Origin of the sequence: uncultured Jatrophihabitans sp., assembly GCF_964252635.1 — a bacterium.
Classification (GTDB): domain Bacteria; phylum Actinomycetota; class Actinomycetes; order Mycobacteriales; family Jatrophihabitantaceae; genus Jatrophihabitans.
The window spans coordinates 1-48,244 of sequence record NZ_CAXUNP010000029.1 but is presented as its reverse complement, the minus strand read 5'-3'; the positions used below and the strand labels follow the sequence as shown (position 1 = coordinate 48,244).

Here is a 48,244-nt window from a genome sequence, read left to right as displayed (position 1 = left end):
GCCGCTTCGCCCGCAAGAACTACTTCTATCCCGACATGCCGAAGAACTTCCAGACCTCGCAGTACGACGAGCCGCTGTGCGTCGAGGGCTATCTCGACGTGCCGTTCGGCGACGAGGTGTTCCGGGTGGGCATCGAGCGCGTGCACCTCGAAGAGGACACCGGCAAGAACACCCACGTCGGCACGTCCGGTCGCATCCACGGCGCCGACCACTCCCTGGTCGACTACAACCGCGCCGGCATCCCGCTCGTGGAGATCGTCACCAAGCCGGTGCCCGGCACCGGTGCGCTGGCCCCCGAGGTCGCCAAGGCCTACGTCACCGCGCTGCGCGACATCCTGCGCACGCTCGGGGTCAGCGACGTCCGCATGGAGCAGGGCTCGTTGCGCTGCGACGTCAACACCTCGCTGAACCGTCCGGGCGAGGAGTGGGGTACACGCAGCGAGACCAAGAACGTCAACTCGCTGCGCAGTGTCGAGCGCGCGGTCCGCTCCGAGATCGTCCGGCAGGCGGGCGTCCTCGACGGCGGTGGCCGGGTCAAGCAGGAGACGCGGCACTTCCAGGAGACGACGGGGACGACCCGCGACGGCCGCAGCAAGGAGGAGGCCACCGACTACCGGTACTTCCCCGAGCCGGACCTCGTGCCCATGGCGCCGGACCACGCCTGGGTCGGGACGCTGAAGGCCGAGCTGCCCGAGCTGCCGGCCGCCCGGCGGGTGCGCCTGCGCGACGAGCTCGGGCTGTCCGACGACGACCTGGCCAAGATGACCAACGCCGGTGTCGTCGACCTGGTCGGCGACACCGTCGAGGCCGGCGCGCCGGTCGGCGAGGCCCGCAACTGGTGGATGGGCTACCTCGCGCAGAAGGCCAACGAGGCCGAGGTCGACGCCGCCGAGCTGACCATCACCCCGGCCCAGGTGGCCCGGGTCATCGAGCTGGTCGCCGCCGGCGCGCTGACCACCGCGCTGGCCCGTCAGGCCGTCGACGGCGTGCTCGAGACCGGCGACGGCGACGTGGCCGCCGTCGATGCGGTGATCGCGGAACGCGGGCTCACCGTCGTCTCGGACACCGGCGCACTGGAACAGGCCGCCGACGACGCGATCGCGGCCAACCCCGACGTCGCCGACAAGGTGCGCGGCGGCAAGCTGCCCGCGGTGGGCGCGCTGGTCGGTGCGGTCATGAAGGCCACTCGCGGGCAGGCCGACGCCGCTGCGGTGCGGCAGATCCTGCTCACCAAGTTGGGGGTTACCGAATGAGCGCGTTACTGCCGGTCCGGGCCCTGCTCGCCGGGGTGGCGAGCGGGTGCCGCAGCCAGTCCGGCGTGGCGGCCGTCGTGCTGACCCCGGCGGGTACCGGACGCCTCGACCGGCTGCTGCACAAGCCCGGCCGGTTCTGGGGCGCGGTGGTGCCCGTGGTCGGCGAGTCCCTCGGCGACAAGTCGCCCAAGGCGCCGGCCCGCACCGACTTCCCGGTCATCCTGGCCCGCCTCGGGTTCGGCGCTGCCGCCGCGGCCGCGCTCGCCTCCCGTCGCGGGGAGTCGCAGCCGCTCGCCGCCGCCCTCGGGGCGGCCGGCGCGCTGGCGTCCAGCTACGGCGGCGTGCAGGCCCGTGCGGCCCTCGCGGCCCGGGCCGGCAGCGACCTGCCCGGCGCCGTCGGCGAGGACCTGCTGGCCCTCGGCCTCGGGCTCACGGCCGCCCGCCTGCCCTGACCTTGCCCGGCTCCGCGCCCGGTGTCGTTGCGCTGCTCGCGGTGGGCGCGCTGCTGGTCGTCGCCGCGCCGCCCGGGTCGGCGGCGCCGGGAGTCGTGTACCGCATCGCCGACCCGCGCATCGACGAGGCCAGCGGGCTGGGCGTCGGCGTCCGGTCGCCCGGCGTCGACTACGTCCAGAACGACAGCGGGGACACGGCCCGGTTCTTCGCCGTCAGCGCCACGACCGGGCGGACCGCCGCCGTCGTCACCGTGCCGGGCGCCACCAACGTCGACTGGGAGGACCTGGCCGTCGCTCCCGACCGGACGGGCACGCCCTCGGTGTGGCTCGCCGACACCGGCGACAACGACGCCGTCCGCTCCGAGGTGCGGCTCTACCGGGTGGACGAGCCACGGGTACCGGCCGGCGCGCAGAACCGCGCCGTCCGGACGGGTCGCCCGGACGTGTGGCGATTGCGCTACCCGAGCGGCCCGGTCGACGCTGAGTCGCTGGCCGTCTCGCCGCAGGGCACGGCGTACCTCATCACCAAGACGCTCGGCTCGTCGACGGTCTACCAGGTGCCGTCGCGCCCCGACGCCGATCGCGTCCAGACCCTGGTGGCCGTCGGCACCGTGACGTTCACCGCGCACCCGACGTCGATCCCGCTGGGCGAGCTCGGCACCGTCACCGCCACCGGAGCCGCGCTGTCGCGCGACGGCACCCTGCTCGCCGTCCGTACCTACGCCGACGCCTACCTGTGGTCTGTGCGAGACGGTGACGTGGCGTCAGCCCTGCGTCGCGCCCCGACACGCGTCCCGTTGCCGGTGCAGCGCCAGGGCGAGGGCATCGCGTTCCGGGGTGACGACCTGCTCGTCGACTCCGAGGGCGTCGACCAGCCCGTGTACGCGGTGCCTGTCCCGCAAGCGCTGACCCGCCCGTCAGCGACCTCGACCGCGGCGACCTCGACCGCGGCGCCGTCGACCACGTCCAGCTCGCCGCGGCCCCCCGACACGTCCACGTCGGGGGGTTCGGGCTCGGGCTCGGCGCGGACCCGTGACGTCGTGGTCGGCGGGGCAGTGGCCGTCGCGGTGGGCGTGGCGCTGACCGGGGTTGGCGTCGTCCGCCGTCGGCGCCGGGCAAGATGAGGCCCATGCCGCTGGCCCTGGACCACCCTGTCGCGCTCGCGCTCTGGATCGCGCTGGGCGTGGTGGTGCTGGCCGTGCTGGCTGCCGTGGCCGCTCGTTGGCTGATCAAGCGCGGGCTGCGCGAGCCGTTCGTGGTGCGGCTGATCAACCGCGCGTCCGACCGCATCGTCGAGACCGTCAAGCGGCCGATCACGATCGCCGTCCTCGACGAGGTCGCCAGCGTGCTGCAGACCGGCAACTACACCCGCAACATCGCTTCCGCGCTCGAGGAGAACCGCGACGAGCTCATGGAGATGGTGGCCGAGAAGATCAAGGACGACCCGGCCGCGGGCGCCATCAACCTGGTGCCTTTCCACGACCGCATCATCGCGCTGACCAGCCAGACCACCATGCGGGTGATCCTCGAGGTCCTGGCCGACCCGCGCACCGACGAGCTGGTGTCGGACCTGCTTCGTGACAACATCACCCAGATCCGGCGCGCGGTGCGCGACCAGGCCTGACACGCCACGCGAGGAGGGGTCGTGAGCGAGTACCTCGAGGTCAACCGGGCGATGTGGGACGAGCGCGCCGACGCGCACGCGGCGTCCCCCGACTACGCCGTCGAACGGCTCGCTGCCGACCCGGCGCTGCTCTCGGACGTCGTCCGGTTCGACGTGCCGCGACTGGGCCCGGTGACGGGGCTGCGCGGCGTGCACCTGCAGTGCCACATCGGCACCGACACGCTGTCGCTGGCCCGGCTCGGTGCCCGGATGACCGGGCTGGACTTCTCGGCACCCGCCTTGGCGCAGGCCCGGGCCCTCGCCGAGCGGGCCGGCGCCGACATCGACTTCGTGCAGGCGGACGCCTACGAGGCGCTCTCGGTGCTGCCGGCGCACGCCTTCGACCTCGTCTACACCGGCATCGGGGCGCTGTGCTGGTTGCCGTCGGTGTCACGGTGGGCATCCGTCGTGGCCGGGCTGCTGGCGCCCGGCGGTCGGCTGTTCCTGCGCGAGGGGCACCCGATGCTCTGGTCGCTCGCCGACCCCGACCCCTCCGGCCGGCTCGTCGTCGAGCTGCCGTACTTCGAGCGCGACGAGCCGACCCGGTGGGACGAGCCGGGTTCCTACGTCGCGACCGAGCACGAGTTCGTCCACACGAAGTCGGTCGAGTGGAACCACGGGATCGGCGAGGTGGTGTCGGCCCTGGTCGCCGAGGGCCTGCAGATCACGGGCCTGGTCGAGCACGACTCGGTGCCGTGGGACGCCTTCCCGGGCTTCATGCGGCCCGTCGGCGGTGGCGAGTTCCAGCTCACGGACCGTCCGTGGCGGCTGCCGCACACCTACACGCTGCAGGCCGTCGCGCCGTGAGTCGAGCAGCTCAGGTGGTGCTGCCGCCCGCGCCGCCGACCGCGCTCGGGGGGTAGCGGATCACCCGCTCGTCGTCGGCCACCGGCTTGCCCTTGCCGTCGCGGTTCGACGTCGTGATCCACAACGCGCCGTCGCGGGCCGGGACGACGTTCAGCAGGCGACCGAACCGGTTGGTGAGCACCGAGGCGTACGCCCCCACCCGCGGTGCCGTCGCGTCCACCAGCCCACCGGAGACGAGCGTCTTGCCGTCCAGCGACGTCACCCACAACCGGCCCGCCTGCACCGCGCAGCCGCCGGGTCCGCTGTCCGCGGCCGGGACCTGGGCCACCGGCCGCTTCGCCGCGGTGTTCTCCGCCGGCCAGCCGTAGTAGCCGCCGGCCGTGACCACGTTGATCTCGGGCGGTGCCGAACCACGCTGCTCGACCTGGAACACGTTCGGGCTGGAGCTCGAGGCGCACAGCCCAGCGCTCGAGCGGAACCCGGTCGCGAAGACGGGGGAGCGGGGAGTGGGGTTGCCGCGTGCCGGCTCGCCGATGTCGCTGACCCGCAGGACCTTGCCGGCCAGGCTGGAGGCGCGCGCGGCGAGCGAGGGACGGCCGGCGTCGCCGGTGGCGATGTAGAGATCCTTGTCGCTGCCGAACGTGATCCGCCCGGCGTTGTCGCTCGTACCGCGAGGTATGCCCGTGACCACCGGCGTCACGGGGCCGTTCAGGGTGAAGTCGACGACGCGGTTGTCACGGGGCGTGGTGATGTAGGCGTAGATCAGGTTGTCCTCGGTGTAGTCCGGCGAGACCGCGAGGTCCAGCAGCCCCCCGCCGCCCACGGTGGACAGCCCGCCGAGCGTCCGCACCGTCGGCACCGGCTTGCCCGCTTGCGGCTGCACCCGGACGATCCGGCCCGTGGTGCGCTCTCCGACCAACGCCGAACCGTCGGGCAGCAGGGCGATACCGACCGGCGTCGTCAGCTTCGTGGCCACGACCAGCGACGCGGCCGAGGGCTGGCTGGAACTGGAGCCGTTGCTCGGCCGGGAGGACGGGCCGGACGACGCACCCGACGAACTACCGGGTAGCGACGGGGTGGGCAGCACCGGCTCGATGTGGACGCCGCCCTGACCCTCGACCTCGGTGCCGCCGGGGCTGGGGGAGAAGCGTTGCGCCGGTGAACCCGACGAGCAGGCGGTGAGCAGGGCCGTCAGCGCGGCGAGGGCGAGGCAGGACGCGCGGCGCATGATCTCCAGTGTGCACGGCCCACCTGTGGGTGCCGTCGGGTCGGGCGCCTCCGGCGTGCCTAGGCTCGAACCTATGACCGTCCTCCGCTCCGCTCCGGCCGCCGAAGGCCGCGCCGCCAGGTCCTGTGCTCACGGTGTTCGCGCATGACCACAGTCAGCGTGCCGACCGCCGACGCCCCTGATCTGCTCGGGGACCTGCCCGACGGGGTGCGGGTCGTCGTCTGGGACGGCCACGGCGAGCCGCCGGACGGCGCGCAGGACATCGAGCTGTTCGTCGGCCGCTACGACACGCCCCCGCCCTCGCGGGACGTGTTCGAGGCCCTGCCCCGGCTGCGCGTCGTCCAGCTGGTGTCGGCCGGGGTCGAACCGTGGCTGCCGGTCGTCCCGGACGGCGTCGTGCTGTGCAACGGCCGCGGCATCCACGGCGCCTCGACGGCCGAGCTCGCCGTCGCGGGCATGCTCGCGCTGCTGCGCAGGCTGCCCGAGGCCGTCGACGCCCAGCGGCGCCACGACTGGCACCGTGCGTTCACCGACGGTCTCGCGGGGCGGCACGTGCTCGTGATCGGGGCGGGTGACATCGGGGCACGGATCGCCGCCGCCGCACGCGTCTTCGACGCGGAGACGACGATGGTCGCGCGCACCGAGCGCGACGGCGTGCATCCGCTGGCGGCGTTGCCCGACCTGTTGCCCCGCCACGAGGTGGTGGCCGTCGCCGTGCCGCAGACGCCCGACACGGCGGGGCTGGTCGATGCCACCTTCCTGGCCGCCATGCCCGACGGCGCCATCCTGGTCAACATCGCCCGTGGCGGCATCGTCGACACCGACGCCCTGCTCGCCGAGCTGCAGGCCGGCCGGTTGCGGGCCTTCCTCGACGTCACCGATCCCGAGCCGCTGCCGGCCGGGCACCCGCTGTGGGACGCGCCCGGCCTGCTGCTCACCCCGCACGTCGGGGGCGGTACGACCGGCTGGGACCGGCGGGCGTATCGCCTGGTCACCGACCAGATCCGGCGCTACGTCACCGGCGACGAGCTCGTCAACCGCGTCACCGATGGCTACTGACCCAGGGCGTCGAAGGTCGGCGGGGGGGCGTAGCAACTCATCGACGGCGGCGCCGGGTGGGGGGCAGCTTCACCACCGGGTCGGCGATCTCCGGCAGCCGCCCGCCGCTGGCGCGCGCGACCTCGGACAACATCGACACGCGCACGCAGGGGAGTCGGATCGCTCCGTCGCGCACGACCGCGTACACGGCCCGTCCGGTCACCGACAGCCCCCGCACCTCGTCCCAGGGAAGCACCCGGCGTCCGAACGGCGCACGGACCAGCATGCCGGCCGCGTTCACGACCGTGGCCGTGCGCGCCACGAAGACGGTCACCACCACCGGGATCACCAGCACGAGCGCGCCGTAGCCGACGTGCGCGGCGGCGCCCTGCGCCGAGCTGGTGGTGAACGCCAGCGGGATCGCACCGACCCAGAGGAACAGCACCGGGACCCAGGTGAGCCCGGGCAGCCGGAACACGCGGACCCCGGGCGCTACATCGGCCACGGTAGATCCGGAACGAGTGCGTACACGCCGAAACGGTACCCGTAAGGTTTTCAGGCGTGAGCAGCGAGCAGCCACCGACCCAGCCCGACCGCCCCGTGCACCGCAAGCCGCACAGCTCCATCGTCACGGACGGCGTGGAGCGCGCCGCCGCCCGCGGCATGCTGCGCGCCGTCGGCATGGGCGACGACGACTGGCGCAAGCCGCAGATCGGCGTCGCGTCGTCGTGGAACGAGATCACGCCGTGCAACCTCTCGCTCGACCGGCTGGCGAAGGCGGCGAAGGACGGCGTGCGGGCCGCCGACGGTTTCCCGCTCGAGTTCGGCACCATCTCGGTGTCCGACGGCATCTCGATGGGCCACTCGGGCATGCATTACTCGCTGGTCTCGCGTGAGGTCATCACCGACTCGGTCGAGACGGTGTTCCGCGCCGAGCAGCTCGACGGCGGCGTCCTGCTCGCCGGGTGCGACAAGTCGCTGCCGGGCATGCTCATGGCCGCGGCCCGCCTCGACGTCGCCGCCGTGTTCCTCTACGCCGGTTCCACGCTGCCCGGCAAGCTGGGCGACCGCACCGTCACCATCATCGACGCCTTCGAAGCGGTCGGGGCCTGCCTGGCCGGGCACATCACGCGCGAGGAGGTCGACGCCGTCGAGCGGGCGATCTGCCCCGGAGAGGGCGCCTGCGGCGGCATGTACACCGCCAACACGATGGCCAGCGCCGCCGAGGCGCTCGGCATGTCGTTGACCGGCAGCGCGTCCCCGCCGGCACCGGACCGCCGCCGCGACGAGTACGCGCGCCGCTCCGGCGAGGCAGCCGTCGCCCTCGTCGACGCCGGCATCACGGCCCGCACGATCCTGACCAAGCAGGCGTTTGAGAACGCGATCACCGTGGTCATGGCCCTCGGCGGTTCGACCAACGCGATCCTGCACCTGCTCGCCATCGCCCACGAGGCCAAGGTCGAGCTCACCCTCGACGACTTCAACCGCATCGGCGACAAGACCCCGCACCTCGCCGACGTCAAGCCCTTCGGCAGCTACGTCATGACCGACGTGGACCGCATCGGCGGCGTGCCGGTGGTGATGAAGGCGTTGCTCGACGCGGGCCTGCTGCACGGTGACTGCCTCACGGTCAGCGGCCGCACCCTGGCCGAGAACCTGGCCGAACTCGACCCGCCGGACCCCGACGGGCACATCATCCGGTCGATGTCCGAGCCCATCCACCGCACGGGCGGGCTGACCATCCTCAAGGGCTCCCTCGCGCCCGACGGGGCCGTGGTGAAGAGCGCCGGTTTCGACGCCGACGTCTTCGAGGGCACGGCGCGCGTGTTCGAACGCGAGCAGCACGCGATGGACGCGCTCGCGGCCGGCGAACTGCAGTACGGCGACGTCGTCGTCATCCGCTGGGAGGGCCCGAAGGGCGGCCCCGGCATGCGCGAGATGCTGCAGATCACCGGCGCGATCAAGGGTGCGGGTCTGGGCAAGGACGTCCTGCTACTGACCGACGGGCGCTTCTCGGGCGGCACGACGGGCCTGTGCATCGGCCACATCGCACCCGAGGCGGCCCACGGCGGCCCGATCGCGCTGGTCCGCGACGGCGATCCCATCAGGCTGGACATGACGGCGCGGACGCTGGACCTGCAGGTCGACGCCGCCGAGCTGGAGGCCCGCCGCGCCGACTGGAAGCCGCTGGCCCCGCAGTTCGACTACGGCGTGCTGCGCAAGTACGCGAAGCTGGTGGGCAGCGCGGCGAACGGCGCCGTCTGCGACTGAAGGTGTGACAGCAGCGAGGCCGGTCCCCCGCCGGGACCGGCCTCGCCGCTGGTGCTGTGGTGCGCTTTCGGATGGTGCCCCTTACTTGCGGCCGAAGTCGCTCGTCAGCCAGAACTTGTGGTGCGTGCGGTCGATGTACACGTCGATGCCGACGTTCTTGAAGTGCGAGTTCAGGATGTTCAGGCGGTGGCCGTTGTACGGCGCGCGCTCGTTGTACATTGCGCGCTGCAGGGCGAGCACGCCCGACCGGCTGATGCGGCCGTTGTAGCCGATGTTCTCGCCGGCCCAGGTCCAGTGGTAGCCAGCACGGTCGACGCGGCGCCCGAGGGCGGACTCACCGCGGACCTGGTGCGACATGGTGTTGGCACGGGCCATGGCCAGGTTGTGGCTGCGGGCCGAGGACACCAGGTGGTGGTCGTTGCGCAGGGCGCCGAGGTGGTGGGCGTGTCGCTCGCTGTTGAGCAGGTGCAGCACCGAGATCGCGTAGCTGCGCTCGGTCGACGTCTGGGCCTCCGCGCTGGCGGTGCTGACGAACAGCGGCATCAGCAGGGCGACGGCGAGGCCCAGCGCGACGAGGACGACGGGGCGGCGTCGGCGCGGGGCGACGGTCGCGACGGAGGCGTTGTCGGCGGCGACAGTGTGCGGGGAGGTGCGGGGGGAGATACGCGAGGAGATCGTGGAGAGAGTCATGAGGTCCATCCGGGGGTCTCGAGCCTGACAGTGGAAATCCCCCGATTTCCCGTCGCGCGGCCCCACCCGGTGCGACGGTATGAACTTCGTGGTGCGGGACCATCGGCGCGGCCTCCGCGGGACTTACGTCCCACCGACTGTGCCCGCGGGACCATGGTCCCTAACCGATCGCCCGAAAATAGTCCGACAAGTCGGACCAACCGACCTCGGCCCACCGTCTTGAGGCCCGTTCCGCGGCCGGTGTAAAGTCACCGACATGCATCGCCTCGTACTCGTTATTGCGCGCGTCGCCTAGGGACCCACCCGCAGCGACGCGCTCACCCTTCGTGCTTGAAGCACGAGGGGTTTTTTGTTGCGTTCACGCCGCCCACCGATTCCCACCTCACCGCCAGTCGCACCCAGAAGGGCACGCGGGATGACCCACACCGCCAGCCACACCGCCAGTCATGCAGACAGTCAGAACGCGGGCCGGCCCGTCGGCGCCGGAACCAGCGAGCTGACCGGGGCCCAGGCCCTCGTGCGCACGCTCGAGCACGTCGGCGTCGACGTCGTCTTCGGCATTCCGGGCGGCGCGATCCTGCCCGCCTACGACCCGCTCTACGACTCGACGAAGGTGCGGCACATCCTGGTGCGCCACGAGCAGGGCGCCGGCCACGCGGCCACGGGTTACGCCCAGGCGACCGGCAGGGTCGGGGTGTGCATGGCGACGTCCGGTCCCGGTGCGACCAACCTGGTGACGCCGATCGCCGACGCCTACATGGACTCCGTGCCGATGGTCGCGATCACCGGCCAGGTCGGCCGCCCGATGATCGGGACCGACGCCTTCCAGGAGGCCGACATCTCGGGCATCACGCTGCCCATCACCAAGCACAACTTCCTGGTGCAGTCCGTCGAAGAGGTCCCGCAGGCGCTCGCCGAGGCGTTCCACCTCGCGGCCACCGGTCGGCCCGGGCCGGTGCTGGTGGACATCCCGAAGGACGTCCTGCAGCTCTCGGCCCCCTTCGTCTGGCCGCCGAAGATGGATCTCCCCGGGTACCACCCGGTCACCCGGCCGCACGGCAAGCAGATCCGGGAGGCCGCCCGGCTCATCGCCGGCGCCAGACGCCCGGTGCTCTACGTCGGCGGCGGCGTGCTCAAGGGCCACGCCACCCGGCAGCTGGCCGAGCTGGCCGAGCTCACCGGCATCCCGGTCGTCACCACGCTCATGGCGCGCGGGGCGTTCCCGGACAGCCACCGGCAGAACCTGGGGATGCCGGGCATGCACGGCAACGTCTCCGCGGTGACCGCGCTGCAGAAGTCCGACCTGCTCATCGCGCTGGGTACCCGCTTCGACGACCGCGTCACGGGCCGGCTCGACACCTTCGCCCCCGGCGCGGCGGTCATCCACGCCGACATCGACCCGGCCGAGATCGGCAAGAACCGCGCCGCCGACGTGCCGATCGTCGGCGACGTGCGGGAGGTGCTGCTCGAGCTCGCCCCGGTGCTGCAGGCCGAGTTCGACAACGGCAACCGCACCGACCTCACCGGTTGGTGGCGCCAGATCGACCAGTGGCGCGACACCTACCCGCTCGGGTACGACGACCCCGCCGACGGATCACTGTCGCCGCAGTACGTCATCGAGCGGCTCGGCCGCATCGCCGGCCCGGAGACGATCTTCACCGCCGGAGTCGGGCAGCACCAGATGTGGGCCGCGCAGTTCATCTCCTACGAGAACCCCTACACCTGGCTGAACTCCGGCGGCGCCGGGACGATGGGGTACTCGGTGCCCGCCGCGATGGGCGCCAAGGTCGGCCGTCCCGACACGCTGGTGTGGGCCATCGACGGCGACGGGTGCTTCCAGATGACCAACCAGGAACTCGCGACCTGTGCCATCGAAGGCATCCCGATCAAGGTGGCCGTCATCAACAACGGCAACCTCGGCATGGTGCGGCAGTGGCAGACCCTGCTCTACGACCAGCGGTACAGCCAGACCGAGCTCGGCACCCACACGAAGTCGCACTCCGGCGCCACGACGGAGCGTATCCCGGACTTCGTCAAGCTGGCCGACGCCTACGGGTGCGTCGGGCTGCGGTGTGAGACCAAGGCCGACGTCGACGCCACCATCGAGAAGGCGATGGCGATCGACGACCGGCCCGTCGTCGTCGACTTCACGGTGGGCAAGGACGCCATGGTGTGGCCGATGGTGGCGGCCGGTGCGAGCAACGACGAGATCCAGACGGCGCGCGACATCCGTCCGACGTTCGACACGGGGGTCTGAGGGTCATGTCCATCCATACGCTCTCGGTGCTCGTGGAGAACAAGCCCGGTGTGCTCACCCGCGTCGCCGGGTTGTTCGCCCGTCGAGGCTTCAACATCGAGTCGCTGGCGGTCGGACCCACCGAGGTGCCCGAGGTCTCGCGCATCACGATCCTCGTCAGTGTCGAGGGCGCTGCACTCGAGCAGGTGACCAAACAGCTCAACAAGTTGATCAACGTCATCAAGATCGTCGAGCTGGAGGAGAAGCAGGCCGTCCAGCGTGAGCTGCTGCTGGTCAAGGTGCGCGCCGACGAGACGACGCGCCGCGACGTGCTGCAGATCGTCGAGCTGTTCAAGGCCAAGGTGTCCGACGTCGGGCCCGAGGTGCTCACCGTCGAGCTCACCGGCCGCCCCGACAAGCTCGAGGCGCTGCTCAAGATGCTCGAGCCGTACGGCATCCGCGAGATGGTGCAGTCGGGCATGGTCGCCCTCGGCCGCGGTCCGCGTTCGATGACGCACGCCGCCCTACGCGCGGTCGATCGCAGCGCGTAGTTTCGCAACAACCGAAACCAGGGAAGAGGACCCAGAACCATGGCTGTGGAGATGTTCTACGACGACGACGCCGACCTGTCGATCGTGCAGGGCCGCAAGGTTGCCGTGTTGGGCTTCGGCAGCCAGGGGCACGCGCATGCGCTGTCGCTGCGCGACTCGGGGGTCGATGTCCGGATCGGGCTCCTGGAAGGCTCGAAGAGCCGGGCCAAGGCCGAGGACGAGGGCCTGCGCGTGGTCACGCCGTCCGAGGCGTGCGCCGAGGCCGACCTGATCATGGTCCTGGCTCCGGACCCGGCGCAGCGCAAGCTGTACACCGAGTCGATCGAGCCCAACCTCGCCGACGGCGATGCGCTGTTCTTCAGCCACGGCTTCAACATCCGCTACGGCTACATCAAGCCGCCGGCCTCGGTCGACGTCGCGATGGTCGCACCGAAGGGTCCCGGGCACCTGGTGCGCCGGCAGTACGTCGACGGCAAGGGCGTTCCCGTGCTCGTCGCCGTCGAGCAGGACGCCACCGGTCACGCCCTCGAGCTCGCGCTGTCCTACGCGAAGGCCATCGGCGGCACCCGCGCGGGAGCGATCCGGACGACGTTCACCGAGGAGACCGAGACCGACCTGTTCGGTGAGCAGGCCGTGCTGTGCGGCGGTGCCTCCCAGCTGGTGATGTACGGCTTCGAGACGCTCACCGAGGCGGGTTACGCCCCGGAGATCGCCTACTTCGAATGCCTGCACGAGCTCAAGCTCATCGTCGACCTGATGTACGAGGGCGGCATCGCCAAGCAGCGCTGGTCGATCTCCGACACCGCCGAGTACGGCGACTACGTGTCCGGGCCGCGGGTCATCGATGCGCACGTGAAGCAGAACATGCAGGCCGTGCTCAAGGACATCCAGGACGGGACGTTCGCGGCCCGCTTCATCGCCGACCAGGACGCCGGCGCGCCGGAGTTCAAGGAACTGCGTGCGAGGGGCGAGCAGCACCCGATCGAGACCACCGGGCGCAAGCTGCGTGGCCTGATGAGCTGGGTCACCTCCGACGACGACTACACCGAGGGCACCGCGGCACGCTGACCCGCGCTGCTCACCCGCCCAGGGAGCGGCGCAGGAAGTCCAGCTGCAGCAGCAGCAGGTTCTCGGCGACGACCTCGTCGCCGGCCAGGTGGGTGATGCCGGTGAGCGGCAGCACCTCGTGCGGGCGGCCGGCGGCGAGCAACGCGCTCGACAGCCGCAGCGAGTGCGCGACGTAGACGTTGTCGTCGGCCAGCCCGTGGATGATCATCAACGGTCGGCGCAGCTGCGGGGCCAGCGGCACGAGGCTGTTGGCCTCGTAGACGTGCGGGTGCTCGTCGGGGTGGCCGAGGTAGCGCTCGCTGTAACAGGTGTCGTAGAGCCGCTCGTCGGTCGTGGGCGCGCCGGCCACCGCGGCGTGGATGACGTCGGGGTGCCGCAGGACGCACAGCGCGGCCAGGTAACCGCCGAAGGACCAGCCGCGGATCCCGACGCGTCCCGCGTCGACGTCGTCCGGGAAGCGGGCGGCGACCAGCCCCACCGCCTCGGCCTGGTCGTCGGCGGTGCCGGCCCGGTCGAAGCGGGCCAGCCGCTCCCACGCCGGCCCGCGACCCGGCGTGCCGCGACCGTCGCAGACCACGACGGCGAAGCCCTGGTCGGCGAACCACTGCGAGACCAGGTGGGCACGGGCGGAGCTCACGACGCGCTGGCCGTGCGGCCCGCCGTACGGGTCGAGCAGGATGGGCAGGCGTCGCGAGCCGGGCACGTGGCCGGTCGGGAACAGCACCGTGGTGTGCAACTCGTGCGGTCCGAGCGCCTCGGTGTGCAGCACCGGGGTCAACGGCGACACCTCGGCGACGGACGCAATAGTTGCCGCCGTCGCCGTCGCCGTCGCCGTCGCCGTGCCGCCGGCGCGGACGGTCGTGGTCGTACCGACCTCGTGCGGGCCCTCCTGGGCCAGCACCAGCGTGTCCCCGCCGACCGCGGCGCTCGCCACCCCGCCGTCGTCGCTGAGCAGCTCGACGCCGCCGTCGAACCCCAGGCGGGCGACCGCGACCGACCCCACGCCCGAAACGACCTGGGCAAGCACCGCGTCGTCCTCGACCGCGAGGACCTCGCGCACCAGGACGGCGGGCGGGGTGAACGGCTCGTCGTCGAGATAGAGCCGGCGGGTCTCGCCGACGTCGACCGAGTGCAGCAGCCGCCCGTCGTCGAGCCGGCGCGGAGTGCCGGGCACCAGCTCGACGTAGGCGTCGTCGGTGACGGCACGCAGCAGTCGGGTCGCTCCGCCGGCCACGTCGACCGTGCGGTACTCGAGGCGCTGCTGATCGCGGGTGAGCAGCGTCAGCACCGGCTGCGGGCCGTCCCACCCGACATGGGCCAGGTACTCCAGGACGTGCCCGTCCAGCGCGGTGTCCGAACGCCAGTCGACGTCGACCCGCCCACCGGTCAGGGACACGACGGCGAGGCCGACCACCGCGTTGGCCGTACCGCACTGCGGGTAGCGCACCCGTGCGGGTGGGCGTTCGGGGAAGGCCGGGTCGCTGATGTGCCACACCGCCACGGGCGACTCGTCGTAGCGCTCGACGAGCAGCGACTCGCCGTCCGGGGCCCACCAGAACCCCTCGCCGCGATCGAGCTCCTCGCCGGCGATGAACTCGGCCAGGCCCCAGACCACGTCGTCCGGCTCGGACGGGTCGGGGGCGACGAGCACGGTGTCCTGGCCGGACGTGAGGTCGACGACGTGCAGGCCGCGGTCACCGGCGTAGGCGACGCGTCGCCCGGTCGGGTCGATGCGCGGAACCAGCACCGCGGCCGACGTCGGCAGTTCGCGCGGCTCACCGTGCGCGGCATCGACCACGAACAGCCGCGACGACAGGGTGAACGCAACGGTTCTGCCCTCGCGGTCGACGCTGAACGAGACGATCCCGGAGCTGCTGATCCGCATCCGCTCACGACGGGCCCGCTCGGTCGGCGTCAGCTGCTCCTCGTCGGCGAGCAGGTCGGCCGGGTCGGCCAGCAGCCGTTCGCTCCCGCTCGCCACGTCGTGGACGTAGAGCGCGTGTGAGCGTGAGGTGCCGGACACCGCACGGAGGAAGAACACGCGCGCACCGTCCGGGCTGACCTGGAACGCGCGCGGAACGCCCAGCCGGAAGTTCATCGTCCGCGCCGCCAGGCGGGGCACCGAGTCGGTCATGGCCCCGATGGTGCCACCGCCGGGCGGCGGCGCCCGGCCCCGTAGGGTGCCTCTCATGAAATTGGCGGTCATCCCCGGCGACGGCATCGGTGTCGACGTCACCGATCAGGCGCTGCGCGTGCTCGACGCGGTGTTGCCCGGCGTCGAGCCCACGACCTACGACCTCGGCGCCGCGCGCTGGCACCGTACCGGCGAGGTCCTGCCCGACTCGGTGCTCGAGGAGATCGCCGCTCACGACGCGATCCTGCTCGGAGCGGTGGGCGACCCGACCGTGCCGTCAGGCGTGCTGGAGCGCGGCCTGCTGCTGCGCCTGCGTTTCGAACTGGACCACCACGTCAACCTGCGGCCCGCCAAGCTCTACCCGGGCGTCAGCACCCCGCTGGCCGGCCAGCCGCCGATCGACTTCGTCGTCGTCCGCGAAGGGACCGAGGGCCCGTACGCCGGCAACGGGGGAGTGCTGCGCAAGGGCACCGAGCACGAGATCGCCACCGAGGTCAGCGTCAACACCCGCTTCGGTGCCGAGCGTGTCGTGCGCGACGCGTTCACCCGCGCGCAGGCCCGGCCGCGCAAGCATCTGACGCTCGTGCACAAGAACAACGTGCTGACCAACGCCGGCGACCTCTGGTTCCGCACCGTCCAGGAGGTCGGCGCCGAGTTCCCCGACGTCACCGTCGCCTACAACCACGTCGACGCCGCAACGATCCACCTCGTCACCGACCCGGGCCGCTACGACGTCATCGTCACCGACAACCTGTTCGGCGACATCATCACCGACCTGGCCGCTGCGGTCGCCGGCGGCATCGGTCTCGCCGCGAGTGGCAACCTCGACCCGAGCCACGCCCACCCGTCGATGTTCGAGCCCGTCCACGGTTCCGCACCCGACATCGCCGGCCAGGGGAAGGCCGACCCGACGGCCGCGGTGCTGTCGGTGTCGATGCTGCTCGCCCACGTCGGCGAGCACGATGCCGCGACCCGGGTCGAGCAGGCGGTCGCCGCCGACCTCGCGGTCCGCGATCCGAAGCAGCCCGGTGGCACCGCCGAGATCGGCGAGCGACTGGCGAAGGCGGCAGCCGACGGGTGACGCCGTCCGCGGTGCTGTGGCACACTCGACCCGTGCACCGCTTCGTCACCACCTCCATCATTACCTAGGCGCGTCGGCCCTTCCGTTCCGCACCGACGCGCACAACCCTTCGCCTGCTGGCGGAGGGTTTTTTGTTTGCCATGACCCCGTCCGGACACCGCCCAGCGAAGAGAGCCAGCCATGCAGAGCGACGACTTCCACGTCTTCGACACCACCCTGCGCGACGGAGCCCAGCGGGAGGGCATCACCTACTCGGTGGCCGACAAGCTCGCCGTCGCCCGCCTGATCGACCAGGTCGGAGTCGGGTTCGTCGAGGGCGGTTGGCCCGGCGCGATGCCCAAGGACACCGAGTTCTTCGCCCGCGCGGCCGCGGGCGAACTGCGTCTCGACCACGCCGTGCTCGTCGCCTTCGGGGCCACCCGGAAGGCCGGCGTCGCGGTCGAGGACGACGCGCAGGTCCGCGCCCTGCTCGACTCCCGCGCCCCGGTCGTCACCCTGGTCGCGAAGTCCGACGTGTGGCACGTCGAGCGCGCGCTGCGCACCAGCCTGGACGAGAACCTGGCCATGGTCCGCGACACGGTGCGGTTCCTCGTCGACGAGGGCCGGCGGGTGTTCGTCGACTGCGAGCACTTCTTCGACGGCTACCGGCACGACCCCGACTACGGCGTCCGCGTGCTGGACGCGGCCGCGGACGCCGGCGCCGACGTCGGGGTGCTGTGCGACACGAACGGCGGCATGCTGCCCATGGGCGTGCACGACGTCGTCACCGACGTGCGACGTCGCGCCGGCATCCGGCTCGGCATCCACACCCAGGACGACACGGGTTGCGCAGTGGCCAACACCCTGGCCGCCGTGGACGCCGGCGCGACGCACGTGCAGGGCACGGCCAACGGGTACGGGGAGCGGGCGGGCAACGCCAACCTGTTCTCCGTCATCGGCGGGCTGGTGACCAAGATGGGCCGCGACGTGCTGCCCGACGGTTGCCTGGCCGAGATGTCGCGCGTCTCGCACGCCGTCGCCGAGATCGCCAACCTCTCCCAGGACACCCACGCGCCCTACGTGGGTGCCGCGGCGTTCGCGCACAAGGCCGGGCTGCACGCCTCGGCGATCAAGGTCTCGCCCGAGCTGTACAACCACCTCGACCCGACGGTCGTCGGTAACGACCAGCGCATCCTGGTCACCGAGATGGCCGGGCGCGCGTCCGTCGAGCTCAAGGCCCGCGAGCTCGGCGTCGATGTCGCACACGCACCCGACGTGGTGTCCCGCGTCGTCGAGACGGTGAAGCGGCGCGAGGCGGAGGGATGGTCCTACGAGGCCGCCGACGCGTCGTTCGAGCTGCTGCTGCGCGACGAGCTGGCGCGGTCGTCGGCCGACGGCGCCCTGCCGATGCCGTTTCGTGTCGAGTCCTATCGCGTGATCACCGACAGCCGCGCGAGCGGCGGGCAGGACGGGATCGTCAGCGAGGCCACCGTACGGCTGGTCGCCGGGGGGCGTCGGGTGATCTCCACCGAGGAGGGCAACGGCCCGGTCAACGCGCTGGATCGCGCGCTGCGCAGGGCGCTGGAGGGCACCTACCCGCAGCTCGCCAAGATCGAACTGACCGACTACAAGGTGCGCATCATGGCCGGGCGACACGGCACCGACGCGGTCACCCGGGTCCTCATCCAGACCTCCGACCACGAACGCGAGTGGACCACGGTGGGCGTGCACGGCAACGTCCTCGAGGCGTCGTGGCTGGCCCTGCACGACGCGGTGCGGTACGGCCTGCTCACCACGGCCCCGGGGGTCTGACCCGCCTCGGTGCTAACGTCGTCAGCTTAGCGGAGGTAACCTCCGTTACGTCGACGAACGGAGGCATCATGACGAACACCGTGCAGCACCGCCCCGGGGGCACCGGCCGTCTCGCCGGGCGGGACGTCGCACGCATCGGTTACGGCGCCATGCAGCTCGTCGAGCGCGGCGACCGGCCGCAGCTGGACGAAGCGGCGGCGGTGGCCGTGCTGCGCCGCGCCCGCGAGCTCGGCGTCGACCACCTCGACACCGCCCAGTTCTACGGCGACGGGGTAGCCAACGCGTTCATCCGCGCCGCCCTGCACCCCTACGACGACGCGCTCACGCTGGTCAGCAAGGTCGGCGCCGAACGCCGGCCGGGCGACGGGCTTGTGCCCGCACAACGACCCACGGAGCTCCGCGCCCAGGTCGAGGCCAACCTGCGCACCCTCGGCGCGGACCGGTTGGCCGCGGTCAACCTGCGCCGCATGGACGCCCGCCCCGGCATCGTCGCCGACGGCGACCAGCTCGTCGACCTCGACAGCCAGCTGGCCGAGCTCGTGGCCCTGCGCGACGAGGGCAAGATCGGCGGCATCGGGTTGTCCAACGTCTCCGCCGAGCAGGTGCAGGCGGCGCTGCCCGTCGGCCCGGTGTGCGTGCAGAACGCCGACAACCTGCTCGACCGGCACGACGGCCTGCTCGCGCTGTGCGCGGCACACGACATCGCCTGGGTGCCGTTCTTCCCGCTCGGCTCGGCGTTCCCCGGTGCGGCCAAGGTCGTCGGCGACGCCACCGTCCAGCGGGTGGCGGCGCGGCTCGGGGTGACCCCGGCGCAGGTCGGCCTGGCCTGGTTGCTCGCCCGTGACCCGCACGTCCTGCTCATCTGCGGCACGGCCGACGTCGGTCACCTGGCCGAGAACGTCGCTGCCGGATCGGTGGAGCTGGACGCGGCGGCCCTCGCCGAACTGGACGCGGTGGCCTAACCGCCGGCGTTAGCGCGTTCCGCGCGGGTACGGGTCGGCGACGGGCGCAGACCGTCCTCCGCGGTGGGGCGCCGGGCCGTTGCGAACAGGCAGGTCGAGCAGTCGCGGGCGCACGCCGCGCCGGCACCGTCGTGCTCGCACGTGGCGTGCGCGTCGTCTTCGGCGGTCGGGCCCGCGGCGGTCGGGCCCGCGGCGATCGGGCCAGCGGCAATCGAATCGGCCTCGGTCGGTTCGGCGTCCGTGATGTGCAGCTCGGTGGGGTCGTGCTCGTGGCCGCAGTCGCACAGCTGGCCGAAGCGTTGGGGTGATGCGGCGACCGCCTGCTCGATGGCGGTGTCGAGCCGGGTCTCGGCGGCGTCGGCGCGCACCGAGCGCAGGACGCCCCACCCCATCAGCGCCAGCAGGACGGCGACGACCAGGGCGACGACCACGAACACGTGGATGACGACCGTGCCGGGCCCGGTGGCGGCGACGGCACCGACCGCGAGGAACAGGACCGCGAACAGGCCCAGCGTGGCGGCGAGCTGCTTGCGCTTGTCCACGGGCAGGCTCGAAAGCGGGGAAGACACGCCGTCCAGTATGCGCGACCGGCGACGGCGACGCCCCGCCGGTCCGCGCCCCACGCGGGCCCCGCGACTCGGTAGCGTGGTCGTTCGTGCGCATCGCTCGTTTCGTCCATCCCGGCTCGTCCACCGCCGCGTCCGGCGTCGCGTGGGGCACGGTGGAGGGCCAGTCCGGCGCGGCGACCGACGCCCTGACCGTCTCGGCCATCGACGGGCACCCGTTCGGCCCACTGCAGTTCACCGGCGATCGCTGGGCGCTTGCCGATGTCCGGCTGCTCTCGCCGTTCCTGCCCAGCAAGGTGGTGGCGCTGGGCAAGAACTACGCCGACCACGCCAAGGAGATGGGGGGCGAGGCCCCCGCGAGCCCGCTGATCTTCCTCAAACCGTCGACGTCGGTCATCGGCGAGGGTGACGCGATCCGGTTGCCGCCCTCGAGCTCCCAGGTCGACTTCGAGGGCGAGCTCGCCGTCGTCATCGGCACCCCGGCCCGCAACGTCAGCCCGGAGAACGCGCTGCGGCACGTCTTCGGCTACGCCGCCGCGAACGACGTCACCGCCCGTGACCAGCAGCGGTCCGACGTCCAGTTCACCCGGGCCAAGGGCTACGACTCGTTCTGCCCGCTCGGACCGTGGGTCGAGACGGTCCTCGACCCGTCGGACCTGCGGCTGGTGACGCGGGTCAACGGCGACGTCAAGCAGGACGGCCGGACGAGCCAGATGATCCACGACATCCCGAAGCAGATCGCGTTCATCTCCTCGGTCATGACCCTGCTCCCCGGCGACGTCGTGCTCACCGGCACACCGGCGGGCGTCGGGCCCATCGTCGCGGGCGACACGGTGACGGTCGAGATCGAGGGCATCGGCACGCTGAGCAACACCGTGGTGCGTGGACAGTGAGCTCCGACGTCAGGGTGCGGTTCTGCCCGTCACCCACGGGCAACCCGCACGTCGGCCTGATCCGCACCTGCCTGTTCAACTGGGCCTGGGCGCGTCACGTCGGCGGCACGTTCGTCTTCCGCATCGAGGACACCGACGCCGCGCGCGACTCCGTCGAGTCCTACCACCAGCTGCTGGACGCCCTGCGCTGGCTGGGCCTGGACTGGGACGAGGGCCCCGAGGTCGGCGGCCCGTACGGGCCCTACCGGCAGAGCGAGCGGCACGACATCTATCGCGACGTCGCCGGCCGGCTGGTGCAGGCCGGTCACCTGTACGAGTCCTACACGACCGCCGAGGAGACCGAGGCCCGGCACCGCGTGGCCGGGCGTGACCCGAAGCGGGGTTACGACAACGTCGACCGGACGCTGACCGACGAGCAGCGCGCTGCCTACCGGGCCGAGGGTCGCGAGCCGGTGTTCCGGCTGCGCATGCCCGACGAGGACATCACGTGGCACGACGCGGTCCGCGGCGAGGTCACGTTCGCCGCCGAGAACGTGCCTGACTTCGTGGTCATCCGCGCCAACGGCGACCCGCTGTACACGCTGGTCAACCCCGTCGACGACGCGCTGATGAAGATCACGCACGTGCTGCGCGGCGAGGACCTGCTGCCGTCGACCCCGCGGCAGATCGCCCTGTACCGCGCGTTGATCGACATCGGCGTCGCGGACGCGGTGCCGACGTTCGGCCACCTGCCCTACGTCATGGGTGAGGGCAACAAGAAGCTGTCCAAGCGCGACCCGCAGGCGTCACTGAACACCTACCGCGACGCGGGTTACCTTCCCGAGGGGCTGTTGAACTACCTGGCGTTGCTGGGCTGGTCCATCGCCGACGACCGCGACATCTTCGTTCTGGACGAGATGGTCGCCGCGTTCGACATCGCCGACGTCAACGCCAACCCGGCGCGGTTCGACGCGAAGAAGTGCGAGGCCATCAACGCCTCGCACATCCGCCTGCTCGACGGCGCCGACTTCGCCGAGCGGCTGGCTGCGCAGGCCACCGCCGACGGCTTCGACGTCGGCGACGCGGTCGCGGCGGTCGCGCCGCTGGTGCAGGAGCGCGTGCAGACGCTGGAGCAGGGCGTCGACATGATCCGGTTCCTGCTGGTGGCCGATGCCGACTTCGCCGTCGACGAGGCCGCAGCGGCCAAGCAGCTCGGCGAGCCGGGGCAGGCCGTGCTCACCGCGGCGCTGCCCGTGCTCGAGTCGCTGGACGACTGGGCGACCGGCCCGCTCGAGGAGGCGTTGCGCGGGGCGCTCGTCGAGACCATGGAGCTCAAACCGCGCAACGCCTACGGTCCGCTGCGCGTGGCGGTCACCGGGCGGACGGTCTCGCCGCCGCTGTTCGAGTCGATGGAGGTGCTCGGCCGCGAGCGCAGCCTGGCCCGGTTGCGGGCCGCCCTCGCCCGGTTCGCCCGGTAGGCACCTGTCTGTGACGCGATGTTCACCGAAACCGTGTGGACGTGGTGTGAGCTGGGTAACTACCGGGCCGTGAAGCCCTTACACGCTGTCGCACCGTCGCGGGCCCATGCGCCGGCGGGCGTCGACGGCGTGCATTACACCGTCACCGGTGACGGTCTCCGGACGGTCGTGCTGCTGCACGGCTTCTGCGACAACCTCTCGACCTGGAACCGGGTCGTGCCCGCGCTGGCCGCCGGTCACCGGGTCGTCGCCATCGACCTGCCCGGCTTCGGCGCGAGTACCCGCCGCTCGGGCGAGCCGCTGCTCGAGGGCTACGTCGACGTGGTGGCCGAAGTGCTCGACGCGGAAGGCATCGACGACGCCGTGTGCCTGATCGGCAACTCGATGGGCGCCGCGGTCTCGGCCCTGTTCGCCGCCCGCTTCCCCGAGCGCACCGAACGCGTCGTGCTCACCGACATGCCCGGCCTGCGCACCGTCCCGCGGCTGTGGCGCCTGGCCATGTCGCGCCCCGCCGAGTTCGGGCTGCGTACGGCCCTGCGCGTCGTGCCCGAGCGCTCCGCCGCCTTTGGCCTGGCCTGGGCCTACTCGCTGATCGCCGCGGCCGACCCGCGGGCGCTCGACCCCACCGTGCGCCGCGGCTTCGTCGACCCGTTCGGTCAGCGCGGGCGGGTGTGCGGCCTGCTGCCCATCGGGCGGTTGCTCGTGCGGGAGCTGCGCTCCGCGCGCCTCGGCACGCTCATCGAGGACTCGTCCATCCCCACCCTCATCGTCTTCGGCTCGCGCGACATCCTCACGCCCGCTCGGTCGGCGCGGCGGCTGGGCCGCTCGAACACCGCCGTCGTGCTGTCGGACTGCGGTCACTGCCCGCAGATCGACCAGCCCGGAGCGCTGCTGTCGGAGGTGCTGCCGTTCCTGCGGCGCCCGCTGTCCGTGGTCCGTGACGCCGAGACCACCGATGCTGCGCTGACCGCCTGATCACCCGCCGCGCTGACCGCCTGACCACCCGCCGCGCCTTCGTCCAGTTACTCGGGACATACTGTCCCGTGTAACCGAGCGAGGAGCTGACGCATGACCGCCACGACTGAGCGCCCGGCCTGGAGCGACGACGACCTCGAGGCCTTCCGCGACCTCGCGCACTCGTTCCTGGAGAAGGAGTGCGCGCCGCACGAGCAGCGCTGGGCCGAGCAGCAGCACGTCGACCGCGAGGTGTGGAACAAGGCGGGCGAGCTGGGCCTGCTGTGCCCGTCGATCCCCGAGCAGTACGGCGGCGGCGGCGGCACGTTCGCCCACGAGGCGGTGCTGGCCGAGGAGCAGGTGCGCACCGGCGCTCCCAGCCTCGGCACGGCCGTGCACAGCACGATCGTGGCGCACTACCTGAACGGCTACGGAACCGAGGAGCAGAAGCGCACCTGGCTGCCGCAGCTGGCCTCCGGCGAGCTGGTCGGTGCCGTCGCCATGACCGAGCCGGGCACGGGTTCGGACCTGCAGGCGGTGGCCACCAAGGCGATCCGCGACGGCGACACCTACGTCATCGACGGGTCCAAGACCTTCATCTCCAACGGTCTGCAGGCCGAGTTCATCGTCGTCGTGGCCAAGACCGACCCGGAGAACAAGGCGGCCGGCATCTCGCTCATCTGCGTCGACACCCGCGGGCTCGAGGGTTTCTCCCGCGGACGGGTGCTGAAGAAGATCGGCCAGCACGGCCAGGACACCGCGGAGCTGTTCTTCGACGGGGTGCGCGTGCCCACGACCAACCTGCTCGGCGAGGTCGAGGGCCAGGGTTTCATCCAGCTCATGCAGCAGCTGCCGCAGGAGCGTCTCGTCCTGGCCGTCGCGGCGATCGCGGCCATCGAGGAGACCATCGCCGTCACCCTGAAGTACACCAAGGAACGGCACGCGTTCGGCAAACCGGTCTTCAACTTCCAGAACACGAAGTTCAAGCTGGCCGAGGCGGCGACGAACGCGCGCATCGGGCGGGTGTTCATCGACGACTGCATCGCCAAGCATCTGGATGGCCGGCTCGATGTCCCGACGGCCTCCATGGCCAAGTGGTGGCTGACGCAGCAGCAGTGCGACATCGCCGACGAGTGCCTGCAGTTCTTCGGCGGCTACGGCTACATGGAGGAGTACCCGATCTCGCGCATGTACACCGACGCGCGCATCCAGAAGATCTACGGCGGCACCAACGAGATCATGAAGGAGATCATCAGCCGGTTCCTGTGACGTCGAGGGGTGCAGCACCGGGTGTGGTGCAGGCGAGTGCGAGCGTCCGGTAGAGTCTGACGCTGGCTCGGGCGCGGTTCTCGCGGCGGGCCAGCCCATGGGGTATGGGGTAATTGGCAGCCCAACTGATTCTGGTTCAGTTAGTCTAGGTTCGAGTCCTGGTACCCCAGCGCAGTCGCACGGCACGCAGTCACGCTGCACCCGCAGCCACGCTGCACACACTGGGGCCCCATCGTCTAGTGGCCCAGGACGCCGCCCTCTCAAGGCGGTAGCACGGGTTCGAATCCCGTTGGGGCTACGCGTACGGGCCTCCCGACTCAGCTCGGGGGGCCCGCGGCTTCGTCCAGGGCTGGTCGCCGGTGCGTGCGACACTGCGCGGCGGTGGGTACACCAGTGGCGGGCGCACCGCCCCCGGGTCCTGTCCGGGGCGGCGCGCCCGCTCACCGTTCAACGACTGCGATCTTCGCAAGTTACGCAGGTCGTGCAGACTTCGCAATCCGGACTCTGAAGGCGGGACAAGCATGGCGACGCGACGTAGTCCCGGCGCGCTCGAGCAGGAGATCCTGGCCGCCCTGGCCGCCGGCACCGGGCCGATGTCGCCGAGCCAGGTACAGGCCGAGCTTCCGGGCGAGCTCGCCTACACCACCGTCATGACCACCCTGTCGCGCATGCACGGCAAGCGAGCGCTCACCCGCCAGCAGCGTGGCCGCGGCTACGTCTACGCCCTGCCCGACGACGCCGACACGGCGCGGGCCTCGATGGCCGCCTTCCAGATGCAGCGCCTGCTCGACCACGAGAGCGACCGCGCCGGTGTGCTGACGCAGTTCGTCGCCAACCTGGAGGCCGACGACGAGGCCCTGCTGCAGCAGCTGCTGCAGCGCAGTGCGACGCAGGAGCCCACGTGACGGTGCTGGCCGTCCTGCCCTTCGCGCTCGGTCTGGTGCTCTACCGCGGCGCCCCGTGGCTGGGCCGGTGGTGCGACCCGGCGTGGGCGGCCTGCGCGCTCGTGGTCCTCGCCCTGGTCTCGGCGGTCGCGTCCGGGCTGGTGCTGTGCGCGGTGGCCTGCCTCGGGCTGGCCGAGCTGCCGGGTCTCGCACGCACCGGCCACTGGTCGGCGACCTCGCTCACGCGGCACACGTCGGTCCCGCTGCCCGTCGCCTCGGTGGCCGCGGTGGTCGCGGCCGTCCTCATGGCGGCGTCGGTACGCCAGGTGGTGCGCGCCGTCGGCCGGCTCGTCGCGGTGGACCGGGCTGCCCGCGCGCTCGGCCCGGGCCATGGCGGCCTGGTCATCGTCGACGACGACCACACCGGTGCCTACGCGGTGCCCGGCCTGCGCGGCGGGCGCGGGCGCACGGTGGTCTCCCGTCGCCTGCTGCGCATCCTCGAACCGGCCGAACGCCGGGCCCTTCTCGCGCACGAGCACTCGCACCTGCGACACCGGCACGTCGTCCACGTCCAGCTGGCCGAACTGGCCGCGGCCGCCAACCCGCTGCTGCGGCCCACGGCCCGCGCGGTACGCCGTGCTGTCGAGCAGTGGGCCGATCGCGATGCCGTGGCCGAGGTGGGCGACCCGGTACCGGTGGCCCGGGCCCTGGCCAAGGCCGCCCTCGCCCGGGGCCGCGCGCCCGACCTCGGCCTGGCCGCGGGGGAGACCGAGCTCGCCGGCCGTGTCCGCCTCCTGCTGGAACCGGTGCGCCGCGGCACCGCCGGAGCCGTCGCCCTGATGGCGGGGGCGGCGGTCCTGTGCGCCGCCAGCAGTCTCACCGTCGCGGTGCACGCCCACCAGGACTTCGAACGCGCCCAGGCTCACTACGCGGCCGGTGGCCGGCCACCCAAGTGAGGGCCGCGTCGGGCTTGCGTTCCGTCGCCGAATTCGATGACCTATGCGCATGTCCGTGACGGCTCCGCGCCTGCGCATCGCCGGTCGGCGCTTCGCCGCGCTGCCGTTCGCGGTGCTGGTGTCCGTCGCGTTCGTCGTCATCGACCCGCCGGTCGGCGACTACTGGGCGGCCCGGGCCCGGTCGTCGGCCGCGGCGCACGGCGTCGGCCTGCACTACTGGTTCGCGTGGTTCGGCGGCACCGTCCCCGGCCACTACTCCGTGCTGACGCCATACGTGTCGCGCGTCATCCCGCCGGGGCTCCTCGGCGCCGCATCCACGGTCGCGGTCACCGGATTGGTGCACGTGCTCGCCCGCGGTACCCGCCACCCCGTCGCCGCGACGTGGACGGCCGCCGTCGCCGCCGGCTTCAGCCTGTGGAGCGGACGCGTCCCATTCGCCTTCGGCTCGGTCTTCATGCTGGTGGCGCTGTTGTGCGTGCGGGCCAACCGCCCGTGGGCCGCCGCCGCCGTCGCAGCCGTCACAGCCCTCGTCTCGCCGGTGTCCGGTGCCTTTCTGGCCCTGGGCGTGGTCGGTGTGCTCCTGCACGACCGCAGCCGGCGCGGCAGCGCACTGGCGGCGATCGGCGCCTCGGGCGTCTGCCTGCTGTTCGTGGTCGTCTACTTCGCCACCCCCGGCCCCGAGGGTTTTCAGCCCCTGCAGGCGTGGTTCACCGCCGCCGCGCTCGCCGCCATGCTGCTCGCCCGCCCGGCCGACTTCGTGCGCACCGTCGTGCTCATCGCCCTGGCGATCTGCCCGGTCGTCGCCCTGGTGCCCAACGGCCTGGGTTCGAACTTCGAACGGCTGGCGTGGATCGTGCTGCCGGTCGCCGTCGTCGCCACCGCCCGCGCCCGCTGGCCCGTCACAGCGTTCGTCGCCGTGTTCGCGGTCTCCATCGGCATCGTCGGCTCGACGAAGGATCTGTGGGTGGCCGCGCAACCGATGTCCGACCAGGCGTACGTGAGCGGCCTGGTGCACCGTCTCGACCGCACGCCCGGACTGTCCGACTACCGGGTCGAGGTCGTGCCCGACGGCACCCACGTCGCCGCCTACGCGCTGCTCGGCCATGCCCAGCAGGCCCGCGGGTTCGAGACCCAGGCCGACAACGCCTACGACAGCGTGCTCGCCTCGTCGCGACTGGATGCCGTCCGCTACCGGCACTGGCTCGACAAGAACGCCGTGGGGTATGTCGCGATCGACCACCGCACCCTGCACCGCACCCCGGAGGACGCCCTGGTCCGCAGCGGCCGTCTACCCTATCTGCGACGGGTGTGGACCGACGGCAAGTGGGAGTTGTACGCGGTGAGCTCGCCGACGCCGATCGTGCAACGGCCCGCGCGGGTCGTGCGCTCGACCCAGGCCCAGTTCGCCGTCAGTGTGCCCCGCCCCGGCCGTTACGCAATGCGCATCCGGTGGTCGAAACTGCTCGACCTCCGGGGGCCGGGCGGCTCCGTGCATCCCAGCCGCGACGGATGGATGTACCTGCAGGCCCGCAAGCCCGGACGGTACGTGCTCAGCGGATGACGTCCGACACCGACGACGTGGGGAGCGGCGACATCGACACCCGCACCGACGCAACCGACACCACCGACGCCACCGACGCCGGCGATTCCCGCACGGAGTCCGGCGGGACCACGCTGCGCGGCGTCACCCAGTGGACCCGGGGCATGGCCGCACCGCTGCGTGACTTCCTGCGCACCGAGTCCGGCAGCGCCGGCGTGCTCCTGCTCGCGATCGCGGCGGCGCTGGTCTGGAGCAACATCGACGCCCACTCCTACGTCACCGCCTGGCACACCCGTTTCTCGCTGCGGCTCGGCGACATGGACGTCACGCGCGACGTCCGTACCTGGGTCAACAGCGGCCTGATGACGCTGTTCTTCTTCGTCGTCGGCCTCGAGGCCCGCCGCGAGTTCGATCTCGGCGACCTCCGCGAACGCCGTCGTGTCCTGCTGCCGGCCGCCGCGGGCACGCTCGGCATGATCGTGCCCATCGGGCTGTACCTCGCCATCACCCACGGCGGTCAGGGCTCTGGCGGGTGGGGCATCGCGATGTCCACCGACACGGCGCTCGCCCTCGGCCTGCTCGCCGTCGTGGGCCGCAACGTCCCCGACCGGGTGCGGGTGTTCCTGCTGACCGTGTTCGTGGTCGACGACGTCCTCGCGCTCGTCATCGTCACCCTCGTCTACAGCGACCCGATCCACGTCGGTCCGCTGATCACCGCGCTCGTCGTCGTCGGCGTGATCTTCGCCGTCCGGGCCACCGGCCTGAGGCTGGGCGTCGTCTACTTCGGTCTCGGGGTCGTCGCCTGGTTCGCCCTGCTCGGCAGCGGCATCGACCCGATCGTGCTGGGCCTGGTCATGGGGTTGTCGACGACCGCGTACACGCCGAGCCGCAGCGACCTCGAGAACGCCAGCGGCCTGTTCCGCCTCTTCCGCGAGCAACCGACGGCCGAGCTCGCCCGTAGCGCCAGCGTGGGGCTGACCCAGACGCTGTCGCCGAACGCACGTTTGCAAAGCCTGTACCTGCCGTGGACGAGCTACCTCATCGTCCCGCTGTTCGCGCTGGCCAACGCCGGGCTCGTCCTCGACGCGTCCTTCCTGCGTGCCGCGGCCACGTCGCCCATCACGCTCGGCATCCTGGTCGGGTACGTCGTCGGCAAGCCCATCGGGGTCGTCGCGGCCTCGTGGGTGGTCGAGCGGCTCAGCGCCCGCCGCCTGCGCCCGGACGTCGGGTGGGCGGCGGTCGCCGGCAGCGGGACGATCGCCGGCATCGGCTTCACGGTGTCGTTCGTCATCGCCGCGCGTGCCCTGTCCGGGCGCGAGCTCGACGAGGCCAAGCTCGGCGTCCTGGCTGCCGGCGTCGTCGCCTCGGCGCTCACCTGGGCCGTCTACGCCGTCACCTCACGCCTGCCCGCGGCGCGGCGCGCGGTGGCCCTGCTCGGTGACGCCGACCAGCTCGTCGACCTGCAGGAACCTGTCGACCCGGACGTCGACCACGTGCGCGGGCCGGAGGACGCGAGCGTCACCCTGGTCGAGTACGGCGACCTGCAGTGCCCCTACTGCGGGCAGGCCGAACCCGTCGTCCGCGCCCTGATGGCCGACGTCGACCTGCGCTACGTGTGGCGGCACCTGCCGTTGACCGACGTCCACCCGCAGGCGCAGCTCGCCGCCGAGGCCAGCGAGGCGGCCCACGCCCAGGGCCGGTTCTGGGACATGCACGACCTGCTGCTCACCCGCCAGGACCACCTCAAGACCGCGGATCTGCTCGGCTACGCGAAAGACATGGGCCTCGACACCGACCGCTTCCTCGACGACGTGATGAGCCACCGTTTCGCCGACCGCATCGCCCGCGACGTCGCGGGCGCGGACTGCAGCGGGGTGTCGGGCACGCCGACGTTCTTCGTCAACGGCCAGCGCCACTACGGCGCGTACGACATCCATTCGCTCAAGGCCGCCATCAAGGTGGCGCGGCAACGTGCGAAGATCCGGGCCGGCCACGGGTCGCCCGACCCGGGAGCGGATCCGGCGGCGCCCGCCCAGCTCGGCGCGGATCAGCCGGTGGACCAGCCGAGCAGGTGACGCAGGTCGGCGACGGCCTGGTCGGCCTCGACCACCTTGATCGTCGCCATGCCCAGCGCCCGGGCCGGCTTGAGGTTGATGCCGAGGTCGTCGAGCATCACCGCGCGTTCCGGCTCCACGCCGAGCGCGTCCAGGGCGAGGCGGTAGATCGCCGGCTCGGGCTTGCGGACGCCGACCACCGCCGACTCGACGACGGCGTCGAAGGTGTCGAACACCCAGGCCACGTCGCCGCTGTCGCCGAGGGGGCGGATGTTGTTGGTGATCAGGGCGAGCCGGAGGCCCCGCTCGTGCAGTTCGGTGAGCAGTTCGAGCATCACGGGGCGGGCGACGTGTCGCGCGGAGGACGCCCGGGTGACGGACGCGAGGACGTCACCGGCCGGCAGCTCGACGCCGGCCGCGGACGCCTCACGCTCGAAGAGGGCGACGAAGGTGTCCGCGTCGATCTCTCCGCGTTCGATGCGCGCCCAGGCGTTGCCGTCGGGGTTGCGCGCGTTCAGGGCGCGGATGCTGCCCGGAGCGACGCCCGCCTGCCGCTCGAGCGCCGCGAAGGCCTCGAACGGGCTGTCGATAATCACGCCGCCGAAGTCGAAGACGACGGCCTCGAAGCGGTCGCTTGCGGGTGCGGTCACCAGGCGAGTCTAGGAACCGCCCGGCGGCCCGCTCAGCGGGTGGGCTTGGCGGTGCGGTGCAGGCGGGCGGCGATGCCACGCAGCGCGTGGGGGCGCGTGCCGCGCACCGCCGGGTGGGCGGTGTCGCACCGGGAGAAGGCCTGGGCGTAGGCGAGCTTGCTGCTGCTGGCGGAGAAGGGACGAGGGCTGGTCATGGCTCCAATCTACCGCTGCCGAGCTGCCGGATCGAGCTCTCGCGTACACCGGAAACCCGCATTCTGCTTGACCTTGTCTTTAGCGCGCCTTCAGCCGATCGTGTGCGAGCCGCAGATCGGGTGAACACGCAGCAACCGTGCGGCGTCACCGGGTCGCGGCGTGCCACTCCTCCCGGAACGCGGGGTGGGCGGCGTACGGCGTGGCCAACGAACGCAGGATCGACTGGGCGAGATCGCGGACGGCCTTCTCGTTCGGCTGGCCGCGCAGTTCCAGCAGTTGCTGGGCCGACGCCACGACCGCGCGGTGCGACCGCGCCTCGGCCTGGCGGCGTTCGCGCTCGTCGCCGTCGTGCAGACCGGCGATCGCGGCGTCGTCGTCGTCCAGGCGGGCGAGCAGAAAGCCGACGAGTTCGTCGAGCGTCGAGGGGGTGACCGAGGCCGACACGATGTCCTTCCGGGCCCAGGGCAACGGATGCCCAGTGGCGGCCGCGGGCTCGACCACGTTCCACGCTACCGAATCCCGATGACAACGGGTCGTCACCGGTGGCGGTACTAGGCTCGCGTGGAGGTGAAACCATCGCCACCGGGCCAGGTCCAGGAGCTGCGATGACCGCCTCGGAGCACGCGCGTCTCCGCGCACGCGCGCTGGCCTGCGGCGAGGACATCGGGGCCGCCCTCGAGCTGGCTCGCGACCTCGGCACGACGCTGCCCCTGCCGGGCGCCGGCGACACCGTTGCGCGCTGGGCCACGCTGGCCGAGCTCGGGCGCGCCAACCTGACGGTGGCTCGGGTCGTCGAGGCGCACGCCGACGCCCTGGCCGTGCTCGCCGAGAGCGGCCGCGACCTGCACGACGAGCGGCGGACGTGGGGCGTGTTCGCCGCCGAGGCCCCCGGCGTCCGCCTCGTGGCCGACCCGGCCGACGACGGGCGGGTGACCCTGACCGGGGTGAAGCCGTGGTGCTCCCTGGGTGGCGCGCTCGACGCGGCCCTGGTGACTGCGCACACCGGGGACGAGCGCGGTCTGTTCGCGGTGGACCTGCGGCGCGACGACGTGCGCGCCGAACCGTCCGACCGGTGGGTGGCACGGGGTCTGCGCACCGTCGTGAGCGGGCCGGTCACCTTCTCGGCGACGCCGGCCGAGCCCGTGGGCGCGCCGGGCTGGTACCTGCGGCGTGCCGGCTTCGCCTGGGGTGGCATCGGCGTCGCCGCCTGCTGGCTCGGCGGCGCACGGGGCGTGGCCGACGCGCTGTGGGCGGGATCGCGCCGGCGGGACCTCGACGACCTGCACCGCGGCACGGTCGACGCGGCGCTGTTCGCCGCGCAGAGCGCCTTGGCCGCCGCGGCCCGCGAGGTCGACGCACCGGTCGACCCCGCCGCCGGCCCTGCTGCCGACCCCGAGGTGCTCGCGCTGCGGGTCCGGGCCGCCGTGGCGGACTGCGTCGAGACCGTCCTGCGTCAGGTCGGCCACGCTCTCGGGCCGACGCCGCTGGCCTTCGACGCCGAGCACGCGGCGCGGGTGGCCGACCTGACCCTCTACGTCCGCCAGCACCACGCCGAGCGCGACCTCGCCGAGCTGGGCCGACGCCTCGGTGACGTGTGAGCGGGTTCGACCACCGCGACCGGGGCACGCCCGAGGGCGCTTGGCAGCTGGCCGACCTGCCCCGCATGGACGCCCCGGGCCCCGGCGAGCACGTCCTGGTGCTCGCCGCCCATCCGGACGACGAGACGCTCGGCGCCGGTGGGCTGCTGGCACGGTGCGCGCAGGACGACGTGCCCGTGACCGTCGTGGTGGCCAGCGACGGCGAGGCCTCGCACCCCTCCTCGCGTACGGCCTCGCCCGCGCAGCTCGCCCGGCGTCGCCGCGACGAGGTGCGGGCCGCCGTGTCCGTTCTCGCGCCCGGATGCGAGGTCCGGTTCCTGGGACTGCCCGACGGCGCGCTGACCGAGCACCGGGACACGTTGATCGAGCAGGTCGAGCAGCTCGTCGGCGCCGCGACGCTGATCGTCAGCCCGTGGGCGGGGGACCGCCACCCCGACCACGAGGCCTGCGCCAGGGCTGCGGCCGCCATCGCCCGGCGGCGCGGCCTGCCCCTGTGGCAGTACCCGATCTGGATGTGGCACTGGGCGCGGCCCGACGGACCGGAGGTGCCGGTCGCGCAGCTGGCCCGGGTGGACCTCGACGCCGCCGCACACGACACCAAGGCCGATGCCCTCGCCTGCCACGTCTCCCAGCACCGTCCGCTGTCCGCCGAGCCCGGTGACGAGGCAATCCTGCCGCCCGAGATCGTGGCGCACTTCGCCAGGACCTTCGAGTGCTTCGTCGTCGGCGATGCGGCGCCGGCCGCGCCGAGCGACGCCGGATGATCACGGCCGGGACGGTCGTCGTGCCGGCGCGCGACGAGCAGGCCGTCATCGGTGCCTGCCTGGACTCCGTGCTCGCGGCCCGGGCGCACGTGCAGCGCGAGCGGGGTGTCCCGATCGACGTGGTCGTCGTGCTCGACGTGTGCCGGGACGGCACCCGAGGCGTCGTGGCCCGCTACCCGGACGTGTGCGTCCTCGAGGCCTACGACGGCTCGGTCGGTGCGGCCCGCCGCATCGGCGCGGCGCGGGTACCGGACGACCCGCAGCACTGGCTGGCCAGCACCGACGCCGACTGCCGCGTGCCCATCGACTGGCTGCTGCGCATGGTCTCCCACGCCGACGACGGCGCCGATCTGGTGCTCGGGACGGTGCGACCGGACGCACTGCCCGAGGCCGTGCGCCTCGCCTGGATCGCCGCGCATCACCTCGGCGACGGGCACCGGCACGTCCACGGCGCCAACCTCGGGATCCGGGGCTCGACCCACGCCGCCGCCGGTGGCTGGCCGCCGCTGCCCGCCCACGAGGACGCCGGGCTGGTGGCCCGCGTGGAGCAGCTCGCCGGCGTGCACGTGCGGCGCTGCGGCGACGTCGTGGTCGAGACCAGCTCCCGCACGCACGGCCGCGCGCCGGACGGTTTCGCCGGCTACCTCGCCAATCTGGCCGACGGCTTGCCGCAACCGCGAGCCGGGTAGGGGACTGGCATCCGAACAACGGAGGAGGCGCGGCGGTGACCGCACGAGGAGTGCTCTTCGACGTCGACGGCACGCTCGTCGACTCGGGCTACATCCACGCCGTCTGCTGGTGGCAGGCCCTGCGTCAGCACGACCGCGACGTGCCCACCGCGACGATCCATCGCTCGGTGGGTATGGGCGGCGACAAGCTCGTCCCGCACGTGCTCGGCGAGGACGTCGGCGACGACGTCGTCGAGCAGATCGTCGCCTCGCACGACGCCGTGTACGCGACCTACTGGGATCGCCTGCGGATCATGCCCGGTGCGCGCGAGCTGGTGCGCACGTGTCACGACGCCGGCCTGACCACCGTGCTCGCCTCCTCGGCCGGGTCGGCCGAACTGGGCGTGCTGCGCGGCGTGCTGGATCTCGACGACGCCATCGACGCCGTCACCGGTTCGGCCGACAGCCGGGGCAGCAAGCCCGACCCCGACCTCGTCCAGGTCGCCCTCGACAAGGCCGGCCTGCGCCCGCGGGAGAGCGTGTTCGTGGGCGACGCGGTCTGGGACGTCGAGGCCGCCACCTCGGCCGGTGTGGAGTGCATCGGGGTGGAGTGCGGTGGCACGAGCGAGGCCGAGCTGCGCGACGCCGGTGCCAGCGCGGTGTTCCGCGACCCGGCCGACCTGCTCGAGCACTGGGCCAGCACGTCGCTGGCCGGCAGCACCCTGGAGGCAACCCGTCCATGACCCGTTTCGGCTACACCCTGATGACCGAGCAGAGCGGCCCGCGCGAGCTGGTCGGTTACGCCGCCGCGGCCGAGGACGCCGGTTTCGACTTCGAGGTGTCGAGCGACCACTACTTCCCGTGGCTCACCAGCATGGGTCACTCGCCTAACGCCTGGACGATGCTCGGCGCGGTCGCGCACAACACCTCCCGCGTCGAGCTGATGACCTACGTGACGTGCCCGACGTTCCGCTACCACCCGGCCGTGGTCGCGCAGCAGGCCGCCACGCTGGCGCTGCTCAGCGACAACCGCTTCACCCTGGGCCTCGGGTCCGGTGAGAACCTCAACGAGCACGTCGTCGGCGCACCGTGGCCCGTCGCCGCGGTCCGCCAGGAACGGCTCGTCGAGGCCGTCGAGATCATCCGCGCCCTGCACACCGGCGAGCTCACGACCTGGGCGGGCGAGTACTTCCGGGTCGACTCCGCAAAGGTGTGGGACCTGCCCGACCAGCCCGTGCCGTTGGCCGCGGCGGTCTCGGGTGACGCGTCGATCGAGCGGTTCTCGGCCCTCGTCGACCACCTGATCGCCGTGGAGCCCGAGGCCGACTTCGCGAAGGGCTGGGACGACGCTCGCGCGGCGGCGGGCCTGCCGGTCAGCCGCAAGATCGGCCAGATCCCGATCAGCTGGGGTCCGGACGTGGACGCGGCGACGACCCGGGCCCACGACCTGTTCCGCTGGTTCGGCGGCGGCTGGCGCGTCAACGCCGACCTGCCGACACCGGCCGCGTTCGACGCGGCCAGCCAGTTCGTCAGGCCCGCCGATGTCGCGGCCTCCATCCCGTGCGGCCCCGACCTGGACGCGATCGTCGACGCGGTCCGGCCGTTCTGGGAGGCCGGGTTCACCGATGTCGCGCTGGTCCAGGTCGGCGACGAGACCCAGGACGAGTTCCTGGCCTCGGTCGCGCCCACCCTGCTCGACAAGCTCCGCACCGCCGCGCCCTGACCTGCCCGGCAACCCCGAACCGCCAACCGTCAACCGAAAGGACGAACCATGCCCTCCGTCTCCCGCACCTTCACCGTCACCCTGCCGCTCGAGCGCGCCGTCGAGTACCTCAAAGACTTCGGCAATGCGGTCGACTGGGACCCGGGCACCGAGACGTGCACCCGCAACGACAGCGGGCCGATCGCGGTCGGCGCCAACTGGCACAACGTCTCCAAGATCATGGGCGTCAAGGCCGAGCTGACCTACACCCTGGAGAAGCTCGAGGCCGACGAGATCGTCCTGGTGGGCAAGAACGACAGCGCCACGTCGACCGACACGCTGACGTTCCGGCCCGCCGACGGCGGCACCGAGATCACCTACCGCGCCGACCTCGAGATGCACGGCGCGGCCAAGCTGGCGTCGCCCATCATGAAGCTGGAGTTCGAGAAGCTCGCCGGCGAGACCGAGAAGAAGATGACCGAGACACTCAACGGCCTCGCCGTCTGATCTACGGCGGCCCGATCCAGGCCGCGACGCTCAGTCGGGTGCGACTGCGAACACCTGCAGCAACGTTGCCGCACGTTCGTCGGTCAGCACGTCCTCGAGCAGGACGGGTCTGCCGTCCGGTCCGGACAGCGGCACCCGCCAGTTCGGGTACTGCTCCTGGCTGGTGCCCGGCTGGTTCTGCGTGCGCCGGTCGCCGACGGCGTCGGTGAGCGCCACGCAGCGCAGACGCGACGGGGTAAGGGTCAGGAAGCGGTGCAGGGCGAGCACCAGGTCCTCGGTCGACGGCGCCTCGACCGCCGAGGCCGGGAGCACCGCCTCCCGCACGAGCTCTTCGACCCACGCCTGCCGGTCGCGCGCCGCGTCGGCCAGCTCGTCCTCGACCGGGCGGGTGAGCAGGCCCAGCTCGTCACGCAGACGGATGTGCTCGCCGGCCAGGTAGCCCGCCGTGGGCGGGAGGTCGTGCGTCGTCACCGACGCCAGGCACAGCGCCCGCCAGCGTTGCGGCGGCAGGGGTGCGCCGGGCCGCTGCGGATCGGTCTCGAACCACAGGATGGACGTGCCCAGCAGCCCACGTTCGCGCAGGTAAGACCGGGCCGAGTCCTCGACGTTGCCGAGGTCCTCGCCGATGACCACCGCACCGGCGCGGTGCGCCTCCAGGGCCAGGATGCCGACCAGCGCCTCGTGGTCGTAGTGCACGTAGGTGCCCTCGTTCGCCGGGCGGCCGGCCGGGATCCACCACAGCCGGAAGAGCCCGACGATGTGGTCGACTCGCAGGCCGCCACCGTGCCGGAGAGCGCTCGCGAACAGCTCACGGATCGGCCCGTAGCCGGTTGCTGCCAGCCGGTCGGGCCGCCACGGCGGCTGGCCCCAGTCCTGGCCCAGTTGCGAGTAGGCGTCGGGTGGGGCCCCGACCGTGACCGTGGTCGCCATGGCGTCCTGGTAGGCCCAGGCGTCGGCGCCGGACGGGCTGACGCCGACCGCGACGTCGTGCACCACGCCCAGCGCCATCCCCGCCTCCAGCGTGGCCGCGTGGACGGCGGTCAGCTGCTCGTCGAGCAGCCATTGGACGCGGGCGAAGAACTCGACGCGTTCGGCGTGCGCGGCGGCGAAGTCGGCGACGGCGGTGCCGTGCGGGTCGCGGAACGCCTCGGGCCACGCCCGCCAGTCGTTGCCGTGCTCCTCGCACAGCGCGGACCAGGTGGCGAACAGCTCGAGCGCGTCACCCTGCTCGTGCCGGAAGGTCGCGTAGGCCCGCACCCGCTCGGGGTCGGCGCTCGCGTCCAGCAGGATGCGCAGGGCGCCCAGCTTGGCCGTCCACGCCGGGTCGCGTGCGACGAGGTCGTCGTGGCGTTCCCGCACCGCGGCGCCGAGCCGGTCGACCTCGGCCCGGTCCTCGGGCACCAGTGCGGCGTACTCGGGAACGTCCTCGACGTGCAGGTACAGCGGGTCGGCGAAGCGCCGACTGCTCGGCAGGTACGGCGACGGGTCGAGCGGCGGCACCACCTCACCGGCGTGGACGGGGTTGATCAGCACGTAGTCGGCCCGGTGCTCGCGCGCCGCCCACTCGGCGAGCGTGCGCAGGTCCGCGAGGTCACCGACGCCCCACGACGCGCGGGAGCGGACGCTGTAGAGCTGCGCGGCCAGGCCCCAGCCGGGCCGCTCGACCAGCGCGCTCGGCAGGTCCAGCCGCGCCGGCGTGACGATCAGCGGTACGGGAGCGCCGTTGTCCGGGACGAGCCGGTGGTAGCCCAGCGGCAGGTCGGCGGGCAGCACGCCGTCGACGACGCGGGTCGCGCCGTCCTCGAGCTCGACCGTGCCGCGTACCGGCACGCGCGTCTCCGTGCCGCCGGGCACGACCAGGCACGCGGGCAGGGCTTCGGCGTCACCGTCCCGGTGCGCCTCGAGCGCAGCGGCGCAGCGCTCGGCGGTCGAGGCGTCGACGTCCATCGCCGCCAGCACCGCGACGAGCGTGGGCTCGGGCACCGTGCGGTGCTGCCCCTGCCAGTCGCGGTACTCGGTGTCGATGCCGTGGGCGGTGGCCAGGGCACGCAGGGCCTCTCCGTAGGAGCCGTGGTCGTCGGTCACGGGCCTATCCAAGCCGATCCCGTACATCGCCTGCGTACCAGAGCACCGCACCGAGCAACCACACCGCACAGACGTGCACGACCGTGCACCACAGGCAGATCGCGTCGATTCGGAACAGCTCGGCCCACAGCAGGTAGAGCACGGCCACCACGCCGAGGGCAGCGGCGGCGATCCGGACGCGGTCGAGCACCTCGATCCGCCAGGCCGGCGGGCTGACCAGGGCGACCATCACCAGGAAGTAGAGCGCCCCGCCGAGCGCGACGGGAACACCGAGCAGGTGCGAGTAGCTGCTCGTCGTCACCTTCTGGCAGTTGACGGTCGCGTTCTCGGGGCACGCGAAGGTCGTCGAGGAGCTGAAGTGCTCGACGGTCAGGTAGACCGACGCGCCGAGGCCCACGACGGCGGGGACGACGGCCGCCCAGTGCAGCCGGCGCCCGCGCGCCACGTCGGTCGTCATCGGGGCGTCAGCTCGACGGCAGGGCGGCCGTGGCCGTCGTCACCGCGCGCGAGGAGCACACGGCCGCCGGCGCCTTGCCGGTGAGCTTGCACAGGCTGGCCGTGATGAGGTTGGCCGACCCGACGATGCCCTGGGCGATGGAGGACGAGGGCTGCCGCAGGGCGGCCGCGATCTGGGTCTGCGTCTTGCCCTTCAGCACGCCCGGGTCGTACTGCGCACCGGTGATCAGCGCCGACCCGCCGAGGTCGACGAACGGGTACCCGCCCTTACCGACCTTCTCGAACAACTGCTTGTCGGTGCCGGTGATGGTGTCGAGGGTGGCGTAGTGGTCACCGGAGACCTGGTTGCTCTGCAGCTCCTTGCCGGTGAACGCCAGGTAGCTGCTCGTGTAGGTCGCGCCGGCGAACGAGATCGTGTGGGTGTTCGGGTAGCTGTCGCTGGGCGACGACGACACCTGCTGCAGCCCGCGGAAGTCACCGAAACGTTCCAGGGCCAGGGCCAGGGCCCAGCGCTCGGCCGCGCAGAACGGGCACCACTCGGCGCCGACGTAGAGCACCCGCGGCTTGCCGTCCGCAGTCAGGGGCGACCCGGACGTCGGCCGGGGGGGTGCCTTGGCGTCGCCCAGACCGATCGTGTCGAACACCGAGGTAGGCACCGACGCGAGGCTGGTGGCGACGCTCGGGGCCGCCACGATGGCCTTGGTGCCGGACTTGGGCTTGTTGCTGTCACCGACGACCTTGACGACGACGAGGACGACCACGATCACGACGACGGCACCGAGCGCGCCGGCGACCGTCACCAACCGCCGACGGCGCTGCTGCTGCTCGGCGATCTGCCGGCGCTTCTCGGCCGCACGCTCGGCCGCCAGCCGGCGTCGATTCGGGTCGGGGCCCTTCGCTCTCGATGCCACGCATCTACAGTCGCACGAACCGCCCGTGCGGTTCCCGAGCGGGCCGGGACGGCGCGCGGGTGCCGTCAGCTCGCGATGCCGGAATCGGCCCCGGGCTCGAGCATGTCGGGCAGCGAGAACGGCGGCCGGCCGGCCGGCTGCGTGGGGGTGGCGGTCTTCGGTTTCACCGGCGTCCACGATCGTTCGACACCGTCCCCGGGCCCGACGTCGAGCAGCTCCCGCTCGTCGTCGTCGCTCAGGTGCAGGACCTGCAGGACGTCGTCGCCGTCGACGGTGTAGGTCACCGTCTCGGTGCCGATGTCGACGCGGAGGCGCTGGGGCCCGACCCGGAGGGTGAAGCGCAGCCCCGTCCAGCCCGGCGGGAGCTGCGGCCGGAACGACAGGTGCTCACCCATGTCCCGCATGCCGCCGAAACCGGCCACCAGGGCCAGCCAGCCGCCGGCGAGCGACGCGATGTGCAGTCCGTCGCGGGCGTTGTGCTGCAGGTTGTGCAGATCCATCAGGGCGGCCTCGGCGAGGTAGTCGGCGGCGAGGTCGAGGTGCCCGCACTCGGCGGCGACGACCGCTTGCGTGCAGGCCGACAAGGAGGAGTCCCGCACGGTGAGGGCCTCGTAGTAGGCGAAGTCGCGGGCCTTCTCCTCGGCGTCGAACTCGCTGCCGCACCAGTGCAGGGCGAGGGTGAGATCGGACTGCTTGACGACCTGTTTGCGGTACAGGTCGAAGTAGGGGACGTGCAGCAGCAACGGGTACTCGTCGTTGCGGGCGGAGCGCTCGAAGTCCCACCGGTCGCGGACGGTGAAGCCCCGGTCCTGCTCGTGCACCTGCTGCGCCTCGTCGTACGGGACCGCCATCCGGCCCGCGCGGTCCTCCCAGTTGGCGATCTCCTCCTCGCTGACGTCGAGGTCGGCGAGGTGGTCGGGAAAGCGCCGGGCCAGCTCGGCGGCCGAGCTGAGATTCCGCTTGGCCATCAGGTTGGTGTAGACGTTGTCGTCGACGACCGCGGTGTACTCGTCGGGGCCCGTGACGCCGTCGATGTGGAACCGCTCGTCGGCGCCGAGGTAACCGTGTGCGGACCACAGCCGCGCGGTCTCGACGAGCAGGGGCAGGGCGACCGTGCGGGCGAACTCGTCGTCGCGGGTCCACCACACGTGCCGGGCGGCGGCCGCCGCGATGTCGGCGTTGATGTGCAGCGCGGCCGTGCCGGCCGGCCAGTAGCCGGAGCACTCCTGGCCGGCGATGGTGCGCCACGGGAAGGCGGCACCGCGCAGGCGCAGCGTGCGGGCGCGGTCGCGGGCCTCGTCGAGGATGCTCAGCCGCCAGCGCAGGGCGTCGGCGGCCGCGCCCGGCGCCGTAGCGCTCAGCAGCGGCAGCACGAACATCTCGGTGTCCCAGAACGAGTGCCCGTCGTAGCCGGGGCCGGTGAGCCCCTTGGCGGCGATGCAGCGGTTCTCGGCGCGGGCGCTCGCCTGGTAGGCGTGGAAGATGCCGAAGCGGACGGCGCGCTGGACCTCGACCGGCCCGTCGATCTCCACGTCGGCGCCGGCCCAGAAGTCGTCCAGGTGCTCACGCTGTTCCCGCTCGACGGTGTCCCACCCGGCCTGGTGGGCGCTGACCAGGGCGGCGTCGACCTGGTCGCGCAGGGTCGGCGTGGTGCGGGTGCCGGACCAGCCGTAGGCGACGAACTTCACCAGCTCGGTGGACTCGCCCGGCTCGAGCGCGCTGGCCACCGTGAACCGCGCCCAGTCGGGCTCACAGGTCATCTCGGTGGCGCAGTCGCCGGGGGCGGCCAGCTCGTGACCCATCGCCGCGGCGACGCGCAGCCCGCTCGAACGTGTCTCGTGCACCAGATGGGCGCGGTTGCCGCGGGAGTTGTGGGTCACGGCCTGGAGGGCGTCCTTGATCGCGGCTGCCGCGCGCGGGTCGCTGGACTGCGCCGGCAACGGCTCGTTGGCGACCAGCTCGGACTGCAGCACGATCCGCACCGGGGAGTCGGTCGCCTCGACGCGGTAGCGGATGGCGAGCAGCGAGCGCCGTGACAGGGACACGAGCCGTTCCGTGTGCACCTTGATGCCGGTGCCGGCCGGCGACCGCCACTCGACGGTTCGCAGGAGGACACCGGTGCGCAGGTCGAGGACCCGTTCGTGCGACACGAGGGTGCCGTACCGCAGGTCGAAGGGCTCGTCGTCGACGAGCAACCGGATGATCTTGCCGTTGGTGACGTTGAGGATGGTCTGGCCGGTCTCGGGGTCGCCGTACCCGGCCTCGGCGTAGGGCAGCGGCCGGGTCTCGTAGAAGGAGTTCAGGTAGGTGCCGGACAGGCCGTTCGGGTCGCCCTCGTCGAGGTTTCCGCGCACGCCGATGTGGCCGTTGCCCAGGGCGAACAACGACTCGGACTGCGCGAGCTGGGTGTGGTCCAGGCCGACCTCCCGCAACACCCACGGGTGCTGCGGGAAGCGGTCGGCGAAGGCCCCGCGGCTGAGCATCGCCGGCCGGGACGGGTCCGTGCTCATGCGTCGTTCCCGCCGTCGAGCAGGTCCGACAGGTCGTCGACCACCACGGTCGCACCGTGCTCGGTGAGCTCGGCGGCATGGTGTGCGTCGAGCCGGTTGACGCCCACGACGTACCCGAATGCGCCGCGGTGCCCGGCCTCCACGCCGGACGTGGCGTCCTCGAACACCACGCAGGCTCCGGGCGCGGCGTCGACCAGCTTCGCCCCGGCCAGGAACGAGTCCGGCGCCGGTTTGCCGTGCAGACCCTGTTCGTCGATGGTGTTGCCGTCGACGCGCCCCTCCACCAGCGACTCGAGCCCCGTGACGTGCAGCACCTGCGCGGTGTTGGCGCTCGACGACACGACGACACGCCGCAGACCCGCGTCCCGTGCTGCTTCGAGGTAGCGCCGCGAACCGTCGTAGACCTTCACGCCGTCACGCTTGATCTTGGCGAGGACCTCGTCGTTCTTGCGGGCCGCGATCCCGTGGACGGTCTCGTCGTCGGGTCCGTCGCTGTCCGTGCCCTCGGGGATGTCGAGGTGCCTCGACGCCAGGAAGTCCCTGGTCCCGTCCAGACGGGGCTTGCCGTCGACGTAGTCGGCGTAGTCGTCGTCGGTGAACGGGTCCTGGCCGTGACGTTCCAGCACCGGGTCGAAGGTGTCCTTCCAGGCGGCGCGGTGGACCGACGCGGTGTCGGTCAGCACGCCGTCGAGGTCGAACAGGCATACGTGGACGGAGTCAGGGAGTCCCAGCACGGTGTCCAGCCTGCCCGCGACAGCTCGTCCCGACACGCTCCGGACGGCCCGGATGTGCGCCCGTCCCCGGGCCCACGAGCGGGTTGACACCGTCGGGCGCGAGCCGGAGGCTGGACGCAGACACCCGCCGTCAACGGTCGGGAGTCGATCCGCCCGCCGCCCCGGATCGGGGGACCTGGGGTCGGACGCGGTTACCGCGGACGGCGGAGGCACCGGGAATCTCGCCCTGCGAGGTTCCCGGTGCGCCGTTCTGCAGGGCGCCGTGGCGTGCGGGCGTCGCCGTCACGCGTGCGGTGCGGGCCGGTCCCGGGCGCGGTCGCGCAGGGCGGTCAGCACTGCGTCGTCGTAGCCCATCGGGTCGAAGGACACGACCTCGCGGACGGTGTCGTCGCGGACCACGACGTCGTTGCCCATCGAGGCGATGAGGGCCCGGACGGTGTGGCGGTCCACGCCGGTCAGCAACGGCAGCGCCTCGGACGCGGCGAGCGCGGCGGGCCGCGTACCGAAGGGCAGCCAGACGGGCAGCATGATCGAGGTGCGGCCCTCGATGACGCTGACGCGGCTGAGCATGTCGGTGTAGCGCAGCACGTCGGCGCCCCCGACCTGGAAGGTGTAGGTCTCGCGATCCTCGATGGCCAGCACACCGACGAGGTAGCGGACCATGTCGGCCAGCGCGATGGGTTGGGTGAGCGTGCGGCCCCACTGCGGGACGAGCAGGGCAGGCAGCTTGCCCACCAGGTTGTGGATGATCTCCCAGCTGGCGCCGCGGTGGCCGATAACGATGCCGGCCCGCAACGTGGTGACCGGTACGCCACCCAGGGCCAGCAGCCCCTCGCACTCCTGCCGGCTCCGCAGGTGGGGCGACAGGTCGTCGCTCGGATCGCCGAGACCCCCGAGGTACACGATGCGACGCACGCCGGCGGCGCCGGCCGCATCGCCGAACGCGCGGGCGGCCGCAGCGTCACGCCGCGGGAAGTCGCGATGGTCGAGGGAGTGCACCAGGTAGTAGGCGGCGTCGCAGCCGTCGAGCGCGTCGTCGAGCGAGCGCGGGTCGTCGACGTCGCCCGCCACCGGTGTGCCCGGGCCGTCGTAGCGGTCGGGCCGGCGCGTCATGGCCCGCACGTCGTGGCCGGCCTCGACCAGGGCCGGGACGAGTGCACGCCCGACGAACCCGGACGCCCCGGCGACGAGAATCAGCACGGCCACCAGGTACCCCACCCGCTTCCCGCCCTCACCGCATGGTGACGGCCCCCGCGCGGGTGGGTACCGCTGATGTGTCGGACCACAGGTCCGACGCGATCCAGACCTGATCTACCGCCACGCACGCACCGAACGAGGAGGACCGATGGCCGACATCATCGAGCTCATCTACGCCGACCACGACTGGTTCCGCCGCCAGTTCTTCCTGCTCGACCAGGCCGAGAGCACCGAGGAGCTCGCTGCCATCTGGGAGCCGCTCGCGACGCGCCTCGACACGCACGCGCAGGCCGAGGAGACGATCTTCTACCCGGCGCTGCTCAAGCTCGGCGGCAAGGAGGGCGACCCCGAGGACGAGACCGACGACGCGATCGACGACCACAACAAGATCCGCGACGCGGTCCGGGCCGCGGGGGAGCTCGAGACGGGCAGCGACGAGTGGGTCGAGGCCGTGGGCAAGGCGCGCACCGAGAACGGCGAGCACCTCGACGAGGAGGAGCGCGAGGGCATGCCCGATTTCATCAAGAGCACGTCGCTGGACCTGCGCCACGAACTGGCCATGAAGTGGATGCGCTTCTACCGCGAGCACCCCGAGGGCAAGGGCATCGACACCGGCGACCGCGACCCGGAGCAGTACATCGCGGAGAACAGCTGATCGTCCGGGTCAGGGCGCCGGCAGGTGCTCGACCGCGGCGGCGGAGGCCACGCCCGCACTCGTCAACGGCGTGGGCTCTGCCGCCTGGCGGCTTCCGGGGTCGGCCCGGCGTTCGGACACCAGCGCGCCGATGAGCACGCCGGCGAAGATGACGGCGCTGAGCACCATCAACCAGACCGAGAGCACGAACACGGCGCCGATCAGGCCGTAGGCGTCGACCTGCCAGGAGATCTGGCCCGGGACGATGAGCCGCGACAGCTGGACGAGCACCGTCGTGAGCACGGCGATCGTCGCGGCACCGGGCGCCAGCGCGCGATACGAGATCCGCCCGCCGAGCAACCAGTACTGGGTCCACCAGTAGAAGACGAACGTGAGCACGGCGTGGATGCCGATGATCGACCATGGGCCGACGTGCTCGAGATCGATGTCGAACGACCGCATGATCCGGGTGGTCAGCAGGATCCCGAGGGTGAACGCGGCGAAGGCCGGCGCGAACAGCAGCAGCCGGAAATAGGACTGCACGCCCGTCACGCGGGGCAGCGTCCAGATCAACTCGAAGGCCCGCTGCTGGACCGCACCGACGCTGGTCATGAAGACGACCGCGGTGATCAGGCCGAGGACGAGCGTGGCCGTGCTGATCGTCGGTGAGGTGCGCCCGAACAACAGCGACAGGTCGCGGCGCGATGTGCTGGTCAGCCCGAAGAAGCGCGAGATGACGACGCTGATGTTGTGCCCGGTCTCGCGCTGCAGGACCGCGGAGACCGCGACGACCAGCGGGGCCGTGCAGAGCACCTGCTGTGCGCAGAGCGCGAGGGCGGGGGTGTCGAGGTCCAGCTCGCGCACCCGACTGACGCCGCGGCCGCCGAGGCTCTGGTCCCACCAGGCCCGGCCGGCGACGACGCGCCGGTTGGCGACGAGGCGCTGGGGCGAGAACCTGGGCACCGGGTCAGTCTGCCCGTCGGAAGCTGTGTTCAGGCTGCCCGCCGGAGGCTTTCAGGCATGGACGAGATGAGAACCGTGCGCGTCGGCCTCAGCCCAGCCTGATCGCCGCCAGCTGGGTGGCGTGGGCGACGACCCGCCCGCGCGAGTCCCAGACCCAGCAAGTCTCGTCGACGCGACCGTCGGCGATGAGGCTCGCGCGCTGCACCACGCGGACCGGGCCCGGGGCGGGAACGGCACGCACGTAGGCGGTCAGTTCCAGGGTGGGCACCCAACCGGTGAACTCGATGTCGAAGGTGGCCGGGGGCAGCGCGTCCACGGCGTACAGCAATGACACCGGGTCGAAGGGCTCGTCGCCGGGCAGCGCGAGCCAGCCGCGTACCTCGCCGCGCCCGCTGGGCCGGCCGGCCGCCCAGCCGGAGGTCTCGGCGTCGATGCGCAGGTCGGCCAGCGCCATCACGTCGACCCGCACACCGCCCGGGTTGACGGCGGGCAGCCGGGGCAGGTCGTCACGTGGCGTTGCACCCGGCCCGGGATCCGGCACCCCGGCGGCCCAGAACGGATCGGTCGTGGCATCGAGGTCGGCGGTGGTCAGCAGCGTCTCGACGCACGGGCGGTCGCCCTGCAGGAGGCGGGCCCGCAGCTGGCTGGCCGACCGCCCGGCCCGCAGCACCTCGACCGTCACCTCGACGGGGCCGGGCTCGGGGGCTCGCAGGTAGTGGGCGCTCGCGGCGATGACGTCGGAGTGGCTCGACGTCTCGACGGCGGCCCGGGCCAGCAGGGCCAGCAGGTACCCACCGTTGGGCTTGCCGGCGATGGTCCAGTGCGGGTGGGCCCGACCCGCGAACCGACGCACGCCGCTGTCGTCCGGGTCGAGCGGCGTCAGCGTCGTCGCCGCGGAGAACCGGCTCGCCGGGTCGTGCTCATCGGGTGCGTCGGGTGCGTCGGCAGGGAGGTGACTGGGCACCTCGTGATCCAACACGCCGGGTCGGACGGTGTGATCAGTGGCCCTTCACCCGCAGGGAGACGTCGTGCCAGCCGCCCGCGAGGACGTCGGCCTGGGCCGGGCCCCAGGTGCCCTTGTAGTAGGGCACCGGACGGTCCGCGCCGTCCAGGATCGGCGACACGATGCGCCATTCCTGGTCGATCGTGTCCTCGCGGGCGAACCGGTGGCGGCGCCCGCACATGGCGTCGTCGATCAGGCGCTCGTAGGCCTCCTGCCGGTGCCCCAGCGCGGTGTCGAAGTCCACGCCGAGGTCCACCGGCTGGCTCACCGTCTCGGTGCCCGGCGACTTGGCCTGCACCGACATGGTGACGCCGTCGCTGTGGCCGAGGCGGAAACGCACGAGGTTGGCCTCGGGCAGCGGCGCGTCGATCTCGCTGAAGAGCAGGCGCGGCGGGCGGCGCAGCTCGACGACGGCCTCGGTCGCGGTGCCGGGCATGCACTTGCCGGCGCGCAGGTAGAACGGCACGCCCGCCCAGCGCCACGACTCGATCGACAGCTTGGTCGACACGAACGTCTCGGTGGTCGACCCCGGCTCGACCCCGGGCTCGTCGAGGTAGCCGACGTACTGGCCGCGCACCGTGGTGAGCGGGTCCAGCGGCTCGACCTGCCGCAGCACCTTGACCTCCTCGTCGCGGTACGCGTCCGCGTCGTCGGCGATCGGCGGCTCCATGGCAAGCAGCGCCGCCACCTGAAGCAGGTGGTTCTGCAGCACGTCGCGGACGGCGCCGACCCCGTCGTAGAAGCCGGCACGTCCCTCGGTGCCGAACTCCTCGGCCAGGGTGACCTGCACGCTGGCGATGTAGTTGCGATTCCACACCGGTTCGAGGAAGGCGTTGGCGAAGCGGAAGACCAGCAGCCCCTCGACCGACTCCTTGCCCAGGTAGTGGTCGATGCGGAAGATGTCCGGTTGCGCGAACGCGCCGGCCAGGGTCTGGTTCAGGTCGGCGGCGGTCTCCCGGTCGCGGCCGAAGGGCTTCTCGACGATGACGCGGCCCCGCTCCGCGAGGCCCACCTTGACCAGCCCGGCGACGACGTCGCCGAACACCGAGGGCGGGATCGCGAGGTAGAACACGGGACGTGTCGCGTCGCGCAGCTGCTCGGCGAGGCGCTCGTAGGTCGCGGGGTCCGCGTAGTCGCCGGTGACCATGGTCAGCGAGGCGGCCAACTGGCCGAGGGCGGCGTCGTCGGGCGTGCCGACCGCCGCCTCGACCGACTTACGCGCGCGCTCGGTCAGCTGCCGGTCGTCCCACGCCGAGCGGGCCACGCCGATCACCGGCACGCCGAGTCGGCCCTGCCGCGACATCTGGTAGAGCGCGGGGAACAGCTTCTTGAACACCAGGTCGCCGGTCACTCCGAACAGGACGACGGCGTCGGCACGGGTCTGCATGCGCGCCATTGTGTTCCCTGAACGCGCCGAGCGGGAGGTCGGCGACGCGAAGCCGGCACGGGCCCGGTAGGCGAATCGGACGAAACGCGGCTACCGGGCCACGGCCGGGTCGGGATCGGTCAGTTCTCGAGCGCGGCGTCCAGGGTGATGTCGACACCGGTCAGGGCCTTGCTCACCGGGCAGCCGGCCTTGGCGTCGTCGGCGGCCTTGGCGAAACCGTCGGCGTCGAGACCCTCGACCTCGCCGCGGACGGTGAGCTTGATGCCGGTGAGGCGGAAGCCGCCGGCGGGGTCCGGGCCGAGGGAGACGTCCGCGCTGACGTCGAGCGACTGCGGGGTGCCACCCGCCTGGGCGATGAGGGCCGAGAGCTGCATGGCGTAGCAGGACGAGTGTGCAGCGGCGATCAGTTCCTCGGGGCTGGTGGTGCCACCGGCGTCCTCGGCGGCGCGCTTGGGGAAGGACACCTCGTAGGTGCCGACCTT

At 72.3% G+C, this 48,244-nt stretch carries 46 protein-coding genes and 2 tRNA genes; 30 read left to right on the top strand and 18 right to left on the bottom strand.

The features are described from left to right. The 5 genes from gatB to ACFFCA_RS13505 form a co-directional block, all read left to right on the top strand. Positions 1 to 1,253 (top strand): Asp-tRNA(Asn)/Glu-tRNA(Gln) amidotransferase subunit GatB (gene gatB / locus ACFFCA_RS13525; protein WP_375485631.1); only part of this gene is annotated, 1,253 nt, incomplete at its 5' end. Further along, entirely contained in the window at positions 1,250 to 1,705 is a 456-nt protein-coding gene (locus tag ACFFCA_RS13520) for a hypothetical protein (protein ID WP_375485629.1), read from the top strand. The genes gatB and ACFFCA_RS13520, both read left to right, overlap by 4 nt. A gap of 2 nt (positions 1,706 to 1,707) precedes the next feature. After that, positions 1,708 to 2,829 carry a hypothetical protein gene (locus ACFFCA_RS13515; protein ID WP_375485627.1) on the top strand — a complete coding sequence of 374 codons (1,122 nt, stop codon included), beginning with the start codon at positions 1,708 to 1,710 and terminating at the stop codon, positions 2,827 to 2,829. A gap of 5 nt (positions 2,830 to 2,834) precedes the next feature. Continuing rightward, positions 2,835 to 3,329 carry a hypothetical protein gene (locus ACFFCA_RS13510; protein ID WP_375485625.1) on the top strand — a complete coding sequence of 165 codons (495 nt, stop codon included), beginning with the start codon at positions 2,835 to 2,837 and terminating at the stop codon, positions 3,327 to 3,329. Between the two features lie 21 nt (positions 3,330 to 3,350). Continuing rightward, a complete protein-coding gene (locus ACFFCA_RS13505; RefSeq protein WP_375485623.1) occupies positions 3,351 to 4,175 on the top strand; it encodes a class I SAM-dependent methyltransferase in 825 nt (274 codons plus the stop codon). 10 nt (positions 4,176 to 4,185) lie between these two features. Here the strand turns inward: ACFFCA_RS13505 and ACFFCA_RS13500 are convergent, their stop codons facing one another. Further along, positions 4,186 to 5,403, bottom strand: coding sequence for a PQQ-dependent sugar dehydrogenase (locus tag ACFFCA_RS13500; RefSeq protein ID WP_375485621.1), 1,218 nt, complete (start codon positions 5,401 to 5,403; stop codon positions 4,186 to 4,188). A gap of 144 nt (positions 5,404 to 5,547) precedes the next feature. Here ACFFCA_RS13500 and ACFFCA_RS13495 point away from each other — a divergent pair, with 144 nt between their 5' ends. Next, entirely contained in the window at positions 5,548 to 6,462 is a 915-nt protein-coding gene (locus ACFFCA_RS13495) for a 2-hydroxyacid dehydrogenase (RefSeq protein WP_375485619.1), read from the top strand. 37 nt (positions 6,463 to 6,499) lie between these two features. Here the strand turns inward: ACFFCA_RS13495 and ACFFCA_RS13490 are convergent, their stop codons facing one another. Beyond that, positions 6,500 to 6,946: a PH domain-containing protein gene (locus ACFFCA_RS13490; RefSeq protein ID WP_375485617.1), complete on the bottom strand. Its 447-nt coding sequence runs from the start codon at positions 6,944 to 6,946 to the stop codon at positions 6,500 to 6,502. 56 nt (positions 6,947 to 7,002) lie between these two features. On the opposite strand from ACFFCA_RS13490, the gene ilvD reads away from it, so the two are divergent. Next, positions 7,003 to 8,712 (top strand): dihydroxy-acid dehydratase, encoded by a 1,710-nt coding sequence (ilvD, locus tag ACFFCA_RS13485; RefSeq protein WP_375485615.1) that lies wholly within the window; start codon positions 7,003 to 7,005, stop codon positions 8,710 to 8,712. An 81-nt stretch (positions 8,713 to 8,793) separates the two neighbouring features. Here the strand turns inward: ilvD and ACFFCA_RS13480 are convergent, their stop codons facing one another. Then, a complete protein-coding gene (locus ACFFCA_RS13480) occupies positions 8,794 to 9,402 on the bottom strand; it encodes a CAP domain-containing protein (RefSeq protein WP_375485613.1) in 609 nt (202 codons plus the stop codon). 415 nt (positions 9,403 to 9,817) lie between these two features. Here ACFFCA_RS13480 and ACFFCA_RS13475 point away from each other — a divergent pair, with 415 nt between their 5' ends. Genes ACFFCA_RS13475 through ilvC form a run of 3 tightly spaced genes read left to right on the top strand, consistent with a single transcriptional unit; the run spans position 9,818 to position 13,257 of the window. Continuing rightward, positions 9,818 to 11,659, top strand: coding sequence for an acetolactate synthase large subunit (locus ACFFCA_RS13475; RefSeq protein WP_375485611.1), 1,842 nt, complete (start codon positions 9,818 to 9,820; stop codon positions 11,657 to 11,659). A gap of 5 nt (positions 11,660 to 11,664) precedes the next feature. Next, positions 11,665 to 12,189 carry an acetolactate synthase small subunit gene (ilvN, locus tag ACFFCA_RS13470; protein ID WP_375485610.1) on the top strand — a complete coding sequence of 175 codons (525 nt, stop codon included), beginning with the start codon at positions 11,665 to 11,667 and terminating at the stop codon, positions 12,187 to 12,189. Positions 12,190 to 12,228: 39 nt separating this feature from the next. Continuing rightward, positions 12,229 to 13,257, top strand: a complete 1,029-nt coding sequence (gene ilvC, locus ACFFCA_RS13465; RefSeq protein WP_375485608.1) for a ketol-acid reductoisomerase — start codon at positions 12,229 to 12,231, stop codon at positions 13,255 to 13,257. Between the two features lie 10 nt (positions 13,258 to 13,267). On the opposite strand, the gene ACFFCA_RS13460 is transcribed toward ilvC, so the two are convergent. After that, entirely contained in the window at positions 13,268 to 15,391 is a 2,124-nt protein-coding gene (locus ACFFCA_RS13460; RefSeq protein WP_375485606.1) for a prolyl oligopeptidase family serine peptidase, read from the bottom strand. Between the two features lie 55 nt (positions 15,392 to 15,446). Here ACFFCA_RS13460 and ACFFCA_RS13455 point away from each other — a divergent pair, with 55 nt between their 5' ends. The 3 genes from ACFFCA_RS13455 (at position 15,447) to ACFFCA_RS13445 (ending at position 19,225) form a co-directional block, all read left to right on the top strand. Continuing rightward, the gene (locus ACFFCA_RS13455; protein ID WP_375485604.1) at positions 15,447 to 16,472 is read left to right on the top strand and encodes a 3-isopropylmalate dehydrogenase; all 1,026 of its coding nucleotides are present in this window, start codon (positions 15,447 to 15,449) and stop codon (positions 16,470 to 16,472) included. Between the two features lie 180 nt (positions 16,473 to 16,652). Next, positions 16,653 to 18,263: a citramalate synthase gene (gene cimA / locus ACFFCA_RS13450; protein ID WP_375485602.1), complete on the top strand. Its 1,611-nt coding sequence runs from the start codon at positions 16,653 to 16,655 to the stop codon at positions 18,261 to 18,263. Positions 18,264 to 18,331: 68 nt separating this feature from the next. After that, positions 18,332 to 19,225, top strand: coding sequence for an aldo/keto reductase (locus tag ACFFCA_RS13445; RefSeq protein WP_375485600.1), 894 nt, complete (start codon positions 18,332 to 18,334; stop codon positions 19,223 to 19,225). Here ACFFCA_RS13445 and ACFFCA_RS13440 read toward each other — a convergent pair. After that, the gene (locus ACFFCA_RS13440; RefSeq protein ID WP_375485598.1) at positions 19,222 to 19,794 is read right to left on the bottom strand and encodes a hypothetical protein; all 573 of its coding nucleotides are present in this window, start codon (positions 19,792 to 19,794) and stop codon (positions 19,222 to 19,224) included. The two genes, ACFFCA_RS13445 and ACFFCA_RS13440, sit on opposite strands and share 4 nt — an antisense overlap. A gap of 86 nt (positions 19,795 to 19,880) precedes the next feature. Between ACFFCA_RS13440 and ACFFCA_RS13435 the strand changes: the two genes are divergently transcribed. The 10 genes from ACFFCA_RS13435 (at position 19,881) to ACFFCA_RS13390 (ending at position 29,819) form a co-directional block, all read left to right on the top strand. Continuing rightward, entirely contained in the window at positions 19,881 to 20,684 is an 804-nt protein-coding gene (locus ACFFCA_RS13435; protein WP_375485596.1) for a fumarylacetoacetate hydrolase family protein, read from the top strand. Then, a complete protein-coding gene (gene gltX, locus ACFFCA_RS13430) occupies positions 20,681 to 22,141 on the top strand; it encodes a glutamate--tRNA ligase (RefSeq protein WP_375485594.1) in 1,461 nt (486 codons plus the stop codon). The genes ACFFCA_RS13435 and gltX overlap by 4 nt, the downstream gene beginning before the upstream one ends. A 69-nt stretch (positions 22,142 to 22,210) precedes the next feature. Further along, complete coding sequence (locus ACFFCA_RS13425) at positions 22,211 to 23,116, top strand: alpha/beta fold hydrolase (RefSeq protein ID WP_375485592.1); 906 nt, start codon at positions 22,211 to 22,213, stop codon at positions 23,114 to 23,116. A gap of 93 nt (positions 23,117 to 23,209) precedes the next feature. Beyond that, on the top strand, positions 23,210 to 24,364 hold the full coding sequence (locus tag ACFFCA_RS13420; protein ID WP_375485590.1) for an acyl-CoA dehydrogenase family protein: 1,155 nt from the start codon (positions 23,210 to 23,212) through the stop codon (positions 24,362 to 24,364). Between the two features lie 98 nt (positions 24,365 to 24,462). Continuing rightward, positions 24,463 to 24,534 (top strand) — tRNA-Gln (locus ACFFCA_RS13415). A gap of 55 nt (positions 24,535 to 24,589) precedes the next feature. After that, positions 24,590 to 24,662: transfer RNA gene (locus ACFFCA_RS13410), tRNA-Glu, on the top strand. A 223-nt stretch (positions 24,663 to 24,885) separates the two neighbouring features. Further along, positions 24,886 to 25,269, top strand: a complete 384-nt coding sequence (locus tag ACFFCA_RS13405; protein ID WP_375485589.1) for a BlaI/MecI/CopY family transcriptional regulator — start codon at positions 24,886 to 24,888, stop codon at positions 25,267 to 25,269. Beyond that, positions 25,266 to 26,204, top strand: a complete 939-nt coding sequence (locus tag ACFFCA_RS13400) for a M56 family metallopeptidase (protein WP_375485587.1) — start codon at positions 25,266 to 25,268, stop codon at positions 26,202 to 26,204. Before ACFFCA_RS13405 ends, ACFFCA_RS13400 begins: the two co-directional genes overlap by 4 nt. 55 nt (positions 26,205 to 26,259) lie before the next feature. Continuing rightward, positions 26,260 to 27,765: a hypothetical protein gene (locus ACFFCA_RS13395; protein WP_375485585.1), complete on the top strand. Its 1,506-nt coding sequence runs from the start codon at positions 26,260 to 26,262 to the stop codon at positions 27,763 to 27,765. A gap of 143 nt (positions 27,766 to 27,908) precedes the next feature. Then, the gene (locus tag ACFFCA_RS13390) at positions 27,909 to 29,819 is read left to right on the top strand and encodes a Na+/H+ antiporter NhaA (protein WP_375485634.1); all 1,911 of its coding nucleotides are present in this window, start codon (positions 27,909 to 27,911) and stop codon (positions 29,817 to 29,819) included. On the opposite strand, the gene ACFFCA_RS13385 is transcribed toward ACFFCA_RS13390, so the two are convergent. The 3 genes from ACFFCA_RS13385 to ACFFCA_RS13375 form a co-directional block, all read right to left on the bottom strand. Next, on the bottom strand, positions 29,792 to 30,448 hold the full coding sequence (locus tag ACFFCA_RS13385; RefSeq protein WP_375485583.1) for an HAD-IA family hydrolase: 657 nt from the start codon (positions 30,446 to 30,448) through the stop codon (positions 29,792 to 29,794). The genes ACFFCA_RS13390 and ACFFCA_RS13385 overlap by 28 nt on opposite strands. Before the next feature lie 32 nt (positions 30,449 to 30,480). Further along, the gene (locus tag ACFFCA_RS13380; RefSeq protein ID WP_375485581.1) at positions 30,481 to 30,642 is read right to left on the bottom strand and encodes a hypothetical protein; all 162 of its coding nucleotides are present in this window, start codon (positions 30,640 to 30,642) and stop codon (positions 30,481 to 30,483) included. A 145-nt stretch (positions 30,643 to 30,787) separates the two neighbouring features. Continuing rightward, entirely contained in the window at positions 30,788 to 31,144 is a 357-nt protein-coding gene (locus tag ACFFCA_RS13375; protein ID WP_375485579.1) for a DUF6221 family protein, read from the bottom strand. Between the two features lie 104 nt (positions 31,145 to 31,248). On the opposite strand from ACFFCA_RS13375, the gene ACFFCA_RS13370 reads away from it, so the two are divergent. From ACFFCA_RS13370 to ACFFCA_RS13345, 6 genes are read left to right on the top strand one after another with little or no spacing between them, the layout of a single operon-like run. After that, positions 31,249 to 32,241 carry an acyl-CoA dehydrogenase gene (locus ACFFCA_RS13370; RefSeq protein WP_375485577.1) on the top strand — a complete coding sequence of 331 codons (993 nt, stop codon included), beginning with the start codon at positions 31,249 to 31,251 and terminating at the stop codon, positions 32,239 to 32,241. Further along, positions 32,238 to 33,005 (top strand): PIG-L deacetylase family protein, encoded by a 768-nt coding sequence (locus ACFFCA_RS13365; protein WP_375485575.1) that lies wholly within the window; start codon positions 32,238 to 32,240, stop codon positions 33,003 to 33,005. The genes ACFFCA_RS13370 and ACFFCA_RS13365 overlap by 4 nt, the downstream gene beginning before the upstream one ends. Continuing rightward, a complete protein-coding gene (locus ACFFCA_RS13360) occupies positions 33,002 to 33,694 on the top strand; it encodes a glycosyltransferase (RefSeq protein WP_375485573.1) in 693 nt (230 codons plus the stop codon). The genes ACFFCA_RS13365 and ACFFCA_RS13360 overlap by 4 nt, the downstream gene beginning before the upstream one ends. Positions 33,695 to 33,729: 35 nt before the next feature. After that, complete coding sequence (locus tag ACFFCA_RS13355) at positions 33,730 to 34,416, top strand: HAD family hydrolase (protein ID WP_375485571.1); 687 nt, start codon at positions 33,730 to 33,732, stop codon at positions 34,414 to 34,416. Further along, positions 34,413 to 35,396, top strand: coding sequence for a TIGR03557 family F420-dependent LLM class oxidoreductase (locus tag ACFFCA_RS13350; protein WP_375485569.1), 984 nt, complete (start codon positions 34,413 to 34,415; stop codon positions 35,394 to 35,396). The genes ACFFCA_RS13355 and ACFFCA_RS13350 overlap by 4 nt, the downstream gene beginning before the upstream one ends. A 48-nt stretch (positions 35,397 to 35,444) precedes the next feature. Then, on the top strand, positions 35,445 to 35,882 hold the full coding sequence (locus ACFFCA_RS13345; RefSeq protein ID WP_375485567.1) for an SRPBCC family protein: 438 nt from the start codon (positions 35,445 to 35,447) through the stop codon (positions 35,880 to 35,882). 30 nt (positions 35,883 to 35,912) lie between these two features. Here the strand turns inward: ACFFCA_RS13345 and malQ are convergent, their stop codons facing one another. The 6 genes from malQ to ACFFCA_RS13315 form a co-directional block, all read right to left on the bottom strand. After that, the gene (malQ, locus tag ACFFCA_RS13340) at positions 35,913 to 37,994 is read right to left on the bottom strand and encodes a 4-alpha-glucanotransferase (protein WP_375485565.1); all 2,082 of its coding nucleotides are present in this window, start codon (positions 37,992 to 37,994) and stop codon (positions 35,913 to 35,915) included. Then, on the bottom strand, positions 37,972 to 38,424 hold the full coding sequence (locus tag ACFFCA_RS13335) for a vitamin K epoxide reductase family protein (protein WP_375485563.1): 453 nt from the start codon (positions 38,422 to 38,424) through the stop codon (positions 37,972 to 37,974). Before ACFFCA_RS13335 ends, malQ begins: the two co-directional genes overlap by 23 nt. A gap of 7 nt (positions 38,425 to 38,431) precedes the next feature. Beyond that, a complete protein-coding gene (locus ACFFCA_RS13330; protein ID WP_375485561.1) occupies positions 38,432 to 39,334 on the bottom strand; it encodes a DUF929 family protein in 903 nt (300 codons plus the stop codon). A gap of 65 nt (positions 39,335 to 39,399) precedes the next feature. Next, on the bottom strand, positions 39,400 to 41,844 hold the full coding sequence (locus ACFFCA_RS13325; protein ID WP_375485559.1) for a glycoside hydrolase family 65 protein: 2,445 nt from the start codon (positions 41,842 to 41,844) through the stop codon (positions 39,400 to 39,402). Further along, on the bottom strand, positions 41,841 to 42,578 hold the full coding sequence (locus tag ACFFCA_RS13320; protein WP_375485557.1) for an HAD family hydrolase: 738 nt from the start codon (positions 42,576 to 42,578) through the stop codon (positions 41,841 to 41,843). The genes ACFFCA_RS13325 and ACFFCA_RS13320 overlap by 4 nt, the downstream gene beginning before the upstream one ends. A 282-nt stretch (positions 42,579 to 42,860) precedes the next feature. Next, positions 42,861 to 43,778, bottom strand: a complete 918-nt coding sequence (locus tag ACFFCA_RS13315) for an NAD(P)H-binding protein (RefSeq protein WP_375485632.1) — start codon at positions 43,776 to 43,778, stop codon at positions 42,861 to 42,863. Positions 43,779 to 43,923: 145 nt separating this feature from the next. On the opposite strand from ACFFCA_RS13315, the gene ACFFCA_RS13310 reads away from it, so the two are divergent. Next, positions 43,924 to 44,430, top strand: a complete 507-nt coding sequence (locus ACFFCA_RS13310) for a hemerythrin domain-containing protein (protein ID WP_375485555.1) — start codon at positions 43,924 to 43,926, stop codon at positions 44,428 to 44,430. A gap of 9 nt (positions 44,431 to 44,439) precedes the next feature. Here the strand turns inward: ACFFCA_RS13310 and ACFFCA_RS13305 are convergent, their stop codons facing one another. From ACFFCA_RS13305 to ACFFCA_RS13290, 4 genes are all read right to left on the bottom strand, one after another. Further along, positions 44,440 to 45,372: a hypothetical protein gene (locus tag ACFFCA_RS13305; RefSeq protein WP_375485553.1), complete on the bottom strand. Its 933-nt coding sequence runs from the start codon at positions 45,370 to 45,372 to the stop codon at positions 44,440 to 44,442. Between the two features lie 88 nt (positions 45,373 to 45,460). Next, positions 45,461 to 46,336, bottom strand: coding sequence for a thioesterase family protein (locus ACFFCA_RS13300; RefSeq protein ID WP_375485551.1), 876 nt, complete (start codon positions 46,334 to 46,336; stop codon positions 45,461 to 45,463). A gap of 34 nt (positions 46,337 to 46,370) precedes the next feature. Further along, positions 46,371 to 47,762 carry a glucose-6-phosphate dehydrogenase gene (gene zwf, locus ACFFCA_RS13295; RefSeq protein ID WP_375485550.1) on the bottom strand — a complete coding sequence of 464 codons (1,392 nt, stop codon included), beginning with the start codon at positions 47,760 to 47,762 and terminating at the stop codon, positions 46,371 to 46,373. 119 nt (positions 47,763 to 47,881) lie between these two features. Beyond that, positions 47,882 to 48,244 (bottom strand): OsmC family peroxiredoxin (locus tag ACFFCA_RS13290; protein WP_375485548.1); only part of this gene is annotated, 363 nt, incomplete at its 5' end.

Excerpts from the sequence above, each read along its gene's own strand:
- ACFFCA_RS13405 (WP_375485589.1), top strand. The coding sequence starts at position 24,886 with ATGGCGACGCGACGTAGTCCCGGCGCGCTCGAGCAGGAGATCCTGGCC.
- cimA (WP_375485602.1), top strand. The coding sequence starts at position 16,653 with ATGCAGAGCGACGACTTCCACGTCTTCGACACCACCCTGCGCGACGGA.
- ACFFCA_RS13480 (WP_375485613.1), bottom strand. The coding sequence starts at position 9,402 with ATGACTCTCTCCACGATCTCCTCGCGTATCTCCCCCCGCACCTCCCCG.
- ACFFCA_RS13445 (WP_375485600.1), top strand. The coding sequence starts at position 18,332 with ATGACGAACACCGTGCAGCACCGCCCCGGGGGCACCGGCCGTCTCGCC.
- ACFFCA_RS13475 (WP_375485611.1), top strand. The coding sequence starts at position 9,818 with ATGACCCACACCGCCAGCCACACCGCCAGTCATGCAGACAGTCAGAAC.
- ACFFCA_RS13420 (WP_375485590.1), top strand. The coding sequence starts at position 23,210 with ATGACCGCCACGACTGAGCGCCCGGCCTGGAGCGACGACGACCTCGAG.
- ACFFCA_RS13335 (WP_375485563.1), bottom strand. The coding sequence starts at position 38,424 with ATGACGACCGACGTGGCGCGCGGGCGCCGGCTGCACTGGGCGGCCGTC.
- ACFFCA_RS13500 (WP_375485621.1), bottom strand. The coding sequence starts at position 5,403 with ATGCGCCGCGCGTCCTGCCTCGCCCTCGCCGCGCTGACGGCCCTGCTC.
- ACFFCA_RS13350 (WP_375485569.1), top strand. The coding sequence starts at position 34,413 with ATGACCCGTTTCGGCTACACCCTGATGACCGAGCAGAGCGGCCCGCGC.
- ACFFCA_RS13455 (WP_375485604.1), top strand. The coding sequence starts at position 15,447 with ATGAAATTGGCGGTCATCCCCGGCGACGGCATCGGTGTCGACGTCACC.
- zwf (WP_375485550.1), bottom strand. The coding sequence starts at position 47,762 with ATGCAGACCCGTGCCGACGCCGTCGTCCTGTTCGGAGTGACCGGCGAC.
- ACFFCA_RS13520 (WP_375485629.1), top strand. The coding sequence starts at position 1,250 with ATGAGCGCGTTACTGCCGGTCCGGGCCCTGCTCGCCGGGGTGGCGAGC.
- ACFFCA_RS13390 (WP_375485634.1), top strand. The coding sequence starts at position 27,909 with ATGGCCGCACCGCTGCGTGACTTCCTGCGCACCGAGTCCGGCAGCGCC.
- ACFFCA_RS13325 (WP_375485559.1), bottom strand. The coding sequence starts at position 41,844 with ATGAGCACGGACCCGTCCCGGCCGGCGATGCTCAGCCGCGGGGCCTTC.
- ACFFCA_RS13460 (WP_375485606.1), bottom strand. The coding sequence starts at position 15,391 with ATGACCGACTCGGTGCCCCGCCTGGCGGCGCGGACGATGAACTTCCGG.
- ACFFCA_RS13360 (WP_375485573.1), top strand. The coding sequence starts at position 33,002 with ATGATCACGGCCGGGACGGTCGTCGTGCCGGCGCGCGACGAGCAGGCC.
- ACFFCA_RS13495 (WP_375485619.1), top strand. The coding sequence starts at position 5,548 with ATGACCACAGTCAGCGTGCCGACCGCCGACGCCCCTGATCTGCTCGGG.
- ACFFCA_RS13310 (WP_375485555.1), top strand. The coding sequence starts at position 43,924 with ATGGCCGACATCATCGAGCTCATCTACGCCGACCACGACTGGTTCCGC.
- ACFFCA_RS13345 (WP_375485567.1), top strand. The coding sequence starts at position 35,445 with ATGCCCTCCGTCTCCCGCACCTTCACCGTCACCCTGCCGCTCGAGCGC.
- ACFFCA_RS13370 (WP_375485577.1), top strand. The coding sequence starts at position 31,249 with ATGACCGCCTCGGAGCACGCGCGTCTCCGCGCACGCGCGCTGGCCTGC.
- ilvN (WP_375485610.1), top strand. The coding sequence starts at position 11,665 with ATGTCCATCCATACGCTCTCGGTGCTCGTGGAGAACAAGCCCGGTGTG.
- ilvC (WP_375485608.1), top strand. The coding sequence starts at position 12,229 with ATGGCTGTGGAGATGTTCTACGACGACGACGCCGACCTGTCGATCGTG.
- ACFFCA_RS13380 (WP_375485581.1), bottom strand. The coding sequence starts at position 30,642 with ATGACCAGCCCTCGTCCCTTCTCCGCCAGCAGCAGCAAGCTCGCCTAC.
- malQ (WP_375485565.1), bottom strand. The coding sequence starts at position 37,994 with ATGTACGGGATCGGCTTGGATAGGCCCGTGACCGACGACCACGGCTCC.
- ACFFCA_RS13510 (WP_375485625.1), top strand. The coding sequence starts at position 2,835 with ATGCCGCTGGCCCTGGACCACCCTGTCGCGCTCGCGCTCTGGATCGCG.